This is a genomic window from Kitasatospora cystarginea, from assembly GCF_039533515.1.
GTDB classification, from domain to species: Bacteria; Actinomycetota; Actinomycetes; order Streptomycetales; family Streptomycetaceae; genus Kitasatospora; species Kitasatospora cystarginea.
The window spans coordinates 111,618-169,023 of record NZ_BAAATR010000010.1; the positions used below are offsets into that span (position 1 = coordinate 111,618).

Sequence of the window (57,406 nt, forward strand, 5' to 3'; positions counted from 1 at the left end):
GGGCGCACCTGAGCGAGGGCTGGCTGCAGGAGCGCCGCGCGCTCAACTCCTCCTCCGGGGGCCAATGAGCCTTCGCCGTCAGCCCGGGTGGATCGGCGCTCAGCGCTCCGGCGGTGGCAGCCAGGCCACCGCCGCCCGGGCCGTCGGCAAGGTGCCCGCGCCGCCATGGTCCATCGAAGACCTCGCGCGGGCGTCCCTCCTGGGAGAGCATGCCTTCATGGACACCGAGACCGTCGTACGCACCCGCCGCGCCCTGCACGCGGTGGCCGAGCTGGTCCTGGCCGGGCCGCAGTACCGGGCCAGCGGCACGATCCGGCTGCGCGCCTGCGCGGGCGGCTTCGCCACCAGCGTCGAGCCGCAGCTGCGGGTGATCGGTGCGGAACTGGTCGCGCCCGGGCAGGTGCTGTCCCTCGAATGGACCACCTGCACCGCGCTCGGCGCGGCACTCGGGCTCACGGTCGGTGCTCCCGCCGGGCTGTACCAGGACGGGCCGGGTATCGCCGCCGACGACGCGGTTGAGGCGGATCCGTCCGCCGCCCGCCGGCTCGCGCACTGCTTCGCGCTCGGCGACGCCGCGCTGCGCGGGCTGTTCCCGGGCGCGGAGCCGGTCATCTGGCCCGAGCACTTCGACATCGGGGTGACCGTCGGCGAAGTGAACTACGGCGTCTCACCCGGCGACGCGTTCCGGCCGGAGCCGTACGCGTACGTCGGCCCGCACACCTTTCGGCAGGGCGAGTTCTGGAACGCGCCGTTCGGAGCCGCCCGGACGATCCGTGAACTCGGTGGTGCCATCGGCGTCATGGCCTTCCTGGAGCAGGGCCACCGACTGGCCGTCGGCAACTGACGGACCCGAAGGGCGCCAAGCCGTCCGGGACTTCGGGTGGACGGCCTTCGCAGGGGCCGCGGCGCCCACTCCCACGGTGACGTCGCTGCCGGCCACGGCCACCGCTCCGTCCTCGTTCACCTGGATGGTGGCCTTCTCCGCGGCCTCGTTGAGCGGATCCGGAGCTCCAGCTGGAGGAGGGGGTCGCTGGCCGGAACGCGGCTCCCGGCAGTAGTCCGCTGTCCACACCGGCGAGAGCGGCGAAGTCGTCGTCGCCCTGCTGGTCGTAGCGTCCACAGCCTCCAACTCGCCTGGCAAGCCGATGAGATGACGTCGGCTCCGGGTCGGTGCGAGTTGGATGTACGCACTTCGTCTGCGCCTGTTGCCGGGGCGGGCATCCGCGACGGGTGCGGCGGGAAACACGCCGTGCCCGTACGGGCCTGCGTGTCATGAGCCCGAACTTGTCTGATCAAGTTCGACTGGCATTCTTCCGCCGGACAGCACCGGCCGGTACCTATGTCCCGTCCATGGCGCACAGCCATGGCGATCACCCCCACCAACGGGACGAGGTATCCCTATGCGACTGCGCTCGAGCTTCCTCGGCGGGCTGCTCGCCGCCCTACCCCTCCTTGGCGCGCTGGTCGTCGCCGCCCCTGTCCCCGCCCACGCGGCAGGGAGCAGCGGCAACCTGATCGTCAACGGTGACGCGGAGGCTGGCGGCTACTGCACCAACGACTGGAGCGCGGCCACCACCGTCCCCGGTTGGACGGTCCAGGCCGGCGGCGTCAACGTCATGTGCTACACGGCCGGTTCCTTCGGCCAGCCGAACGACGGCAACACGCCCGGAAAGGCCTTCTTCGGCCCCGGCAACTTCGGGGACGGCTCGATGGCGCAGACCGTCGACGTCTCCTCGGCCGCCACGGCGATCGACGGCGGCGGAGTGCACTACAACCTCGCGGGTTGGCTGGGCGGTTGGACGACCTACGGCGGTTACGCCGCCGTCAGCCTGCACTTCCAGGACGCGAACGGTCACCCGATCGGTGCGACCGCCAAGCTGCCGACCGTCTCCGCGACCGACCGCGGCCTGTCCACCAAGTTCCTCTCCCGCAGCGCCACCGGCTCCGTCCCGGCCGGGACGAGGTCGATCCAGGCCGAGGTGCAGTTCCTGTCCACCTCCAGCGAGACCGGCTACCTGGACGACCTCTCCCTCACCCTCGACACCCCGGTCACCGCACCGGCACCGGTGGCCCCGCCCGCGTCCAGCGTGCCGGGCTACGACCACGTGTTCACGGTCATGATGGAGAACACCGACTACTCCCAGATCATGAACGACCCGGCGGACACGCCGTACATGCACAGCCTGATGTCCCAGGGCGCCACCCTCACCGACGCCCACGGCGTCTACCACCCGAGCGACGAGAACTACCTCGCCATCGCGGGCGGCGACACCTACACCAAGGGCGCGACCTACTGGCCCAACATCAACTCCCCGCAGCGCAACCTCGGTGACACGATCGAGGAGGCCGGCAAGAGCTGGAAGGCCTACGAGCAGGGCATGGGCACGCCCTGCAACACCACCACCCAGTACGACGCCAAGTACGAGCCGGACGACGCGCCGTTCATCAACTACACGGACATCGGCGGCAATGCGGCCCGCTGTGCGGCGCACCTGTTCGACACCTCGCAGCTGACCACCGACCTGCGGTCGGCGGCCACCACCCCGAACTTCTCCTGGATCGCCGCTGACGACTACTACGACGGCGAGGCGTCCGGCAACGGAAACGCCACCAGCCTTCAGGTGCAGGACGGTTGGCTGAAGCAGACCCTCGCCCCCGTGCTGTCCTCGCCCGCGTGGACCCAGGAGCGCTCGCTGCTCATCCTGACCTGGGACGAGAGCGAGAACGAGGGGTACAACCACGTCGCCACCCTCGTCCTCGGCTCGCAGGGCACCGTCCCGGCCGGGACCAGCAGCCCGCTGCACTACGACCACTACAGCATCGGCCGTACCATCGAGTCGGCTCTCGGCCTGCCCGGGCTGACCGCCAACGACACCTACGCGACGCCGCTGGGCGCTGCCTTCGCACCGTCCACGGCGACCACGGCGATGCTGGCCGGCGACCTGAACGCGGTGGCGAACGGCGGTAATGTCACCTTCCGTTACGCCGTGCCGAACGCCTCGCAGGTCAGCACGAAGAACTGGGTCGGCATCTACCCGGCGGGCGTGACCCCGGGCTCGCAGTCCTCGCTGGCCTGGGCCTACGCGCCGAACCAGAGCGGCACGGTCACTCTGACCACGAGCAAGCTGAACGGCGCGGGCAGGTACGACGTGTACTACCTGGCCAACGACGGCTACTCGGTGCTGGCCGGACCGTTCTCACTGACCGTCGGCTGACGCCTCCCGACGCCGCTCGCCCGGCAGGGGTCGCAGGTTCGAACCCTGTCGTCCCGACGTGAGTCGGAAAGGCCGCTGGCCGGGAGAAATCCCAGGTCAGCGGCCTTTTGCATGACGCCCCGGCAGTGAAACGGCGGACCTGTGAGCACCCACTGAACGACGTTGCTGGGGGTTGGATGGGGACCATCCCTGAACGCCCGGGGCCCGTGCGCCTGATCCCGGAAACCATCGGCCCGCCGGCCCGCCTTCTGGCACCGCCCCAGCTGATCGACGCACTGCACTGATCCTGGACGCAGGCCCGTTCTCGTGGTGCGGTCGTGGCCGTCGACGGCTCGACGGCTCGACGGCTCGTCGGGCGGCGAGGGCGACGAAGTGCGCGTAGCCGTCCGCGGTGGTGGAGGGCGTGCGGCGGGACGGGCTTGACGCGAAATGGAGGCGGCGAGATCGTGAACAGGGTCTGTCATGTCACATGTGCCATGACAGAGGCGGGAGTGGTGAGCCAAGCGCGCCATCGGGAGGGCGTGACCGGCTCCCCGGGCAAGGGAGGGGGCACCCTGTGGAGTTGGAGCTTCGGCATCTTCGGGTGTTGTGCACGATCGCCGACACCGGCAGCGTGGGTCGGGCTGCCGTGGCGCTCGGGGCCTCGCAGCCCGCCACCAGTACCCAGCTGCGCCGGATCGAGCGGCATCTCGGCGCGCCGCTGTTCGAGCGAACGGCCTCCGGTGTGGCGCCGACCGGCTTCGGTACCGAGGTGCTGGCGGCCGCGCGCGAGGTGCTGGCGCGGGCCGACTGCCTCGGTCGCCGATCGGCCGAGGAGGCCGCGCAGAGCCGCCGGGAGCTGCGGCTGGCGGCCACCAACTCGCCGATCCTGCCCGGTCTGCTGTCCCGGGCCAGAGCGCAGATGCCCGACCTGCTGTTCACGGTGAGCAGCGTCTACCGCTCCTCGGAGATCGTCGAGCTCCTGGAACAGGACAGCCTGGACGTCGCCATCGCCGTCGACTACCCGGGCATGGAGCTGCGGCACTCCGAAACGGTCGCGCACCGGGGCATCGTCACCGAACCGAGCTTCGTGGCCCTGGCCGCCGGTCACCGGCTCCGACACCGCACCGAGATCGCGCTGGCCGACCTGGCCGAGGAGGCCTGGTTCCTGACCCCCGATGACGGCGCCGGCTGGCCCGGGGTCTTCCTCACGGCGTGCGCCTCGGCCGGCTTCGCCCCGGCGACGGTGCACGAGTTCCTCGGCGACCGGCTGGAGCTCCAGGACATGATCGCCGACGGCCTCGGCGTCTCCGTCGTCCAGGCGACCACCCGGCCGCTGGCGGACGTGGTCGTCAAACCCCTGATGGGCACGCCGCTCTGGGCCCGCTACCTGCTCGCCTGGCGGCCCGCGGCGATGACCGGGACGGTGGTCGAGGCCCTGTTCGGCGCCGCGACCGCGGCCTACCGGGAACTGATCGCCGGCTCGCCGCACTTCCAGGCCTGGGCCTCGAGAACCTACCGCGCGCCGCGCCCGTGACCACTTGCTCGTCACCACCGCGCCCGTGACCACTTGCTCGTCACCACCGCGCCCGTGACCACCGCGCCCGGGGTCGTGGGCACGCCCGCCAACTCGCCGTGCGGGCCGGTGTTATGGCGGATCCGCGCATTCTGATATCCCCTTCACGCATTGTCCGCTCCGGCAGCCCGGTGACAGGATTTCGTCAACCCTCACCCCCTCACCCCCTGCCTGACGCTCAATGAGCTTCCCCCACCCAGGAAATGGACCATCAGTGCGTTTACGAATACCCATGTCCAGGTTGGTGGCCGGCGTCGTCGCCGGCTGCGCGTCCGCTGTCGGCCTGCTGCCGGCACCCGCCCTCGCCGCGTCCGCCCCGGCCCCCGCCAAGCCGGCTGCCGCGGTGTCAGCCGCCCTCCCGAAGCCGCTTGGCGCCACCATCCCGGGCGGCTCGGAGGACTTCGCCCCGGTCGCCACCCCGCTCCCGCCGGCCCTGCTCGGCCAGGCGGTGATGGGGCATCCGTCCGGTACCGCCGTGCAGACGGCCCAGGGCGCGCCTGCGGCCAAGCCGGCCGCGGCCAGGCCGACCGCCCTTGCCGCCCCGCGGGCGCAGAGCTGCACCCCGGCCGACTTCGGCAGCCGGTCCGGCGACGCGCTGGTCTCGTACGTGGAGTCCTCGACCACCGACTGCGTCAACACCCTCTTCAACGTCACCGGCACCAGCGCGGGCAGCATCTTCCGGGAACCGCAGATGCTCAGCGTCGCCGACGCCTTCCGGAAACTGGCGACGGGCTACGGCGGTGACGACTCCGCCGGCATCTGGCAGTCGGTGCTGTTCCTCCGTGCCGGGTACTTCGTCCAGTCCAACAACGCGTCCTCCGTGGGCGGTTACGACGCGAAGCTGTCGGCGGCGAGCAAGGCCGGACTGGACGCCTTCTTCGCCAACCCGCACGCGGCGGACGTCACCGCGAGCAACGGCGACGTGCTGTACGACGTGCTGGTGCTCACCGACAGCGCGAACCTGCAGGGCGACTACCTCAACGTCTACAAGCAGGAGCTGAACGGCTACAACAGCTCCTACGACGCGATCCCCAGCATGGTGAACGCGGTCAACGCGGTGCTCCTCGCGCCGCTGTGGCGCGCCAACTGGAACCCGGACTTCGTCGCCGCCGTCACCGCCGACCCGAGCATCCTCGACACCCTGAGCACCTTCGCGATCAACAACAAGGGACTGTTGAACGGCGCGAACGCCTTCCTCGACGTCAACGCGGGCAACGACCTCGCCCGGATGACCGGTGACGGCCCCGCGGTCGAGGCCGTCGCGAAGCCGCTGGTGAAGTCGGTGCTCGGTGCCTCCGCGATCACCGGCCCGACCGGCCCGCTGTGGGTGCACACCGCCTACCAGGCCAACGCCTTCGACGGCTCGCAGTGCTCGTACTACGGCGTCTGCGACCTGCCCGCGCAGCTGACCGCGGCGGTGCTGCGGGACACGTACGCGTGCGCGCCGAACCGCACCATCGTGGCGGAGTCGCTCTCGGCGTCCGACCTGGCCGCGGTCTGCTCCAGCCTGCAGGGCGAGGACCCGTTCTTCCACAACCTGGTCAAGGACGACGGCCCGGTTCCGGGCCAGTACGACCAGACCATCACGCTCGCGGTCTTCGCGAACAAGGCCGACTACACCACGTACTCCTGGGCCATCTACGGCAACTCGACCGACAACGGCGGCGAGACGCTGATGGACCCGACCGACCCGAACAACCAGGCCGTCTCGGTGATGTACCAGAAGTCGTGGAACGACGGCTTCGTCGCCAACGTGTGGAACCTCAACCACGAGTACACGCACTACCTGGACGGTCGCTACGACATGAAGGGCACGTTCGGCACCGAGATCTCCGTGCCGGACGTCTGGTGGATCGAGGGCGTCGCCGAGTACGAGTCCTACGCCTACCGCGGCACCACCGACACCCAGGCGATGCAGGAGGCGGCGAAGCACACCTACAAGCTCAGCACGATCTTCCAGAACACGTACGACAACTCGGACTCGACCCGGGTCTACCCGTGGGGCTACCTCGCGGTCCGGTACATGTTCGAGAAGCACCCGACCGACGTCCACACCATGCTCGGCCACTTCCGCACCGGTGACTACCAGGGCGGCTACGCGGTCTACAACAGCCTCGGCACCGCCTACGACGCCGACTTCGACAGCTGGCTCACGAGCTGTGCGGCGGGTGCCTGCTACGCCCCCGGCCCGACGGCGCTGTTCGGCCAGTCGGTCAACGGCAGCACGGTCAGCCTGACCGACCAGTCCGTCGAGACCGGCAGCGGCAGTCTCACCTCGTGGTCCTGGACCTTCGGCGACGGCACCTCGTCGACCGAGCGGAACCCGAGCCACACCTACGCGGCGGCCGGCACCTACACCGTCGCGCTGACCGTCACCGACAGCTCGGGCAGGACCGCCAGCACACCCGCCTCGGTCACCGTCACCAGCGGCGGCGGCACCGTCCTGCCGACCTGCACGGACCCCCGCACGGACGCGATGGGCCAGAACTGCTCGCGCGCCGACCGGGCGGAGCGCGCCGGGAACCTGGACTACCTGTACATCTACCTGCCGGCCGGCACCACGGCCCTGAAGGTCTCCACCGCCGGCGGCTCCGGCACCGCCTATCTGTACTACGACCCGAACACCTGGGCCTCGCCGGAGTCGTACACGGCCTCGTCCACCAACCCGGGCACCACCCAGAGCCTCACCGTCACCAACACGACGGCCGGCTACCGGTACCTCAGCCTCTACGCCGACACCGACTTCAGCGGCGTCACCGTCAGCACGGAGTACTGACCGACCGAGCCCCGAGCAGGGCAGTCACGCATGGAGCACCGTTCGCCATGCGTGACTGCCCTGCGGCCTGCCCGGGGACCGGTGGCGGTGGGGGCCGGAACCGCGGCAGTACGGGAGGAACAGCCGCCGGCCCCGGGTCGGCCCGCGGGGAAATTCCGGCCGGGGCGGAGGAGGATCTTGCTGGAGGCGTATACGGCACGCTACGCCGCCGGCGGGCGACAGGCGGCGCAGTCGGCCTGAGGTGAGGAGGACGGCCGTGATCGTCGACTGCGCGTACTACCGCGACGGGCGCCGGCAGCACGAGGGCGCGGTGTCACTGGAAGAGGCCGCCGCGCGCCGCGCACAGGGCGGCTTCGTATGGCTCGGCATGTTCGAACCGGGCCCCGACGAACTGGCCAGGGTGCGTGAGACCTTCGGACTGCACGAACTCGCCGTCGAGGACGCCCAGGCCTTTCATCTGAGGCCGAAGGCCGAGCAGTACGAGGACGGCACGGAGCTGATCATCCTGCGCACCGCGCGCTACGACGACGAGCGTGAGGAGGTCGACACCGGCGAGATCAGCATCTTCCTCGGCGAACAGTTCGTGATCACAGTCCGCCAGGGCATCGCCAGCGAGCTGGCCAGCGCCCGCAGCCGACTCGAACGCCGCCCCGAGCTACTGCGGACCGGAACCGCCTCGACGCTCTGGGCGATCCTCGACCAGGTGGTCGACAGCTACGCGCCCGTCGTCTCGGAGCTCGAACGCGACATCGAACAGATCGAGGCCACGGTCTTCTCCGGGGCGGTGGCCCCGACCGAACGCATCTACTTCCTCCGCCGTGAGGCCACCGACTTCTACCGCGCCGTGCACCCGCTGCTCGCCGTGCTCAACCGGCGGCTGCAGCCCGGCAAGTCACCGACCGAACTACTGCCGTACTTCCGCGACGTGCACGACCACCTGCTGCTGGTCAACGAGGAGGTCGCCGCCCAGCGTGACCTGCTGGCCACCGTTCTGGAGGCGAACATCGCGGTGATCTCCGTCGAGCAGAACAAGATCAACCTTCGGCAGAGCGACACGATGGAGCGGCTCACGATCCTCGCGACCGTATTCCTCCCGCTGTCCTTCGTGGTCGGTTTCTTCGGGCAGAACTTCGGGTGGCTGATCGGGCACATCGCCGGCTTCACGGCGTTCCTCGTCCTCACCGTCAGCGGCCTGCTGGCGCCGTGCGTGGTCCTTTACGTCTGGCTGCGCCGGCGCCGCCGCCAGCCCGGACCCGGGATGCCGGAGGTGCGCACCGCCGTCCCGCACGCGCCGGCAGGCTCGACGAAATGATCTTCGCCCGCTGTGGACGGCCACGCCGCGAGAACGTCGGCCGGTGTGGCACGATGCAGGGGACTGGTCGAAACCGGCGGCCCGCAGACAGTCGTGAGGTAGGAGGGACGAGTGTCGTCCAGGGGTGCTGAGCTGACGTTCCGCCCGGCCGTGGCGGCGGACGTGCCCGCGCTGGTCGCGCTGGTCGAGTCCGCGTACCGGGGCGAGGCCAGCCGGGCCGGGTGGACCACCGAGGCCGATCTGCTGGACGGCCGCCGCACCGACGCTGCGGGCGTCACCGAGGCGATCGAGCACCCGCACGGCCTGGTCCTGGTCGCCGAACGGGACGGCGAGCTGCTGGCCTGCTGCCAGCTCGAACGGCGCGGCCACATCGCGTACTTCGGTATGTTCTCGGTCCGTCCGGAGCGCCAGGGCGGCGGACTCGGCCGGGCCGTGCTCGCACATGCCGAGCGCGTCGCACGTGAGCAGTGGGGCGCCGCCGAGCTTGAGATGACGGTGATCGAGCAGCGGGCCGAGCTGATCGCCTGGTACGAGCGCAGGGGCTACCGTCGCAGCGGCGTCCACCTGCCGTTCCCCTACGGCGACGAGCGCTTCGGGGTACCGCGCCGGCCGGACCTGCGCTTCGAGCGGCTGGTCAAGGATCTCTGAGCGGGTGTTGACGGCCGGGGCGCCGATGGCCGGCCTGCGATAACGGTTCGCCCGGCCGGGCCCGCCTGCGGCAGAGTGCTGCCGTGAGCGACGGTACCGGGAGGGGCGAGCAGTGACGGCGGCTGGGATCGAGACGACGGACCGGGGGCTGGACGCCGACGGGTACATCGCCCGGGAGGGCGCGCTGAGCCGGGTGCCGGACGCCTTCGCGCCGGTGGTGGAGGCGGCCCGTACCCGGATCGCCGACAGCTTCGGCCCGTCGCTGCTGCACAGCGCCTACCTGTACGGCAGCATCCCGCGCGGCACCGCCGTTCCCGGCGTCTGTGACCTCGACCTGCTGCTGGCGCTGCGCCGGGAGCCGACCGCCGACGACCGGGCGGCGGCCGCGGACGTCCTGGCGGCGCTCGACGCGGAGTTCCCGCAGATCATGGGTGGCGGAGTGCTGCTGTTCAGCGAGCCTGTCCTGCTGAGCGAACTCGAACGGTACGACCTCGGCTGGTTCCTCGCCTGCCTGTGCACCCCGCTGCTCGGCGAGGACCTGGCCGCCCGGCTGCCCCGCTACCGGCCGTCCTCGCTGCTGGCCCGGGAGACCAACGGTGACCTGGCAGCGGCGATCCCGCGCTGGCGTGAGCGGCTGGCGGAGGCGGTGGCGGCGGAGGGCTCCGAGGACGAGCTCAGGGCACTCGGCCGCAGCGTCTCGCGTCGCCTGGTCCGTACCGGATTCACGCTGGTGATGCCCCGCTGGGGCGGGTGGACCAGCGACCTCACCGCCTCCGTCGAGATCTTCGCGCGCTACTACCCCGAGCGGGCCGAGCGGATGCGTACCGCCCTGACGGTCGCCCGGACGCGGAGCGGCGACGCGGCGCTGCTCACGATGCTGGTCGAGGAGCTGGCGCCGTGGCTGGCCGCCGAGTACACCGCCGTCCACGGGGAGAAGGCGCCGCGCGGGTAGGCCGTGGCCTCCGGCCGGTGCCCCGCTGGGACGTGCGGGGCGGTGCACTACCGGGACGCGGTGCCGCGGTAGGGCCGGCCGGTGGCCGGGAGCGGGTGCTCGCTCAGTTGCCGTAGAGGCCGCGGCAGATCCTGGCCTGTTCCGAACCCGGCGCCCACTGGCCGAGCCGCTCGGCCTCGGCGCACACCCTGAGCGAGGGGAACAGGCCGGTCGGGGCGGTCGGCGGCGATCCGGCGTGGGAGTCGTGGCGGTGCGGGGCGGCGGGTCTGGGCCGGCTGTGTTGACGAGGCGTCCGCGGCTGTTCGGGCTGAGCGTCGGAGTGGTCCTCCGCCGTCGCGACGTCGGCCGACGGGCTCTCGACCGGGGCCGCCGACGGTGTGGGCGAGGCCGAGTCGGATGGCGAGGCCGAGGGGCTCGCGGAGCTCGTGCGAGGAGCGGCCGAGCGGAGGACCGAGGTTCCTTCGAGGGACGGACTGCCGGACACCGGTGCGGTGACCAGCGCGTCGGTGTGTCCGCCGGACGGCCCGCAGGTGGCCAGCAGACCGCCCAGCAGCGCGCACCCGGCCAGGCCGCCCGCCACCATCACCGCCCGGCGGGCCCGGCGACCCGGGGGCGGCGGGAAGGTGACCGGCGGCTCCCACGGGGCCGACGGCGGTGCCAGTGTTACGGCCAGTGGGGGCGGTGTCGGTGGTGCGGCTGGTGTGGGCGGGGCCTCCGGTGGGGGCGGTGTCGCCGATGTCGGTGGTGCGGCTGGTGGGGGCGGTGTAGCCGGTGCTGGTGGTGCGGCCGGTGTGGGCGGAGCCTCCGGTGTGGGCGGGGCGTCCGGGGGCGGCTGCTCCCACTCGTACGTCCACGGTGGCTGCCACTTCTCTTCCACACGTCCTCCCGCGCGTTCGTGCCCGCACCGAGCGGCGGGCCGCCGTGTTCAACGAGCCAGGGACGCAGGGCGGAACGCCCGTTTGGGAAGAGCTTGGAGCCGGTGTCCGGCCCGTGGAGTGCTGCCGGGTGCGGTCCGGGCCGCGGCATGAGGTGAGGCACGATCTGCGGCTCGGGTCGCGGCTTCGGGGGACGGCGGGGTACGGCATCCGCACGGCGGCCGTGCGGGTGCGTGAAGCCGCCGCCCCGTCGATGCTGAGTCCATGAGCAGCCACAAGGATGACGTCGCGGCCGAGCAGGAGCCGCTGGTGAAGATCGCCGAGTTCCGTACGGACAGCCGCTACCGGCTGGTGCACTTCCACGGTGTCGGGTGGGAGCCGCTCGCACCCGAGGAGTTCGAGCCCCGGATCAAGCAGCTCTTCCCTGACCTCGACCCGCACGACCCGGTACGGGTGCAGTGGGACGACCGCCCCTGGGAGTGGCCGGCCTGGCATCCCGGCGAGGCGTGACGCGCGGCGCCGCCGAGCAGATCGGGTGTGGCGATTCGGCCCTGGCGGGGCCGGCCGGGCCGTAGTCTCGGACGGTGCGAGCCGCAACGTGGCAGGACGCCTGGACGGGGGGCCGACGGGCCGTCCACCTCGGCAACGTCGCCGACTTCAACGCGCAGTTCCTGCCGCAGAGCACGGAACTGCGGCGGCTGGGTCACCACTACTCCTGCCTGGCCGCCTTCTACACTCCGCACCCCGCGGTGCTGGTCCTCCCGCTCCAGATCGAGGAGGGCTGGCTCCGCGGGCTGACCGGCGCCCTCGACTGGGAGCCGGTGGAACTGCACAGCGGGGTCGCCGGCGAGGACTCCACGCTCGCCGAGGGGCTCGCGGCCCGTCCCGCACTGCGGCAGCGGATCGGTGAGCTCGGGCTGCCCGTCCGGCCGTGGGGAGCGACCGCCGCACCGGCCGCGAAGCCGGGCGACGGCGGCGGCCCGTGGGGCCGGGGCGGCGTACGGAGCGGGGTGCTGGAAGCCGTGCGGCGCTTCGAGTCCAAGGCCGAGTCGCACGTGCTGTTCGCCCGGCTCGCCGCGCAGCACCCCGCCGTCCGGGTGCCCGAGCAGCGGCTGGCGGGCTCGCCGCGCGAGCTGACCAGGCTGGTACGGGAGCACGCCGCCCTAGGACGGACCGTCGTCCTCAAGGCGCCGCACGGTGTGGGCGGTTACGGCACCGCGGTACTGACGGCCGGCCGGGTCGCAGCGGCGGGCGGTCCCCGGGCGGCGCTGCGCGAGCTGACGGCAGCGGGCGTCCTGCCGCCGGGTGGCGGGATCCTGGTCGAGGAGTACATAGCCGCCCATCGTCGCTTCCCCGACCTCACCTTCGACGGGGTGATCGCCGAGGACGGCGGCGTCCATGCCGTGGGCGTGGCGGTGATGGACGTCGAGGGCGTCCACTACCGGGGTGCGACGGTCGGGCCGGGCGTGGTGCCGGAAGTGCTCGCCGGCCCGGCCCGCGCCTTCGGCGAGACGGTGGGCCGGGCGCTCGCCGAGGAGGGCCACCGGGGCTGGTACGACATCGACTTCGTGGTGGACCGGGCCGGTCGGCTCGCCCCGACCGAGACCAACCTCCGGCTCACCGGCCCGGCCGTGGCCTTCATGCTGCGGGCCCGGCTCGACGCCGTACGCGGCCCGGCCGGTCACTGCGTACGCACCATCGACCAGGTGCCGCTCGGGGTCCGGCTTTCGCAGTCCGCGCTGCTCGACCAGCTGGACCGGGTCGCCGCCCGGCTCACCAGGTTCGGGGCGACGCTGCTGCCCACCATCCCGACCGCCGGCTTCGAGGAACTTCCCACCGTGGGCGTCGCGTTGGCCGCCCGGTCGGTCGACGAGCTCACCGCGGCGGAGGCGGTGCTGCGTACCGCGCTGCTCGAACCAGCCTATCTGTGGGGCGACTTGGAGAGCGCGGCCGGCTGACCCGGCGGGTCTCGTCCGGGCATCGGGTGGTCCGCGCGGAGCCGGGGTCGCTCACGCTTTCCATGCCCGGGATTTCGATCCCGCACGGACGCACCGGATCGGTGGGGAGCTTCCTCGTGCGCTGCGCGGCCCGGAGCGAAGGGCCGTCGCGACGACCGGACTTCGACCAGGAACCGCCCGGCGGCCGACCGGCCGGGACGGTTGGATGGAGAGGCGGGAACCGACTTGTCGTAGCCGTCGCGGCGGTGCGATCCTTCGGGCATGCCGCAGACAGACCTGCCTGACCATGTGTCAGTCCTGAGGGAGGTGCGGGAGGTGCGGCGAGCCGGCCTGGTGCGGCTGCGCGAGCTGGAGCTGCCGTCGCTGACCAGCGCCGCGAGTGCGGTCGAGCCGTCCGCCGGGCCGGAGTACCGTGCCGCCTCCGTCGAGCGGCTGCTGCGGCTGGCGCTGGCCGGGATCGACTCGGGCACGCTCCGGTCGGCCGCCGAGTACAGCCTGGGCCTGGCCCAGGGCACCCGCGACTGGCCCCCGGCCGACCGGCGCAAGCGCGCGGCCGGGGTGTACGGGGTGAGTGTCGAGCGGTTCCGCAAGCACCAGGAGGTGATGGTGCTCGGGGAGCTCGCGGAACAGGTGGTACGGCTCAGCGCGCAGGCGGCGGTCGAGTCGGCGCCCGTTACGGACCAGCCGTCGGCCGTCCCGCTCACCGGCGGGCACCGCGAGTTGCGGGTGCGGGTGGGCGGCCGGACCGTGGCGGTCACGCTGCACGTCCACCCGGTCGACCTGCTGCGGGACGTGGACGTGGTGGTCTCGCCGACCAATACCTACCTCGCCCTGCCGGAACCTTACAAATCCTCGGTCTCCGCCTCGCTCCGGCGGGCGGGTGCGCTCCGCGGACCGACGGGGGAGCTCGTCGAGGACCTGGTCCACGACGAGCTGCGGAGGTGGACCGCCCGGTACGGAGCGCCGGGCCGGGCGGTCCTTCCCGGCGCGGTGGCGGCGGTCGGCTCCGGCGCGCTCGCGGAGCAGGGCATCCGCCGGATCTACCACGCGGCGGTCGCCGTGCCCAGGCCGGGGACCAATGACTACGACGTCCTGCCGGCCGACGTGACCCGGGCGGTCGCCAGGGTCTTCACCCTGCTGGCCGAGGAACGAGCCCGGTTCGACCCGCCGCTGCGGTCGGTCTGCCTCCCGCTGCTCGGCTCCGGGCGCGGTGGTCTGCGCCACGAGGCCAGCATCGCCGCGCTCTGGGCGGCCGTGGACGCGGAACTGGCGCGTGGCGCGGACTGGGAGGTGCACCTGGTGGTGCGCCGGACGGCTGTGGCGGACCTGGTGGAACGGCTGCTCACCGGGGCGGACCCGGCGGCTCCGGCAGCCTCGGCGGCCTCGGTGGGCCCGGTTGGAAGGATGCGATGAACCCGTACCGCGTGCTGGCGGCTGCCGCGGCCGACTGGGAGCGGCTGTCGCGGCTACTCCCCCCGGAGTCCCTACGGCAACTCGCCGGACTGCTCGAGACCTTGAGGTCACTCGGCCAGGACGACACCGGCCACGCGGACCTCTCGGCGCGGGCGGCCCGGCTGCTGCTGGACTCGCTGCCCGGGCGGGAGGCCGAGCTGCTCGACCCTGGCGCGGGAGCCCGGTTCGACGGCGCCGCGCAGGAGTACGCGCACCCGGGCTTCAAGCCGGACGATCTGGCCGTGCTGGTGCTCGACGGTCACCACATGGTCGGTCCGGTACTCGGCACGGTGCGTCAACGGCTGCTGGCCGCACCGGCGTTGGACGAGGTGGAGCTGCGGCTGCTGGGCGGCGACCCGGCGACGCCGGGGCTGCTGCGGCTGCCGGGCCCGGGCGGCACGGAGCGGCTGCCGGACTTCCAGTTCGGCGCGGGCGGCCGGCTCCGGCCCGCCGTGCTTGAGGTGAACCTCCTGCTGGACGCCGAGCAGGACCCCTGGGCGGTCGCGGACTGGTGGCTCTCGGCCAACGCCTGGCTCGGGTCCGGCCCGGCCGAACTGCTCGGCACCGACCGGGAGGGCCAAGTGGTGGACGCCGCACGGTATCTGGCGGAGGGGGAGTAGTCCGATGGCGAACACGAGGCCGCCCCGGGCGCTGCCAGGTACGCCGACCAAGGTCACCCTGGCACCGGGCACCCCGCTCTACCGGCTGCACTCGGCACGCCGCTCCGGCACGGAGTTCAACCCCGTTCCGACGCACTGCCTTTACGGTGGCGGCCGGTTCGACGCCACCCGTTGCGACCCGTACGGCTATCTGTACGCGGGCCTGACGGCGGAGGCGGCGGTCTGCGAGTCGCTGCTGCGGTCGGTGCCGTTCGATGTGGACGGTTCGCCGCGGCTGGTGCCGCGGGCCGCGGTGCGCGGGCGCCGGCTGTCGTACCTGCGGCTGGCCGCCGAAGTGGAGCTGGTGTCGCTGGTGACCGGGCGGGACCTGGCGGGCGTCGCGCAGGACTCCTGGCTGGTCCAGGCGGAGGCCGCCGAGTACCCGTTCACCCGGGACTGGGGCCACTGGATCCGGGAACACACCGACTCCTGGGCGCAGGGTTTCCTCTGGCCCTCCAAACGCGAGCCCGGGGACCGGGTCCTGGTGCTCTTCGGTGACCGCTGCCTGCCGGAGGCGATCGAGGAGGCGCCGGTCACGCCCGTCGACCTCGACACCGTCGAGGGCCGGCGGTGGCTCGACGCGCTGTTGGAGCCCTACCACGCGAGGCTCGCCCCGTGACGGCAACGGAGGGGGACACGGCGGAGGACGGCCGGGGACCCAACGAGATGTCGGAGCAGGAGATCCGCCGGGAGCGGGACCAGCTGCTCGACGGCCTTGTCGACGGATCCTTCGACGAGCCGGACGGCCCCGCGCTCTGGGGCCTGGCCGGGGACCTCAGCTACGAACTGTTCCTCCGGCAGGAGCGGGCGGAGGACCTGCGGCTGGCCGCCGAGGCCTTCGAGCGGGCCTTTGCCCGGCCGGACGACGACGAGGAGGTCTGGGACGCCTGGCGGATCGTCTACGGACACGTCCTGGTCTTCCACTACGACGAGCAGCCCGATCGGCAACTGCTGGACCGAGCGGAGGAGCTGATCGCCCACGGCCTGGCGGCTCCGGTGTTGGACTCGCCGTACGAGCACGTCAGGGTGCTCGGCCGCTACCTGCTCTCCCGGTTCGCCCGGCTGCGCTGGCAGCAGGCCGCCGACCAGGACGTGGCCGTGCGCCGGGAGTTGCTGGGCCGGGCGCTGGAGCTGCACTACGCCGCCCTGGTGGACCAGACGCCCGGCAGCCGGCAGTTCGCCGAACTGCACGAGGAGATCGGCGGACTGCACCACGAGCGGTACCGGATCGGTGGCGGCGTCCCGGACGCCGAGAGCGCGGCCGCGCACTACCGCGAGGCGATCGCCGCCGCGCCGCCGGACAGCGACCTCGGGCTGCTGCACTACGGACTCGCCAGCGCCCTGATGGCGCACGGCCACCTCACCACGGACCGGGACCTGCTGGAGCAGGCGAGGGCCGAGTTCGGACTGGCCCTGGTCGAAGCCGGGCGGGCTCCGGCCGAGCGGCCGTGGTGGGGGCGGGAGGCCGCGGCCAGGCAGGTGTACATCCGGGCCCTGCTCTGGAGCAACTGGGACGACCGGAGCCAGGTCGGCGCCGCACTGGCCGAGTTGGAGCCGCTGCTGGCCGAGCCCGGTGCCATGGACGAGCTGCCGCCGCCGTATCTGGCGGCCTTCGGTCAACTGCTCTACGACCGGGCCGCCGAGCGGGACGACACCGGCGGCCGAGACCGGGCGCTCGAGCTGGCCCAACTCGCCTTCGAACGCTGGGAACCCGAACGCGACGGACCGGCCTGGCGGGTGGCGGGGCTGGTGGCGATGCTCCAGCAGCGCCGTTACCGGGTGGACGAGGATCCGGAGCGCCTGCGGATGGTGGACCGGGCTTGCACCGCGGCGCTGGCGGACGACGGCTGTGATCCGGACGTCCGCCGGATGATCACGGCGGTGCACGTCTGGTGCCGGAGCGAGCTGGTGGAGCTGGGCCTCGCCGTCAGGGACGACTCGTTCGGGCAGCAGTACCAGGAGGTGTACCAGAGCTATCTGGAACTGCTGGGGGGCTTCGAGCGCGGCGAGAACTTCCTCAACCTCAGCGACCAGGACTTCACCAACCTGGCCAACGACGTCGGCGGGCACGACCAGCTCCTGCAGGAGTTCGACCGCCTGTACGCGCAGTGGCTCACCATGGACCCGACCGGACCGGGGTACGGGCAGTTCGCCGGGATGCTGCACCGGCAGATTCCGATGGTCGATCCGCACGGGAACCGGGTCACGGTCGAGCGGCGGACGGCCCTCTTCGAGGCGGCGGCAGAGGCTCACCGGGACGACCCCGTCCTGCTGAGCGCGCTGCACGGTGCCGAGGGCGCCATCCGGCTCAACGCCGAGACGGCGGGGGACGGTTCGGGCCTGGCGGAGGCGCTGCGACACCTGGAGACGGCCCACGGTCTTGCCGGCGAGAACGAGGACCTGCGCCGGTGCATCGAGATGATCCGGTCCTTCGCCACCGGGCACCGCGGTCAGCTGCACGGCGCCGCGGACGACATGGCCGAGGCCGCACAGGTGATGGACCGGGTCCGGAACCAGCAGGTCTACTCGCCCTATCTGAACCGGCTGCTGGAGGGCCAGCTCGCTGGCTCCGAGGCGGTCCGCGCGGCACGCCGCGGTGACCTGGCCGGAGCCGACCGCTGTATCGCCACCCTCGCCGAGGTGTACCGCGAGCTCAACCCCGAGGATCCCTCCCGCGGAGAGGTCTGGACGATGCTGGAGAACTCCAGGGTCGCCCGCGATCACCTGGCCCGCGCCATCGGCGCACCGCTCTCCCGCCGGCCGCCCGGCGGCCCGACCACGGCCGAACTGCGGCGCCAGGCCGCCCGGTTGCCGCGCGACCGGCACGCCTGGGTACTGGGGGACGCCGGTCTGGCCCGCACCGGGGAAGGGAGCGAGAAATCCGATCCGCGCATCCTGGACGAAGGCATGGCCCTGCTCCAGGAGGCGCTGAGTCTGTCCGTCGAGGGGAGCGACGACTGGCTGCGCTACGCGGCCTGTCTGGGCGGCGCCCGCTGCGCCAAGGCCGGTGAGCGGCTCGATCGCCCCGGCATGGAGCCGGGTATCGGCCTGCTGGAGCGGGCCGCACGGCTGGCCGGCGGGCCCGAGCACCGGCTCTGGGCCTCCATCAGCCTCACCTTGGGCCGGGCCCTGCGGTTCCGGGCGGATCCGGCCCGCGACGACCGGCGGCGCGGGCGGCGCCTCGGCCTGGATGCGCTGCGCGGGTACTCCTGGGCGGCGTTGCTGCAGTCCGGCACCGAGCACGCGGCGCAGGCCGCCGCCGAGGCCACCACGACCGCGCTGGAGGCGGCCGCCTGGTGCCTGGAGGACGGGGTGCCCGAGGAGGCCGTTCAGGCGCTGGACGCCTGCCGCGGCCTGGTGCTGCACGCCGCGACCACCTCGCAGTCGGTGCCCGAGATGCTGGCCGCCGCCGGGCGGACCGACCTTGCACGGGAGTGGCGGGCCGCGGCCGATGCGTCGGCCGCATCGGCTGCGACGGCGACCGGTGCCGGCGGTGGGGCCGAGCCCGGCGCGGGCGTCCCCAGCGAACTCCGGCGCCGCGTGCTCACCGCGCTGACCGGACCGGAGCACGGCGGCGCGGACCAGGGCGGAGCGGCGCCGGCCCGGCTGCTGGACCCGCCCACCCCGGCCGAGATCGGCACCGCCCTGCGCACCCTGCGGGCCGACGCCCTGGTGTACCTGATGCCCGCCTCGGACGACCACGGCGGCGCGGCAGTGCTGGTGACCGCCGACGGCGGGGTGCACTCGCTGCCGCTGCCGCTGCTCAAGGAGGACGCCGGACCGCTGCGCGAGTACGGACCCGGCGGTCCCACCGCCCGCGACCTGGGACCGGCACCGTCCGCCGGCAGCTGGCAGGCCGGCCCGCCGCCGCTGCGCCGCCGGCTGGACCGGCTCTGCTCCTGGGCCTGGTACGCGGCGGTCAAACCGCTGCTGGAGCTGCTGGTGCCGCCGCCAGGACGCACCCGCCCGCCGTCGCTGATCCTGATTCCGATGGGCGCGCTCGGGGTGGTGCCGTGGCACGCGGCCTGGTGGGAGCCCGTTGCCCCGGGAGTCCGCCGCTACGCGGTCGAGCGGGCCGAGATCTCGTACGCGGCCTCGGCCCGGCTGCTGTGCGACGTGGCCGCGCGGCCGCCCGTACCGCACACCGGCAGCGCGCTGATCGTCGGCAATCCGACCGGCGACCTGCGGTACGCGGGTGAGGAGGCCGACGCCGTGCAGCGCGCCTTCTACCCGCAGGGCAGCTACCTCGGGCGGCGCGGCGCCGGGGAGGCGGACGGCGCGGGGACGCCCGCGGAGGTGCTCGGCTGGCTGCGCGGAGCGGGCGACCAGGGGCGCAGCGGCGGTGTACTGCACCTGGCCTGCCATGCAGCGGTCGCCGCCAACCAGCGCCACAGCTCCTATCTCTCCTTCAATGGAGGGGAGTTGGCGGCCGAGGAGCTGACCGAGGCGGCCGGCCGGCGGGACGCGCGGCTGGAGCTGGTGGTCCTGGCGGCCTGCCGCAGCCATGTCTCCGGGCGAGGCCACAACGAGGCCTACAGCCTGGCGACGGCCTTCCTGGTGGCCGGGGCCCGTTCGGTGATCGGTTCGCTCTGGCCGGTGCCCGACGACGCCACCTCGGTGCTGATGTTCATGACCCACCACTACCTGCGGCGTGAGCAGGAACCGCCCGGGCGGGCGCTGCGCCGGGCCCAGCTGTGGATGCTGGATCCGGTGAGACGGCTACCGCCCGGGATGCCGCCCGCGCTGGCCGCCCGGGCGGGGGAGGTCGAGCCCGACGACCTCTCGGCCTGGGCCGGGTTCACACACCTGGGACAGTAGGGCGACCCGCAGGGGAGTCGTACGGCCGGTTTGCGTTCCGGGTACCGGCGGCAGGTGCCGGTACCCGGGCTGCCCCGGCGGCACCGGTAGTCGGTGCGCCGGTGCGCGGGCGGCCGCCCCGGCCCCCTCGTGCAGCTGGCGGCCGATCAGCCCGGGACGACGGTGCGGAGCGGGAGGGTGAGCGTCGCCCACTGACCGGGGGTGACGGGGCGGGTTCCCGCGCCCATGTCACGGCTGCCGTCCGGAGCGGTCGGGCGGAACACGCCGTCCGCATGGCGGGCCGGGTCACGGTCCGCGGGTGCGTTCGGGTCCCAGGGGTCGAACTGGAAGGGTACGGTGTTCAACTCGCCCTCGGCCACGATGAGTTTGAGCCAGTCCCGGACGTAGGCGCCGGGCCGCGGCGTGCGATTGGCCGGGAGGCTGAGGTGCACCGGTTCGCCGTCCAGGGCGTGGCCGACACCGCCCGGTGCGATGAAGTGCCCGGGGAAGAGCACCGAGTGGCTGGCGTAGTTGTCGGTGAGGTTGAGCAGGACGCACCACAGCTTCCGGCTCGTCGAGCGGTTGCGGATCCGGATGGCGACCCGCGGCTCGCGCCAGTCGCCGGGGCCGCCGCCGTAGCTGCACAGCAGCTCGCCGGAGCCGTCGGGCAGCATCGGGGCGTCGCCGCCCCAGGGCGTCACCTCCACCCGGACGAGCGAGCCGAGGACCGGGTCGGGGTTGGTGAGATCCCTCAGGTGGTGCCAGGAGGCCAGGTGGACCAGGCAGCTGGCGATCCGTCGGGCGTCGGCCGGGCCGGCGAGCGGCAGCGGCGCCACCGCCGCCGAGCCGTCGCGCAGCAGCACCCGCGCCTGGCCGCCGTGCACCACGACCCGCAGGCGCAGACCGGACGCGTCCTCGGGCCCGGCGGCCGTCCGCAGCAGCGGCGAAGGCCCGCCGCCCGGCCCGGCGCTTCCGATGGCCTCGGCCAACTCCCGTGCCGCGGAGGGATCCCCGGATGCCTCGACCAGGACGGAGACCGGCGGCAGGGCGAGTGCGGAGAGCGTCACCGGGTAGCTGCGGTTGTGATCGGGGGTCCAGCTTGACGGTTCGACGAGGGTGCGCTCGGCGCGCACGCTCTTGGCCCGCAGGACCGCCCGATCCGCGCCGGGACCCTCCTGGCCCGCGCCCGGAGCCTCCCGGTCGGCGGGCAGTACGGTGAACTCCGTGCCACGGGCGCCGTTCTCGCCGTCGCGCAGGCCGTGGACGGTGCCGCAGTCCACCTCCCAGCCCTGGGCGCCGTACCGCAGCAGGTACGGGCTGGGCTCCCGGACGGCCCCGCCGAGGAAGGGCCGGTCGGCCGGACCGCCGGCCTGCTGGGGCAGCAGCACCGGGTGCTGGCGCTCACCCGAGCCCTGCATCCGGCAGTGCACGGCGGCCAGCAGCCGGCGGTAGGTCAGCTCCCGGCCGCCGACCTCGCCGAGGGCGCCCAGCAGCGCGTGCGTGAAGACCCCGTGCCGGCGGCCGTCGAACCAGTCCTCGTAGGAGCGTTGGTCCAGCCGGCTGGCGGCGAGCAGCACATGGCCGGGGCCCGCCGGTGCGCCCTCGGCGTCGCGGGCGAGGGCGGACGTATGCCAGGACGGGGCCGGCGGGAGGAAACGGGCCGTGCCCGTCGCGTCCCGGGTGGCGCCGCCCGCGTAGCAGCAGTCCAGCACGGCGGCGACATGGGTGCCGCGAGTGGCGACCCGGTCCAGCAGTACCCGCAGCCGCTTGTCCAGCAGCGGACCGTCGGCGCAGACCAGTGCCTGGGAGCGGCCGGTGGACTCGATCGCCGACTCCTCCGGCAGGGCCGGGAACTCGGTGCCGTGACCGGAGAACCAGAACAGTGCCGTGTCCTCGGGGCCGGCCTGCCCGAGGTGGGTCTCGATGCCCTCGACCACCGCGTCCACGGTGGCCTCCGCGTCGAGCAGGGTCCGGACTACCGGACTCGGTCGCACCTGCCGTTCGAGCCAACTGCGAGCCGCCGAAACGTCGTTGAGGCACCCAGCGAGCGAGCTGAGGCCGCTTCGCGCGTAGTCGTCGATACCCACCAGGAGTGCAAACACCGTCCTCATGGGAAGAAGTCTTGCACCTGACAGGAGGTGTGATCACCCGTCAGGTGGTCGAATGCCGGGCGGGACGCGGTCGTCTTCCGGTCGAGTCGTACTGCCGAATCGCATGACTGGGCATCATGAAGGCGCTGCCGCCGGGAGGTTCGGGGCAAGACCCCAGATCTCCCCGTACGGCGGGGTGCGGAAATCCGGTTCGTCGAAAGGCGGATGGGCCTCCCCCGCCTGGTAGGGTGCTGGTCGCGTTGCGGGAGCCGAGCACGAGCCCCCTCCGCGGGTCCTTCCGTCCGGGCTGTTCCCAACCCGGCGGGCGCCGATCGCGGAGCACCCGGCTGCCCGAAGGGCGGTCAGGCGGCGTGAGGTAGGAATTCCCCGGTCACAACCGGGGAGGAGCCAATATCCTTCTCGACCACGCGCCGGGAACGCGGCGCGGTCGCACCATGACCAGCGGGGGACTCATGGGTTTCATCGAGCAGCCACGCCGTGTCGTCCGCCCGGGGGCGGACACCACAACCGGGCAGCGGGCCGCGAGCGGTCCGGTCACCGGAGCGGGTCCGGCCCGAACCAGGGTCGGCGCCGAGCGGCTCAGGGTACGGCCCGAACAGTTCCTGGGCGCCGTGCGTCGCCTGGACGCCGGGCTCGACCCGGCCGCCTGCCGCGGACTGGCGGACTGGCTCAAGGAGCAGTACGCCACCGCGTTCGGAGACATCCCGCTCGGCTTCCTCGCCACCTGCTACCTCGGATCTCCTTATGTGGACCACCAGTTGGACCTCACCCACGCCATCGTGCAGCACTTCGCGCCCGCCGACCCGATGCCGAGTCCCTTCGCGGCGGCCCGGATGCTGGTGCGCACCGGCGCCTACGCCTACGTCGAGGTCTACGACAGCGGGCTGGTCCTGCCGGTGCTCCCCGACGGTACGGTGGTGCGCCCATGACCTCCGCCCGCCGAACACAGCGCCCTGGAGCCCGGCAAGGGCACAAGGCCCCGCGACCGCACCGCAAGGCCTTCCAGTACCGCGGTGCCGTGCGGCACCGCGAAACCCCGCAGCACCGCGAAGACCCGCAGTACCCCGAACGGAGACTCGTATGACCGAGGTCGACCACGTCCTGCGCAACCAGGTGGCACAGGTCAACAGGCTGGTAACCCGGCTCGGTGAGCAGGTCGGCCAGGTGTCGGGCCAGGTATCCGCGGTCGGCGCGGCCCAGCAGCAGACCCAGAGCGAACTCCAGCAGCTGCGCGCGGACTTCCTGGCCTTCGCCCGGCGGGCCGAGCTGACCGCGAACGTCCAGCGGGCCGAGACCCGGATCGGTGTCATCCAGGACCAGGTGGACCACGAGTTCGGCCACCACAAGACCATCCGGCGGACGGCGGTGGGCCTGCTCCAGGCCTTCGACGTGGGCCTGGTCTCCGAGGACACGGTGCGGACGGTGAGCGAGCAGCTCATGATCCAGACTCCGCGCTACTGGCTCGCCCCGACCCTGGTGGCTCTCGCCGCCTGGTCGGCGGACGAGCCGACGCTGTGCGAACGGGCCGTCGAGGAGGCGTTCCGGCGCTCGCCCGAGCGCACCTCGCTCTTCTTCGCCCTGGTGCTGCGCCGGCAGGGCCGTCAGCACAGTGCGGTCCGCTGGCTGCGGCACTACCTGCTCACCCAGGACCCGGCCGCACTCGGCCGCGAGTTCGCGGTCATCCTGGAGTCCATCTCCCAGGGGGCGTTCGGCCCGGTCGGCAGGGAGCTGCTGAGGGCGACGCTCGACCGCTGGCGCGAGATCCTGCTGCAGGACGACCAGGCGCGGGCGGCTCAAGTTGCGCGCTGGCGCGCGGAGATCGAGAGTCTGCGCACGCCCTCGGCGGCCGGTCGGTTCCCCCGGCTGTCGGCGGTCTCGCCGCAGTGGGCGCAGCTGGACTCCGTGCTCTCCTCGGCCGGTGCCCAGCAGGCGGTCCTGACCAAGTACACCGCGCTGCTGGCCCAGGAGTCGAAGCCGTCGGAGCGGCTGGAGGACGCGATCGACGACATCCTGGACCGGCTGGTCTCCGAGTACGACAACGAGGAACTGCCGCTCAGACGCGACCTGGCGTTCAACCGGGCCGTGGTGGAGCACCACGGCGACGTCCAGGCGGCCCGGCACGCCGTCGACGTGGACTCGGCCTCGCTCGAGGAGACCCTGGACATCCTGACGGTGCAGTCCACCGCCGCCCTCAACCCCGCCGCGATCGGAGCCTCCACGGCGACCCAGCGGCTGGCGGTCGCGGCCTGCCAGGAGTGGTTCGCCGACGCCCACGCCGGGTTCAGCCGGGACTACCGGATGGCCCAGCCGCCGGACGTCCAGGCGGCGTTCACCGCCACCCACACCGCCGGCACCAAGGCGTTCAACCTGCCGCCGTGGTACGGGTCGTTCAACACCCCGTTGGAGACCCTGGAGCAGTCCCTGTCCCAGCACTGGGACCAGCACATGCAGCCCTTCCTGGACGCCCTCGTCTACCCGTGGAAGCGGCAGGCGATCCTGCTCGGCGGGGTGCTCCTGCTGATCCTGCTCGTTATCGGCCAGGCCTCCGTCGGCGTCGCGCTGTTCGGTGCGGTACTGGTCGCCCTGATCTGGGGCGGCATGATCTACCTGCGTTCGGAGGCCGCCCGCAAGGCGGTGGAGTCCACCCGGCAGCTGTTGGAGCGCGCCAGGAACGACTCCCTGCACCAACTGCGCGGCGCCGCAGCCGAACTGACGGACTGGCAGAGCGCCTACCGGGAGGCCGACCAGGTGGAGCCCGCCACCCGGGAGTTCATCGCCTCGCTGGCGACGGCCGTACACGCCCAGAGCCCGTTCGACGGGCGTGCCGTCCGCCCCGGACCGGACGGCACGCCGCAAGGAGACGCCAAGTGACCACACCGCCCTACCCCGACACACCGCCGGTGCGCCGCCCGGCCGCCTCCCCGTGGGCGGCCGCACCCAAGCCCGCCGACGAACGGGTCACCAACCGGCTGCGCCGCATCGTCGACAGCCTGCCCGAGTGGGAGCCGCTGCCTCCGGGAGAGGTCACCGTACGCCGTCCAGGCAGCAACCGGTGAGCGGCCCGGCCCCGCTGGGTGGCTCCTACCAGGCTTGGGCGGACCACCTCGAACGGTGGTCCAAGGGCGAGCCGGTGGACGGCGCCGGCCTGCCGCCGCTCGCGCCCGCGGACTTTCCTGCCGACACCCTCGAACGCCTCCAGGTGCGGATCACCGACGCGCTGGACCGGCGGTTGCAGCGCTGGGCGGACGCGCTGGTCGCCGCGATGAACGCGGCCGACGACGAGTTCGCCGCCGGCCGGGCCCTCGCCCAGGCCCGCGGCGGACTGCACCAGGCCCGCTCACTGGCCGCACACCCGGGACTGCCCGCGGAACTGCGGGAGCGGCTGAGCGGGATCCTCGACGACACCGCCCGGCGCATCCAGCAGGACCTGGAGAACGACCTGGTCCGGCTGGCCGCCCAGGGAGCGGACCCGCGATTCGTCGAGGCCCGCCGCCGCACCCTGCGCGACAACCCGCTCACCGCCGTGATCGCCCAGACACCCCCGGCCGACCCGGGCGGCTGGTCCTACGACCCGACGGCCGTGCCCCGTCGCCGCATCATCACCGACTGAGACCATCACCGGCCGAACCGAGACCCGAGGCCCCCTATGCCGAACTACGCCGACAGCCGTGCCGACCTCGACAGCTACCTCACCGCACGGGTACCGGTCATCGGACTGCGCACCATCGAGCAGCAGCGGGCGCTGCGCCTGGTCAAGGAGGTGGCCACCCAGCCGCGCCGGACCAGCCAGCCGTTCTGGATCTACACCCGGGCCACTGGACTGCGCGACCTGAGGTCCAACACCACCGTCCAGGACGACCGTTCGCTCACCGGCGCGATGGACTTCGCCGCCGCCCAGTTCACCAGCCGGCCGATGGCCACCCTGATCCTGGTGGACCCGGACGGCCTGGAGGGCGACACCCACTTCACCCGGCACGTCGCCGAACTCGCCCGACTGGCCGACGCCAACGCCGGCAGCATCGTCCTGATCACCGACAACCCGATCTGGAGCGGACTCCAGCGCCTGGGCATGAGCCTGCGCCTGGACCTGCCGGACGCCGAGGAGATGTTCCGCAGTGTCCGGAGCTTCCTGGACGACCACCACGGCGTGGTCCCGATCGAGTGGGACGAGGACGACGCCCGCCGCGCCTCGGAGTTCCTGCTCGGGGTGACCGAGGCCGAGGCCGTCAACCTGATGGCGACCATCGTCGCCCGGGGCGCGGTACGGCGCGAGGACGTGCTCGCGCTGGCCCAGGCCAAGGACCGGATCTTCAGCGACCTGGCCGGTCTGGAGCGGGTCCAGCTCAAGTCCTCGGACTACTCCGTCGGCGGGCTGAGCAACCTGCGCGACTGGCTCAAGCGCAAGAACGAGCTGATGCACGCCGACCTGCGCGGCACCGACCTGCGGCCGCCGCGCGGGGTGCTGCTGGTCGGCGTGCCCGGCTGCGGCAAGTCGCTGTCCGCCAAGGCGATCGCCTCCCAGTGGCAACTGCCGCTCTACCGGCTGGACATGGCGAGCATCCACGGCAAGTACCTCGGCGAGTCCGAGGGGCGGATGCGGGAGGCGCTGGAGACCGCGGACCGGGTGGCGCCGTGCATCCTGTGGATCGACGAGATCGAGAAGGGACTGGCCGGCAGTCACGACCTGTCCGGCGCGGCGCAGCGAATCATCGGCCAGTTCCTCTTCTGGCTCCAGGAGTCGGAGTCCCGGGCCTTCGTGGTCGCCACCGCCAACGACGTCCGCAGCCTGCCGCCGGAGCTGCTGCGCAAGGGCCGCTTCGACGAACTCTTCTTCGTGGACCTGCCCGACCCGCAGGACCGCAAGGAGATCATCGAGCTCTACTACCGTCGCTACGTCAAGGCGGAACCCGAGCCGGACCAGGTGGAGCGCCTGGTGGACCTCTCCGAGGGCTTCGCCGGCTCCGACATCGAGGCCGCGCTGCACGAGGTCGGTGCCGAGGTTCATCTGGGCGGCGGCGCCGACCGGCTGCGTCCGTCCTTCGTGCTGGACACCTTCGTCAACACCACCCCGCTCAGCCGCACCAACCCCGAGCAGATCGAGGAGATCCGCACGTGGGGCCGGGAGCGTGCCGTCCCGGCCGGGCGCACCTCGGTGACGGCGGCGCCCGGGGCCTCGGGCTCGGCCCGGCGGGTCGTCTTCATGGGCGAGTGACTCCCCGTCCGGGCCGGCCGCGCGGGCGGAGGCGGCCGGCTCGCGCGGCCGGCTGTCCCAGGGCGGTCCGGAGTGTGCAACGGCCCTGTCACGCATGGGTATCCGGAGTTTGAACGGGCAGGTTCCCAGTGTCAGGAGTTTGCAGGTCAGCACCGTTGCAAGGGGTGTGGCAGATGCGAGTCGGGTCGGTTCGAGGGACAGGAGCGGTCAGTGCGAGGGTACGTACGATCGCGGCACCGGTCGCGATGATCGCCGCGGTGGCGCTCGCGGCCACGGCCTGCTCGTCGTCGGGTGGGACGGCGGGCGCGGCGCCACCGGCCGCCGCGGCGTCGGGCAGCGGCTCCGCGGGCGGTAGCGGCTCCGCGGGGGCGAGTGGCGGCGCGAGCGCGGGAGCGAGCGCCGGGCCGGGCACGGACGGGGGCTCGGGCGGGCAGTCGGCGACGTCCGGCGCGTCCGCGGTGAGGGTGGGGACCGGTTCGGCCCAGGCGTGCAGCAGCAGCGGGCTCTCGGTGACTCAGAAGGACGCCAGCGTCGGCGCCGGGCAGTACTACTCGACCCTGGTGTTCACGAACACCTCCGCCACCCCCTGCACGATGACCGGCTATCCGGGCGTCTCGTACGTCGGCGCGGACGGTGTGCAGTCCGGAAACGCCGCCGCGCGCGCCGCGGGCACGGTCACCACCGTGACGCTGGGGCCGGGCCAGACGGCGAAGGCGACCCTGCACGACAGCAACGGCGTCGGCGGCTACGACCCGAACGAGTGCCGGCTCTCGCCCGCCAAGGGCCTGCGGATCTATCCGCCGAACGAGAAGGCGGCGATGTTGCTGCCGTGGGCGACCGAGCACTGCGCCGGACCGACCATCCACGCACTGACCGTCGGTCCGGTCGAGCGGGGCTGACCGCGGGGCGACGGCAGGGGAGTTGACGATCAGGCCGGCGCGGGACGGGGTGCCACGCTCCGGGCCGGCGCTGATCGGGGCAGTGCGAGGGGCAGTGCACGCCGGGGCGGGCGCGCGGCCCGGACTACGGCACCACCGTGACCGGCCAGCGGGCGGCCTTCACCAGCCGGACGGCGAGCGAGCCCATCACCCGGTGCCCGGCCTGCTCGGAGGCGCCGACCACCACGGCGTCGGCACGCAGGTCGTCCGCCGTCGTGGCGAGGCCGGTGAACGGGTCGCCGACCAGGGTGTGGAACTGCCAGTTGACGCTGGTCGTCTCGCCGAAGCGGTCAGCGGCCTCGTGTATCTGCCGCACGATCTCGTCGGCGACGCTCTCGGTGGTCTCGCCGAGTTCGCCGCCGAAACCGGTCAGGGCCAGCATGCCGGACACCGGCTGGACGTACACCAGTGCGAGCTGCGAGCCCTGCCGGCGGGCGAGGCCGGCAGCGTAGGCGGCGGCCCGCCAGGAGGAGTCCGAGTCGTCGACTCCGACGACGATCACCTTGGGGCCGTCCGTGCCGCGTTCGAACATCGCTGCGCCTTCCCTGAGGAGCGTTCGATACCAGTCTACGTACGGTCACCTGTGCCGATCGGGGCGGGTGGCGGCGCAGCGGAGGGGCCGGATCAGTAGCCGATGGTGAACCTGGCCCGCTGGTGCCCGGGTCGCTCGGCCTCGCCCGGCAGGGCCACCGCCGGGTCCGCGAGGCGCGCTCGGCGCTGTCCTGTGGACGTGCGGTCTCGGCGAATTACTTAGCGCTAAGTAAAGATTTATCACAGCGCTAAGAGATCCACTAGCCTGAGGCCATGGCAGACCACGTCGACCTCGTACTGGCCCAGTGGGCGGCCGAGCGCCCCGACCTGGACGCGTCGCCGATGGCGGTGATCGGGCGGCTCACTCGGCTCCACCGGATGATCGACGCGGAACTGCGCCGTACCTTCGGCTCGCACGGGCTCGACGGCGCCTCGTTCGACGTCCTCGCCACGCTGCGGCGCAGCGGGCCGCCTTACCGGCTCACCCCGACCGGGCTGATGCGGGCGTCGATGGTCACCTCAGGGGCGATCACCCAGCGGCTCGACCGGCTGGAGGGGCGCGGACTGGTGGTCCGCTCCTCCAGCGAGTCGGACGGTCGCAGCGTGCTGGTCGAACTCACCGACGCCGGCCGGGAACTGGTCGACCGGGTCCTGCCCGACCACCTCGACACCGAGCAGCGCCTGCTCGCCGGACTCACCGGAGCGCAGCGCGACGCGCTGACCGGGGCGCTGCGGACGCTCCTGGAATCACTCGGGGACGCCTCGGAGTAGCGACCCCGGTCCGATGGGCGCGGCGGCCGTCGTTCAGGCCAGGGTCAGGACCAGCAGGTCGTAGCGCTCGTGGACCGGCCAGGGGGCGGTGAGCGGCTCCGACTCGGCGTCAGTTCCCAGGCAGCGCAGGCCGGCCTCGAACTCCGCCTCCGTCAGGTACGCGAACTTCGACAGCGGCCGGTTCCTCATCCGCTGGTGGAAGGCGCGCAGGCCCGTGGTGACCGGCTGGGCGAACGAGCCGGCCTCCCGAACGGTGAAGCCGGCCGGGGTGAAGTCGGCGAGCACCTCCTCCTTGCCGGGGAACCGCTGTTCGTCGATGGCCCGCAGCTGCGGCCAGTAGTCGTAGACCAGCGCGTCCAGCCGCTCCCGGAAGGTCGTACGGATCACCACCACCCCGCCCGGCCGCAGCACCCGGGCCAACTCCCGTGCGCAGGAGGGGCGGTCGGGGAGGTGGTGCACCACTCGGGAGAGCAGCGCGAGGTCGAAGCTCCGCGTGCGGACGGGCAGCGCCTCCGCGCTGCCGACCAGGTAGTGCACGCCGGGTAGAGCGTTGTGCCGCCGGGCCTGTTCGAGCATCGGTACGGAGGGATCGATCCCCACCACCGGCGACGCCCGCTGCCAGCGGGCCAGTGCCGCGCAGAACATGCCCGTGCCCGCGCCGATCTCCACCACGGCGGGAGCCGGGCAGGGGGCGAACGACCCGATCAGCTTCGCCCACGCGCGGAGCGAGGACTCCGGCATCCCATTGCCCGACTGGTAGGCACCGGCCAGACGTACGTCGTCATGAAGTCGCGTCATCAAGCGATGGTCTCCGGTAACCCCATTGCGCGGCAAGAGCGTTGGGCATGTGCCGGTGGCCGGTTCCGCCGTCGGCCGGCGCCGGGAAAGCCGTTGGACAGCGCTGCCCCGCCGTCGTCTACTGAGACCGAACAGCAGGGGAGAGGACGGGCCGATGAAGTCGCTGGTGCCGTTGGGGGAGGGGTTGCGAGCCGAGCTGGGCGCGCCCGGCAGCTCTCGGCGGCTGGAGAGCAGCCCGCGTTCGCGGGTCTGGCAGGTGGAGCTCGGCGGTCGGCCGGTGGTGGTGAAGCAGCTGGTGGAGGGCCCGGGGGCGGACGAGCGGTACGCTCGCGAGGTGGCCGGGCTGCGGCTCGCCGCCCGGGCCCGGACACCCGTGGTGCCCGAGCTGCTCGCCACCGACCCCGTCGAGCGCGTGCTGGTCCTGGAGCAGCTGGAGCACCTGAGCCCGTCCGGCGACTGGATCGTCGGCTACGCCGAGGCCCTGGCCCGGCTGCACGCCACCACGGGCCCGCAGGACGCCGGTCTGCTGCCGCGCAGGCAGGGACCGGACCAGACCGACGTGGACGCCTTCCTCCGGCTGGCCGAGAAGCTGGAGGTGCCGGTGCCGCCCGAAGTGCCGGGCGAGCTCGAGGACTTGGCGCACCGGCTCGGCCGGGCACCCGGCCATGCCCTGCTGCACGGTGACCCCTGCCCCGGCAACGACCTGCACACCGGCGACGGGGTCAGGTTCATCGACTTCGAGCAGGCCTCGCTGGGCAGCGGACTGACCGAACTCGCCTACCTGCGCATCGGCTTCCCGACCTGCTGGTGCGTCACCGCGGCGGACGAGCCGCTGCTGACCCGGGCGGAGGAGGCGTACCGCGCGGTGTGGCGCACCGAGACCGGCACCGAACCCGACGACGGCCTCGGCCACGGCCTCGCCGACGCCTGCGCCGGCTGGCTGCTCCAGGGCGACGCACTGGTGCCCAGGGCCGAGCGCGGGACGGTCGACCAGCTGGGCCGGCTCCCGCTCCGGGACTGGACCTGGGGCACCGCGACCGCCCGGGAGCGGCTCGCCCACCGCCTTGGCGTGGTCGGCCGGCTGGCCGCCGGGCACCCCGCGCTGGGCGGGCTGGGCCGGCTCAGCACGGACCTGCGCCGGCGGGTGCTCATCCGCTGGCCCGGGCTGCGGCCGGTGCCGGAGCAGCGGCCGTAGGCCCGCCCGGCGGGCCGCCCCCGGGGGCACCGGAGCCGGTGCGCCGCGGTCACCCGCGCCGGACGGGCCCGGGCGGTCAGCGGGCGGCCGATGCGGGTTTCCAGGCGAGGAAGCGGACGACCACCAGCGCGGCGACGATCAGGGTGACGTTGAAGCCGTAGACCAGGGCGGCCTCGCGGGGCCAGTCGGTGGCGCGGGTGGTGCGGTACCAGTTGTCCTGCGGCCACCAGGCAAGCAGCAACCAGGCGATAGCGACCACCGCCCAGGCCGTGAGCTGTGGCGGGCGGGCCGGCTGGACGCGTTGCAGCACCGGGCCGCCGAGGAACAGGAAGGCCATGCCCGCGCCGAAGCCAGCCCACTCGAAGACGTACAGCAGTTGGAAGAGCACCGCCCAGGGCGAGGGCACGCCCGTGACGTCGGTGGAGCCGGGCCAGAAGAGATCGGTCAGGGCGGAGGCGGCGATCCCGAACGCCAGGGTGGTCAGGACGGCGGCCGTCCCGTGCCGGGAGGGGGCCTCGCCGCCCGCGGTGCGGGCCGGGCGGTACCCGGCCTTGGCGGAGCCGCGCGACCGCACCCCGGCCTTGGCGGAGCCCGCCCGGGCGGGCGCGCCGGCGCGGGCGGTCGGCTGGGCGGTGTGCTCGCGCGGGGCTGGCAGCGGCAGGGCGCGGCGGTCCAGCTTGCCCGCCCGGGTGCGGGGCAGGGTGGTCAGCGGCACCACCGCGTCCGGGATCAGCCGCTCGGGCAGCCGCTCGGCGAGGTACGCGCGCAGGGCCCAGCCCTCGGCCACACCGTCCGCGGCCGGGCGGCCCCCGAGCGGGCCGCCCTCCGCCGCCGGGCCGTCCCCGGCGGAGCCGCGCTCCGCCGCCGGGCCGCCGGTCACCACGTAGGCCACCGGCCGGAGTTCACCCGAGGCCGTCCTGATCCGACTGACCGCGCTCTCCCGGACGGCCGGGTGGCCGCGCAGCACCGCCTCGACCTCGGCCAGCTCGGCGGCGGCCGCGGACTCGTCGGCGCTGCCGGAGCCGGGAGCGTCGGCACCGGCGCGGCCCAGGTACTCCAGCATCCCGTCGGCGCGCAGCCGTCCGATGTCGCCCGTGCGGTAGATCCGGCCGCCCTGGTCCAGCTCGGTGGAGACGAAGCGGGCGGCGGTGAGCTCGGGCCGGTTGAGGTAGCCGCGCCCGACACCGGGGCCGGCGAGGCAGATCTCGCCGGGCCGGCCCTGCGGTACCGGCCGGCCGGCCGCGTCCAGCAGGTGCACCCGGGTGCCCGGGAACGGCCGCCCGATCAGCGAGATCAGCTCGGCGTGCTCGGGCGCCTCGGCCAGGGACGAGCTGTCGAAGTACGTACTGTCCACCGCGGCCTCGGCCACGCCGTACACGTTGACGTGGCGCACCCCGGGCCCGAGGTAGCGCTGCAGGCGCAGTTGCTCGTCCAGGTACCACTTCTCCGCGCCCACCGACAGCAGCCTGACCCGGCCCAACTCCAGTCCGCGCGGCAGCAGATGGGCGAACAGTCGGCGCAGTGTGTGGACGTTGGTCTCCATCACCGTCACCGATTCGCGCAGGATCAGCTCGTGCAGTTCGGAGATCTCGGCGGTGCGGTCCAGCGTGAAGTTCCGCCGGGCCATCACCAGGGTGCCGCCGGTGCCGAGCGCGCGGATCCAGTCCGCGGTGAAGACGTCGAACTCCAGCGTCGCCGTCTGCAGGAAGCGGTCGGTGGCACGGAGCCGGTAGACCGATTGCCAGCCGCGGTACGCGTGCAGCAGGTTGCGGTGCTCGATCAGTGCGCCCTTGGGCACCCCGGTGGAGCCCGAGGTGTAGAACACGCAGGCCAGATCGGCCCCTTGGACCCGGATGCCGAGCGGGGCCGCCGGATGGGCGGCGATCGCCTGGGCCGAGGTGTCCAGGCACAGCACCGTGCGGCTGCTGGCGTCCGTGAGCCGTACCCGGTACGCCTCCTCGGTGAGCAGCAGCAGCGGATCCGCTTCGGAGAGGACGTGGCGGACGGTCGGATCGGGGCCGGTCGGCTCCAACGGCACGTACGCGGCACCGGACTTGAGCACCGCGAGCAGCGCCGTCAGCAACTCTGGGCCGCGGCCCAGTGCGACCGCCGCCAGGTGGCCGGGGCCGAGGCCCAGCTCGGCCAGGTGCCGGGCCAGCCGGTTGGCCCTGGCGTCCAGCTGCGCGTAGCTGAGCCGCTCCTGGCCGCAGACCACGGCGAGTGCCTCCGGCGTCCGGCGGGCGTGGTCCTCGAACAGCTGGTGGACGGCCTGTGCCTCCCCGAACGGCGTTGCCTCACTGTCCATCGCTAGCTCCCTCCCATCTCGACGGAACCGGTGCCGATGGCAACCGGATCCTCCCCGCCCCACTGACAGTGTGCGGCCAGATCGGCTGAGTGATCCTCCTCGGGTACGGACTAGTTGCACAGCTGTCACCAGTTCGGAACGGTCCGTGGCCAAGTGTCGCGAGATCATGGCCGATCGGCGCCGTTCGGGCAGGGCGGCGGGAGGGATGACCGAGGGAGCCCCGCCACCCGGTGGAGGTCCGAGCGGCCTCCACCGGGACGGTCGGGCAGCGGTCAGGCGTCGGACGGCCTGGTGCCGATGACGACGGTGGCGTCCAGCTCCCTGCAGGCGGCCACCCGGGTGGTCAGGCCGCCGGCGGCGAAGGCCGCGGCGGTCCGCAGGGCCTGGCGCTCGCTCGTCTCCATCAGCAGGCTGCCGCCCGGGACAAGCCAGCCGGCGGCCTGCGCGGCCACCCGGCGCTGGACGTCGAGACCGTCAGCGCCGCCGTCGAGCGTCACCAGCGGCTCGTGGTCGCGGGCCTCGGGCGGCAGGAACCGGATCTCCTCGGTGGGGACGTAGGGCGCGTTGACGACCAGGACATCGACCCTGCCGCGGAGGGTGCCGGGCAGCGGTTCGTAGAGATCGCCTTGGTACACACGGCTGTTGGCACCGGTGAGATTGCGCCGGGCGCACCGCACCGCGGCGGGCTCGATGTCGGCGGCGTGCAGCTCGATCCCGTCCAGGGAGGAGAGCAGTGCGGCGCCCACCGCGCCCGAACCGCAGCAGAGGTCGACCACCACGGCACCGGGCCGGGCGAGCGCGGTGGCCTGCTCGGCCAGGAACTCGGTCCGGCGGCGCGGCACGAAGACCCCGGCGTCGACGGAGATCCGCAGACCGCGGAACTCGGCCCAGCCCAGGACGTGTTCGAGGGGAAGGCCGACCACCCGGCGGTCCACCATGGCGGCGAGCTCGACCGGGGTGCGGGCGGTGGAGATGATCAGCCGCGCCTCGTCCTCGGCGAAGACACAGCCGGCGGCGCGCAGCCTGGTGGTGATGGTGGAACGGAGCGGAACTGACGAGAAGACCGACACGGAAACCCTTCGGGAAGCCTTCTGGGCGCTCCCGCGGTCCGCTACTTCTGCTTCGGATCGACCGCGCGGCCGTGCGATGGGAGCACCCGACCTGACACAGCGGTAATTGGTCCCACCTCCTCGGGTCGTCAACTGCGTCCAGTGCTGGACGAAGAGAAACAGTACAGGACGGCCACCCCTGCCGTGGACCCGGTCCACGGCAGGGGTTCGCGTCGGTCAGGCCGGCAGCTGGGCCTCGACGGCGGCGACCAGCTCGGCCGACTCGGGCTCGGTGCGCGGACGGAAGCGGCCCACCACGGTGCCGCTCGGGCTGATGATGATGGCCGAGGCGGGTAGCGGTGGGGGAAGGCGATCCATTCGTCGTGCATCTCGAACAGCACGGCGGTGACCGGTCGCAGGAGCGCGTCGTCGTCGGGGAAGACCTGGACGACGTCGGTGCGGCGTTTGATCTCGCGGTCGATCCGCGTCAGATCTCGGGGGCCGCAGGGTCAGATCGCGGGCCGGTAGAAGAAGGTCTTGCGATGCGTGATCTTGCCGTCCACGAGTACGTAGGTGTCGGCGAACTGCTCGTCCAGCGGGTCGCCGTTGATGGATTCACCCCGGAACCGGCCCCAGCAAGCGGCGGCTTCGTAGCCCGCCGTCACGTGGTCCACCGCGTGGCGGCCGGACGCGATGATCCGCTCGTGGGTGTAGAAGTGGCTGATCCGGGCGAGGCCCTTGAGCGGCTCGTAGCCGGGCCGTTCGTAGACGGCATCCTTGGCGAAGACCCCGCTCAGGCCCTCCCAGCAGCGGTTGTCCACGACGTGGAACAGTTGGCGGATCAGGCCCTCGGCCGAGAGCGTGCCAGACATGGTGGCGGTCCTGCTTCTTTCGTCGTCAGGGATCACGAGATCAACTCCGGGGGTCGGGTCGGCCCGAAGGAGGCCGGCCAGGAACTTGGGGTCGGGCAGCAGACCGGGCAGTGGCGAAGCCGGCCACCTGGTCACCCGCGTTGAGCAGTACCTGGGTGACCGGGTCCGGGCCCTGCTGACTGCCGCCGGTGACCGGTACCTGGTCCGTCGTGACCGACGCGCCGGTCGCGCAGGCTGGCTGGGCCGGTGCCTCGCGCACCGACGGCGCACCCCCGGTCGGTGCAGAGCCACCCCGGGGTGGAGCGGGTGTGGCTCATCCGATCTCCGCCGACCGAGCCTGCCGGCCCGGGAAGTCCACCTTCAGGTCGAGCAGTCCGAGGGCTTCGAGCACCTCGATGAGGCCCGCCCGGTCGTCCTGGCCACGGCGCATGGTGGTCAGGACGGTCGCGGCGGTGCCGGACTCCTCGACGCTCTGCCGCAGTGCCGGGGCGAGCACCGGGTGGGCGCTGACCTCGACCAGTACGTCATGGCCCGTCAGCAGCTCGGCGGTCGAGTCGGCCAGCAGGACGGGCTGCCGCAGGTTCTGGGCGAAGTAGCCCGCGGTGGCCTGCCGCCAGTCGAGCGCTTGCCCAGTGACCGAGGAGATCATCGGGATCCGGCCGGGCCTGGGGGTGAGCTCACCGATGGCCCGTTCGAGGTCCGCCAGGATCGGATCGATCGCCGGGCTGTGGGCCGGCAGGTCGACCCGGACCATCGCACAGAGCACGTCCGCGGCCTGGAGGTTGGCGACGATGGCCTCCAACTCGGACCGGTCACCGGCCAGCACGGTGGTCCGCGGCCCGTTCCGCGCGGCGACGGACACGCTCCCCTCGAGTCCGCGCAGGTGCTCCGAGAGGTCGGCGGCCGAGAGCTCCACCACGGCCATACCGCTGTTCGGGCTGGCCACGCGACGTTGCTGATCGCTGTAGTGGTGGACGAGCCGGACCGCGTCCGGCAGGTCGAGGATGCCCGCGATGACGCTGGCGGCGATCTCGCCGATGCTGTGGCCCGTGACGGCACCCGGTCGGACGCCCGCCTCCTCCAGCCAGCGGGCGATGCCCACTTGGATGGCGAAGATGATGGGCTGCATGACGCCGACGTCGTCCGTCCTGGCTTCGGGTTCGTCGAGGAAGAGCTCGCGGACGAGGGACCAGCCGGTGTGCCGGGCCAGCTCGCTGTCGCACTCCTCGAGGACCGAGCGGAAGGCGGGTTCGGTGCGGAACAGATAGCCCGGATGCGGCTGGACGAAGCTCAGGCCCCGTGCGGGCAGCGGGCCGTGCAGGAGCAGCGAGTCGTAGCCGACCGGGAGGAAGAAGTCCCGGTCACCGAGGGCGAGTCGGCGGTCGTCGGCGGTCTCCAGGACGGCGAATCCGCTGAAGCCGGTGGCCTGGTCGAGCAGGGCCGGGTGCAGGGGGTGGTCCTGGCACTCGGCCCGGTACTGCTCGGGCAGGTCGAGTCACCTTGTGCTCGGTCTGCCGCAGGGCGATGTCCACGCTCTCCAGCGAGCAGAGCTCACGCAGAGCTGCCAGATCCTGCTGCGGCGCGGGTGCGGTGTGCGGCCTGACGCCGACCGTGCCCTGGACGTGCACCGTCCAGTGGTCGCTCGCCGGGTCGTGACTGGCGACGGTGAACTCGGCCTGCAGGTCGTCGAGTTCGCGGATGGTGGTGTGCGCGGTACGTGGGGTGCCTTCCTGCACCAGCAGCGGGACGAGGAAGGTGACGTCGCGGAGCTCGGTGACCGGCCGGCCGAAGTGCAGCGAGGCGGCGGCGCGGGCCATCTCCAGGTAGGTGGTTCCGGGGACGATCGCCTCTCCGAGCAGCTTGTGCTCGGAGAGCACCCAGTGCAGCTCCACGGCCGGCTCCTGGAGGGCGGGACGCTCGGGCCGGTGGTGCAGCCGCTGGAGATGGCGCAGGCGCAGCAGGAGGAGCCGGGCACGCGGAGCATCCGGCACTGGACCGAGGCCTGGGGCCAACTCGTCCCGGCGGACCGGGATCCGGGTGACGCCAGCGAGCGCCGCCGGGCCTCGCTCTACAGCCTGGAGGGGCTGGCCGCCGCGCAGGAGCTCTCCGACCGGCTGAAGATCTCGGTCCAGTCGGTGGTGCTCGGCGTCGGCGCGCTCGCGCTGTCCCGGCTCAAGCGGACCGAGCAGGTGACCTTCGCGCTGATGGCCGCCAACCGGCTCGACGCCCGGTGGGTGCCGCTGGTCAGCTCGCTCAACCAGTTCGCCCCGGTCACCATCACGGTCGACGAGGAGGCCGCCCCGCTGGAGTACCTGCGGGCCTGCTACGTCCAGTGCATGACGGCGTACGTGAACGGCTGCTACGACGTCGACGCGCTGAAGGAGAGCCTCCGGCAGGCCGGCCGGCCGGAGTCGGACCCGACCGCCTTCGGCAAGCACTACAACTTCCTCGGTGACGTGGATGCCGAGCCCGCCGCGGGGTCGGCCCTGCGCACCGGGATCGAGTGGCGTCCGTCCACCCAGCGGTCCGGGCCGAACTTCCACCTGGCAGTGGCCACCGGGAAGGGGATCCTCATCGGAGTGGGCGCGAGCCGCGACTATCTCGAAGGGAATCTCCCGGCCGTTCTCGCGGCCTCGATCGAGGCTGGTCTGATAAATATCTCCAAGGGCTCCGAGAGCTCCCTGGTCGATGTTTCGCTGGACAATCCATGGCGGGTTGTCTGAGGGGCAGCAGATGCGGGGGGAAATTGCTTCCCCCCGCACGTCGGCTGCTCACAACTGGGTCGAGCCAGTTCTAGAAGCCTGCGCAAATGCCGCGAAGCTGCTTCTTCATGATTAACACCTCCTTGTCCGTGGTGACTATAGCCACAGGCAGCCGGGAGGCGGAAGAAAAATCTGGATAAGGCCTAGGAAAGACGATTAGGGTTTCGCTCATGATGGATTCGTACGCCGACCCGGGAACTCCGGATCACCGGAGCGCCGCGCGTTACCTGTGGTGGCTGACCATGAGCCAGCGCCGGCGGGTGGCGGGCGGCGCGGTGATCGGCACCCTCTGGATGGTCTGCCTCATGCTGCCGCCGTACCTCATGCAGCGAGCGATCGACGACGGGCTCCAGCCGGGGAGGACCGGAGTCCTGGTCGGCTGGGTGGCCGCGCTGGTCGGCGCCGCGCTGCTCAACGCGTGGCTGGGCATCATGCGCCACCGCATCATGACGCGCGTCCGGATGGACGCCACCTTCCGGACGATCAAGGTCGTGGTCGCGCACTCCACCCGACTGGGCGCCGAACTGCCCCGGAAGCTCTCGGTCGGCGAGGTGGTCAGCATCGGGACGGGCGACGTCGCGCAGATCAGCCAGACGCTGACGATCACCGGACCGGGCGTCGGCGCAGTCGTCGCCTACCTGGTGGCGGCCGCGCTGCTGCTGTCCGTCTCCGTCCCGCTCGCCGTGGTGGTCCTGCTCGGGGTGCCGCTGCTCGCGGTAGTGGTCGGGCCGCTGCTGGAGCGCCTCCAGGGCGCGGAGTCCAAGTACCGCGAGCAGCAGGGTGCGCTGACGGCCCGGATCGGGGACATCGTCGGCGGCATGCGCGTGCTCAACGGCATCGGCGGCAAGGAGTTGCTGGCCGGCCGCTACCTGCGCGGCTCGCAGGCCCTGCAGGCCGAGGGCTACCGGGTCGGTGCCGTGACCAGCTGGATCCAGGCGCTCTCGGTCGGCCTGCCCGCCCTCTTCCTAGCCCTGGTGACCTGGCTGGCCGCCCGGATGGCCGCCGAGGGCACCATCACGATCGGCACGCTGGTCGCCGTCTACGGCTACGTGGCCGTCCTGGTGGTGCCGGTCTCCAACTTCATCGAGGGCGGGTACGACCTCACCAGGGGCCTGGTGGCCGCCGGGCGGGTGGTCCGGATGCTCGGCCTGAAGCCCGCAGTCGAGGACGCCGCGACGGTCCGGCCGGCTCCTGACGCGCCGTCAAGCCTGCACGACGCCGAGACCGGTGTGGAGCTGGCCCCGGGCCGGCTGACCGCGATCGTCAGCGCCCGCCCGGCCGAGTCCGCGGCCGTGGTCGACCGGCTCGGCAGGTACCGCGGATCCGCCGCGACCTGGGGCGGGGTTCCGCTCGCGGACGTCGCCCTGGCCGAGGTCCGCAGCCGGATCGTGGTGGCGGACAACGACGCCGACCTCTTCTCCGGCCCGCTGAGCGCCGTAGTCGGCGGCCGGTCCGAGCACACCGGCCCGGCCATCGCCCAGGCCGTCCGGGACGCCGCCGCGGAGGACATCGTGCAGGCCCTGCCCGACGGTCTGGACACCCCCGTCCAGGCGCAGGGCAGCAACCTCTCCGGCGGGCAGCGCCAGCGGCTGCGGCTCGTCCGCGCCCTGCTGGCGGACCCGGAGGTGCTCCTGCTGGTCGAGCCCACCTCCGCCGTGGACGCCCACACCGAGGCGGCCATGGCCGCCGGGCTGCGCCGGGCGCGGGCCGGGCGCACCACCGCCCTCACCTCGACCTCCCCCGTCCTGCTGGAGCAGGCCGACACCGTCTGCTACCTCGTCGACGGCCGGCTGGTGGCGGCGGGCCCGCACCGGGTGCTGCTCGCCTCGGAGCCCGGCTACCGCGAGCTGGTGGCACGCGGTGACCACGAACCCGCCACCGAGTCCACGCCCGCCGAGGAGGCCGTCCGATGACCGCTCAGACCGAGGCCGCCCCGGGGCGGCTCCCGATCGCCGAGCCGGCCGAGGCCCGCCGGGCCGCCGTGCGCCTGGTGCGCCAGGACGGCCGCGCGGTCACCGCGATGCTGATCCTCAACGGACTGGCCGCGGCCGCCGGGCTGGGCGGCCCCTGGCTGCTCGGCCGGATCATCGACGACGTCAGGGGCGGAGCCGGGGCCGGACACGTCGACCGGCTCGCCCTGGGCATCCTCTGCTTCGCGCTCGCACAGCTGTTCCTCGGCCGCTTCGCCCGCTACGCCGCCCACCGCTTCGGCGAGCGGACCTTGGCGCGGATCCGCGAGCGGTTCGTCGACCGCTCCCTCGCCCTGCCCGCCTCGGTGGTCGAGCGCGCGGGCACCGGTGACCTGATGACGCGCGGCACCGCCGACGTCGCCACCGTCGGCACCACCCTGCGCGACGCCGGGCCCGAGGTCTCCGTCGCGCTCGTCCAGGTCCTCCTCATCCTGGCCGCCATGCTCGCGGTCAACCCGTTCCTCGGCATCTGCGGGGTGCTCTGCCTGTCCGGGATCTGGTTCGCCACCCGCTGGTACCTGCGCCGTGCCCACGCGGGCTACCTCGCCGAGGGCGCCGCCAACTCCGCGCTCGCCGAGATCCTCACCTCCACCGCGGCCGGCGCCCGCACCGTCGAGGCGCTGAGCCTCCAGGAGCGCCGGATCGCCGCCGCCGCCGAGGCGGTCGAGCGCTGCCGGGTCACCCGCACCCACACCCTCAACCTGCGCACCGTGCTCTTCCCGGTAGTCGAGTTCTCGTACATCGCCCCGGTCGCGGGCATCCTGCTGCTCGGCGGCGCCCTGCGCGGCAGCGGCGCGGTCACCACCGGCGCGGTGGTCGCCTGTGCCCTCTACTTCTGGAAGCTCGCCGAGCCGCTGGACAAGGTGCTGCTCTGGCTCGACCAACTCCAGCGCAGCAACGCCTCCTTCGCCCGGGTCGAGGGCATCGGCCAGGTAGACGCCCCGGTCGTGACCGGCGGCGGTGAGCCGGTGGACGATCGGATCGACGTGGTCGGCGTCCGGTACGCCTACCAGGGCGAGCGGGACGTCCTGCACGGGGTCGACCTCACCGTCCACCCGGGCGAGCGGCTGGCGGTGGTCGGCCCCTCCGGTGCCGGGAAGTCCACCCTGGGTCGGCTGCTGGCCGGAGCGGAGGTGCCGCGCACCGGCCGGGTGACGGTGGGTCAGGTTCCGGTCACCGAGCTGGACCCGGCGCAGCTGCGCAGGCACGTCGTCCTGGTCTCGCAGGAGCACCACGTCTTCCTCGGCACCGTCCGGGACAACCTCCTGATCGCCGCGCCCACTGCCACCGACCAGGAGCTGCACGCGGTGCTGGCCGCCGTCGACGTCGACTGGATGGACGAGCTGCCGGACGGGCTGGACACCGAGCTCGGCGCCGGCGGGCACCGCCTGGACGCCCAGCAGGCCCAGCAACTCGCCCTGGCCCGCGTGGTCCTGGCCGATCCGCACACGCTGATCCTGGACGAGGCGACCTCCCTGCTCGACCCGACCACGGCCCGGCACACCGAGCGCTCCCTGGAGGCCGTGCTCAAGGGCCGCACCGTGATAGCCATCGCCCACCGCCTGCACACCGCCCACGACGCGGACCGGGTGGCGGTCATGGACGGCGGCCGGGTGGCCGAACTGGGCAGCCACAGCGAGCTGTTGGCGGCCGGCGGCGGGTACGCGGCGCTGTGGAAGTCCTGGCACGGCGCCTGAGCGCGCATCCCACCCCTCTTGACCCCTCTCGTCCCGACCAGTAGGAGCGGAACCCCATGCGCTCGGCACCACCGCAGACGGCCCAGAGCTGGGTCCGGCCGATTCCCGGCCGGACCGAGCCCGGCGGCCTCCGGCTCTTCTGCTTCCCGTACGCCGGGGCCGGTGCCTCGGTCTTCCGGGGGTGGGGCGCCGGACTCCCGGAGGGGGTGGAGGCGTTCGCCGTGCAGCTGCCGGGCCGGGAGGACCGCTTCTTCGATCGGCCGATCGCGGACCTGGACGAGCTGCTGGACGCCCTCGTCCCGGCCCTGCTCCCGTACCTGGACCGGCCGTTCGCCTTCTTCGGGCACAGCATGGGCGCCATCGTCAGCTGGGAGCTCGCCCGCCGGCTCCAGCGTGAGCAGGGGCTGGAGCCGGTCCGGGTCATGGTGTCCGGCTGCCGGGCACTGCCGTCCCACGAGTCCCGGAAGCTGAGTGAGCTCGACCTCTCCGACGAGGAGTTGATCAATGAGCTGCGCCGTCTCAACGGCACGCCCGAGGAGCTGCTGCAGAACCCGGACTTCGTCACCTTCATCCTGCCGACCTTCCGGGCCGACCTCTCACTCTTCGCCGGTTACGTCTACCGCCCGGGCGAGTTGCTCAGCTGCCCGGTCTCGGCCTTCGGCGGCGACGCGGACCCCAGGGTCAGCGTGGAGCACCTCGACGGCTGGGCGGAGCTGACCACCGGCCGGACCGAGGTGGAGATCTTCCCCGGCGGTCACCTCTTCCTCAACGCCGAGCGGGAGAGCGTGCTCCGGAGCATCTCCCGGGCACTTCCGGCCGTCGGCCACTGACCAGTACTTTCCGAACTCAGGGGGCTCGCGTGGAGACAGTGTGGCGCGTCGTCCAGGCTCAGGTGGAGCGGACGCCCGGGGCCGTGGCCGCCCGGGCCGCGCGGACCTACACCTACCGTGACGTCTCCGCGTTGGCCGGAGACCTCGGCGATCGGATCGCGGCGAAGGTCCGGCCGGGCTCCCTGGTGGCGCTCGACGCGTCCAGCCGGTTCAGCGGGGCCGTCGGCATCCTCGCCGCGATCGCCGCCGGCTGCGCCGTCCTGCCGCTCGACCGGCAGAGCCCGGCGGCCAGGCGCGCCCGGGTCCTCGACGACGCCCGCCCCGCCCTGCTGCTGCGCGAGCTGGCCGAGGCCGAGTTCGCACTGGAGGAGAGCGGCCTCCCGTCGCCGCCGGGGCAATAGTCGACGCGCTTCCCCTGACGGCCAACGGCAAGCTCGACCGGGCGGCGCTGCCGGCGCCCCGGCGTCGGCCGACCGGGGGGCCGACGGCTCCGCGCGACGCGACCGAGGCACTGCTCTGCTCCTTGTTCGCCGACGTGCTCACCGCACCCGGCATGGGGATCCACGACGACTTCTTCCGGCTGGGCGGCAACTCGTTCGACGCGATCCGCCTGGTGGCCCGGATCCGTGAGGCACTGGGTGTCGCCGTGACCGTCCGGAGTCTGTTCAGCGCCCCGACGGTGGCCGCCTTCGCCGAACTGCTGGCCCACGGAGCCGACGGAGACCCGTTCTGGGGATAGCGGGGAGCCCCCGGGGCCGGATTCGGGCGGTCTCAGTCCGAGAGCCCTGTCCATCCACATAGGCGTGCTGTCAACGAGCAGCGCCTTGCCTTGTGGTCGGCCAGCGAGCCGGGCTGCCCGTCCAGGGTGCGCAGCGGGATGTCGTACAGGCTCACGGGTGTTCTCTTCGGTAGGTGTTCGCCGGAGCGGACAACCGCCCGTCCGGCCCCGGTGTTCCCGCTCGGAGGCCGGCGGCGGACGGTCCGGGCGCCGCGCTCCCCGCGAGGGACGGCGAGCGGACCCGCCCGCTCCGCCGAGGCCGCGGGAAACGGCATCCAGGATGCCGCACGGGCGCCGGAGCAAGGCGCCCGGGCGGCTGCCGCGGACCGTGACGCGGGTCGCGACCGGCCGGGGGGCGGCGCGGGGAGGCTCAGGCGGTGTCGGCCAGGTCCGCCTTGACGGCGGCGAGCAGGGGGCCGGCCGACTCCTCGCTGAGATAGAAGTGGCCGCCGGGGAAGGTGCGGACGGAAGTGGTCGAGCGGGTCACGGCGGACCACAGCCGGAGATCGTCGATCGAGTAGATGTCGTCCTCCCCGCCGAGCACGCTGACCGGGCAGTCCAGCAGCGGGCCGTCGGGCCGGCGGAAGGAGTCGCAGATCGCGTAGTCGGCGCGCAGCACCGGCAGGATGACGCCCAGCAGGTCGGGGTCGGTGAGCACGGCTTCGGGCGTGCCGCCCATCTGCCTGAGGTCGGCCACGAGCTCCTGGTCGGACCAGTCGGACCGGCCCGGCTTCGCGGGCGCGGTACCCGGCCCGCCGCAGCCGCTCACCAGCAGCCGCGCGGGCGTACGGTCGCCGTGCCGCCGGGCGGCCGCCGCCAGTCCGTACGCGAGCAGGCCGCCCATACTGTGCCCGAACAGCGCGTACGGGCGGTCGAGGTACGGCCGTAGACCGCCGTACAGCTGCTCCACCGCCTGCCGGTAGTCCGTCAGGTGGGGCTCGGCGAACCGCGATTCACGCCCCGGCAGCTGGATCGGCAGGATCTCGATGTCCTCGGGAAGGAGGGTGGGCCAGTCCCGGAAGAAGGACGGGCCGCTGCCCGCCGGGTGGAAGCACAGCAGACGGAGCCGGGCCGCCGGGCGCGCGGTGTGGCTGCGGGCCCAGGCGCCGGTGTGTGCGGAGGTGGTTGCGGTGGCGGGATAAGTCGACATCGGTGGTGTGTTCCGGTCTCGTGCGGAAGTGGAGTGCCCGGGCGGGTGGCCCGGGACTCGGAGACTACGGGATCACCGGGCCCGTGCCATGACCTCGGCCGGACCGGCGGGACGCATGTCGGTCCAGTCGGCCCCGATGCGGTCGAGACGGGACCGCCGGGTGACGGGCCGTCAACAGGCCCTCAACGGGCCGTCAGTTCGGCCATCAACCGGGCGGGGACCGGCACGGGGCCGCCGTGCCGGTCGGCCGCTCGCAGCAAAGCCCCGCCGATTGCGTCGAGTTCCAGCGGGCGGCCCGCCTCGGCGTCGCGCTGCATCGACGACTTGCTGCCGGCCGGGAACGCGTCGTAGAGCGCCAGGGCCTTCGTGGGGTCTGCCGGCGCACCGCACGCCTCGCTCACCGCGGCGGCCTCAGCGACCAGGGCAGCCAGCTCCTCGCGGTGCCCGGTCCGCACGTCGCCGACGGTCAGCCCGTACCTGGTGGTGAGCAGGGCGAAGGGTGCGAGGAAGGCGAGCTTGGCCCAGAGCGCGGCGGTCTCGTCCTCGACCACTCGGGTGCGTACACCCGCGCCATCCAGTACCGCGGCCAGCGGGCGGAGGAGTTCGGGCGCCCCGGCCAGGTCGATCTCCGTGAACGGGCTGCCGTGCTCGATGACACCGGGTGCGGTGCGGGTCGATTCGACCCGGATCACACCCGGGGCCACCCGACGCGCGCCGTAGCGCTCGCGCAGTGCGTCCGGATGCTCGATGCCGTTGAGCAGCGGCACCACCAGGCCGTCGCCCAGCACCCCGGCCGGAATCCGCTCCAGCGCCGCGTCAAGGACGGTGTGCTTGACGGCGATCAGGCACAGGTCCACCGGTTCGCGCAGCTCGGTCTCCGCCTCGACGTGGGCGGTGAAGTCGCCGAACTGCCTGCTGCGGACCCGGAATCCGTCCTGCCGAAGGGCCTGAGCGGTCGTCTCCCCGGCCACGCAGACCACCCGGTGACCGGCCCGGGAGAGCAGGGCGGCCAGCAGGCCGCCGACACCTCCCGGGCCGAGTACCGCGACGGTCCACGGGCGCGGAGAGAGGCCGTCGGAGCGGGAGGTTGAACTGGAGAGCGGAGCAGCCACTGTGCCGAAGTCCTTCCAGGCTGGGTCGACTCGGGAGCGTGTAGCGGGTGTCGGGCGGGGGAGTCCCACCGGGCGCCCGCCTCGTCGAGTACCGCGCCGGCCCTGGGCGGTGGCCATCGGACGTACGGACGACGGGCGGGGCTCCCGCGGAGCCCGGCGGGTCGACACCCGTCCGACTCCCCGTCGCGGTCCGGACCGACGAGGGAGAGCGGGACGGGTTGCCGCCCTGGGCCCTGCGGCGATCATCCGGGACATCCTGAATCCGAGTCAATCCTAGGGTTTCCTACGTCTGATCCAAGGTCTAACTTGGGGTGAGTGACCCTTGATGACCTGCGTGTCTATGTGGCGGTGTGCCAGAGCGGAAGCCTGAGTGCCGTCGCCCGGGAGCTTTCCTGTACCCAGTCCGCGGTGAGCCAGCACGTGAAACGGCTGGAGCGGGAGACCGGTACCCGCCTGCTGGAGCGTCAGCCGCGCGGTGTCGTCCCCACCCCGGCGGGCCGCCTCCTGCAGGCGGCGGCCGCGGAGGGCCTCGCCGGCCTCGACCTCGCGCTGCGCCGCATCGACGAACTGGCGCGCGGCGAGGTCGGATCGGTGCGGGTGGCGACGGGCGCGACCACCGTGCGGCACTTCATGTCGGAGGCCGTCGTCGCCTTCCGCAGGCGCTATCCCGAGGCGAGCCTGGAGTTCCAGACGGAGACCTCGAGCCGCAGGTGCTTCACCGCCCTCGCGGCCAACGACATCGACCTCGCCTGGATCACCATCGGTGCTCCGGTCCGGGGCATCGAACAGCACCCGGTGGTCGAACTGCCCTGGGTGCTGGCCGTACCGGCCGGTGATCCGCTCGCCGGCCGGTCCCGGGTCGAGGCCGCGGACCTCGCCGACATCCGGCACATCAGGTTGCCGGAGAACTCCTCCGCCAGGGCCCATCTGGACACGGCCTTCGCGGAGCTGGGCATCCGGATCAGCCCCGAACCGAGCGTCGCCGACTGGGACACCGCGGTCCTGCTGACCGAGCTCGGCCTCGGACACGCCATCGTCCCGGCGCTGCCCAACCAGAAGCTCCAGGACGCTGGAACCGGCCCGCTGCGGTTCATCCCCATCCCCGACCTGCCGCGCCTGGCGGTGGGCTGGGCGGTACGCCGCTGGGAGGCCCTCACCCCGCTCGCCCGGAGCTTCGCCGACACCGTCAGCAGTACCCACCGGCGGTGAGTGGGACCTTCGGCAGCGCGAACACGCCCGCGAGAAGGACGAGTTGACGAGTCGCGGACGGCAGGCCGAACGGCCCGACCCCGCGCGGGGTCGGGCTGCTCGGACAGATCGTGGCGTCAGCGGGTCGCCGCCGCCAGGCCGTTGGCCCAGAGCGAGTCCACCCGGCGCTTCTCGGTGGCGTTCGGGTACGGGTTGGTGCAGGAGGGGCCGGGACCGCCGCCGGACATCAGCTCACTGCACGGGCCCGAGTAGTGGTCCGGCAGGCCGAGCACGTGCCCGGTCTCGTGCGCGACGATCCGGGTGGGGTTGAACTGCCGGGCCTGGCTGTAGTCGAGGAAGACGTAGCCCTGGCCGTGGCCGTCGGTGTCGGCGTACGAGCCGCGCGAGTCGTTGCCCTCGTAGTAGCTGAAGTCGGCGTTGCTGCCCGCCCGGAGCTGGATGTTGCGCTCCGAGCTGTTCCAGATCTGCGCGCTGGAGGCTATCTGGCTCGCGAAGGACGGTGCGTTGCTGGGGTCGTAGGTGACGACGACCGCCTTGAGGAACGGCTGTGCCGCCTGCTTGGCCAGCGCGGACTTCATCACCGCCTGGTAGAAGGCCTTGTTGGCGGCGGCCTCCGCGGCCGAGCCGGTGTACGAGGAGGCGGTGTATCCCTGGCGTGCCGTGGTGTCGGCACTCGCCGCGGAGGCGGGGGCGGCGGCGAGGCCGCCCGCCAGCGCGAGTCCGAGCGCAGCGGACAGGGCAAACTTGGAGAGTTTCATGTGGGGGACTCCATTCGCGAGTTCCACGATCGCTGTGGGGCAACGCCGTGGTCATCGGGTGAACCGGTGCTGCACAGAGCTTGGTTCAGCCCGTCGAACTCGCGGATGATGTCAATGGGCGATAGCTCGGACCAATACTCCGGCTTGGGAACCCCATGGTGAACCGTTTCACTATCTGGCATGTCCCTGGCGTATAATCTGACCAGTAGTTATGCTCTCGTCGTGGAACTGGACGTGAGGCATCTGAGAGTGGTTTGCGCGATCGCGGACACCGGCAGTGTGCGAAAGGCCGCGCTGCAGCTCGGCATGACCCAGCCGTCCCTCACCACCCAGCTGCACCGGATCGAACGGACCATCGGCGGCGCCCTGTTCACCCGTGAGCAGACCGGCAGCCAGCCCACCGCACTCGGCCACTCGGTGCTCTCCCGCGCCAGGCCCATCCTCACCGAGATGGCCGCCCTGGTCTCCTCCGCCCGGCAGGAAGCCGCCGGCGGCGAGCGGAAACGGCTGCGGATCGGCAGCGTGGGCAGCCGCGCCGTCCCGGGATGGCTGCGCCGGGTCCGCGAGCGCTGCGCCGACGTCGACCCCGCCATCCACATCGACATCTCGGCCATCGCCCTGCTGCGCATGGTCGCCGACGACGAGCTCGACCTCGCCTTCGTGCACGAGAGCGAGGGCTTCCCGCTCCGCCTCCCGCCGGGCGCCGAACATCGCGTACTGGTGGCCCGGGAACCGCGGTTCGTCGCGCTCTCCGACCGGCACCCGGCCGCCGCCCGGCCCGTGGTGCACCTCGCCGACCTCGCCCAGGACACCTGGATGGTGGACCCGGCGGCCGACCACGAGTACGCGGCCCTGCGCCGGATCTTCCGCGAGGCCGGCCTGGACCCGCGCGTGGTGCAGGTCAGGGACCACGCCACCGCCGCCGAACTGGTCGCCTCCGGCGAGGCCGTACGCCCCTGTCAGCCCACCTCGGCCGCTGCTCCGGGCACCGCCGTCCGCCCGTTGCACGGCGACCCGCTCGCCGTCCGGCTGCTGCTCATCTGGCGGCCCGGCGCGCTGGCCACCGGCGCACCCGACGCCCTGCACGCAGACCTGCGCGCCGCCTACATCGACCTGGCCCGGGTCAATCCCGCCTATCTCTCCTGGCTGCTCCAGCACAACCGCAGCCTGCTGCACCTGCTCGGACCACCGCTGGAACTCAGTGCCGTACCAACGCGATCCGGAACACAGCGAAGTGACGAAAGGCCGGAACGGAATGGCGATCGACCGCATTCGGCGGATTAGGTTCGTGGGCGGAGTGGTCGTCGGAATTCTCGGACTGCTGCTGAACTTTTCGGCCACCCTCCAGCGGCTCCCGCTGAGCGAGCACCTGCCCGTGAGGTGCGCGGCCCAACTGGCCGGCATTCTCCTGATCGGCCAGGGCGCCTACCTGGTGGTCAAGTCGCGTCCCTCCTCCCGGTGACACCGGCCGCCGGCCCGGCGGCGGGAGGAGGGCAGGGTCACCAGGAGGAGGAGCTTTTGCCGGCCGTCAGCGGCGCAGCTCCCAGATCACATCGACACCGGCCCGCGCGGGAGCGCACGGTCCTCCCGGCGACGGCCTGCGCGAGATCTCGGTGAAGCCCAGCCGCCGGGCCACCGCGATGCTGGCGGTGTTGGCACTGTCGGTGTGGATCTCCAGCCGCTCGACCTCCGGCAGCGCGAACGCCTCCCGGACCAGTGCGGCGGCGGCCATCGTGACCAGTCCCCGGCCCGTCCAGCCCTGGTGGATCCAGTAGCCGATCTCCAGCGCCCCGGGGCCGATCCGCCGCATCAGTGAGCAACTGCCGACCAGCTCACCATCCGTGGTGATCGCGAAGTTGTACGCCTCGCCGTCCAGCCACCACTGCTCGCTGCGGGCGGTGTAGTCGGCCACCGCGGCGAAGTCGTGCTCGGCGGCCCAGGGCATCCACGGGAGCAGGTGCGGCAGGGCGTCGATGACCAGGCGGTCCATGGCCGCGGCGTCGTCGGCGCGCCAGCGGCGCAGCTCGACCCGGTCGTTTCTGATGATCTCGGCGGGGTGTTCCATGGCCGTGATCCTCGGCCTTCCCCGGTCCCGCGACAACTCCTTTTGCCTTGGGACCGGGGGGAGTTCGAGTGCCGGTCTTAGCTCGGGGCGCCGAAGTCCTGGGTCCACCAGGGGCCGCCGCTGCCCTGGTGGACGCCGACACCGAGCTCGGTGAACGCGCAGTTGAGGATGTTCGCCCGGTGGCCCGGGCTGTGCATCCAGGTGTCCATCACGTCGGCCGGCGTGCTCTGCCCGCGGGCTATGTTCTCGCCCCAGGTGCTCCAGCGGTAGCCGGCCGCCTCGATCCTGGGCTGCGGACCCTCACCGTCGGGGTTGGTGTGGTCGAAGAAGTTGCGGGCCGACATGTCGTCGGAGTGCCCCTGCGCGGCGGTCTGCAGCTTGGAGTTGCTCTTGACCGGCGTGCAGCCGGCCTTCGCACGCTCGGCGTTGACCAGGTCGATGACCTGCTGCTGTATCGAGGAGGTGGTCGGCGCCACACGGACGGTCGGGCTGCTGGCCGGGCTCGACGGGGCCCGGGTCGCCGTCGGGGTCGGCGACGGTGTCGCGGAGGCGCTGGGCGAGGGGGTGGCCGAGGCGGACGGGGAGGGCGCCGCGGAGGACGGAGCACTCGAGGGGGACGGTGCGGCCGGTGACGAGGGTACGGCGGCCGGCGTCGCGTCGGTGCCCAGCGAGAGCGCCGAGACGCTCTCCGGCGGGGCGGCGACCGGGTCGGCCGTCACCGTGCTCGACGGCCCCTGTGCGGCGGCGACCACACCGGCGGCGGCGGCGGTGACCGCCGCCGTACCCAGCGCGGTCACCAGCAGCTTGTGGGAGGACGCCGCCTTCGGCAGCCCCCGGCGTCCCCGTCCGGCGGCGTGCCGGTGCGCCTTGCGGGCACCGGACGCGGCGTGCGATGGGCCGGAGCCATGGGCGGAGCCGGCCGCGGCCGGGTGCGCGGAGCCGGCCGCGTGCGCGTGCGCCGAGAGGGCGTTCGCGAGCGCACCGGACATCAGGTGCCCGTGCGGGACCGGGACCAGGGCGAGGCCGGCTAGCAGCCCCTCGGCGGGGAACAGCCCGTCCCGCTGCCGCGCGCAGAAGCCGCAGTCCCGTACGTGTCGGGCGATCCGCTTGCGCCACAAGGTTCCCGGCGTCCCGTCCCAGCCCGCCGTGATCTCGGAGAGCTGCCCGCAGACCGGTACGGCGGACAGCGCCCGGACCACCACCCGGGCGTTCTCCAGCTGGTTCTTCATCCGCTGCACCCGGACGGCCGCGTGCTGCGGCGCCAGCTCCAGCGAGGCGGCCAGCTCGGTCCGGGTGAGCTGGCCGGCGGCCTCCTGCCACCACAGCGACAGCAGCTCGCGGTCGTCCTCGTCCAGCCAGCGGGTGGCCTCCGCGACCTCGCGGCGCTGGCCCGAGAGGCCGAGCCGGACGATGGTCAGCTCCACGAAGTCCGCGCTGGGATCGGCCGGTTCACAGCCACCCGGCTCGTACCCGCCCGGAACGGCCGGCTGCGCCTGGGCGCTCTGGTGGCGGCGGCGGATCTGGTTCATCGCGATGGCCACCAGCCAGGACCGGAAGCTGGCCGGCTCGCGCAGCGAGGGCAGGCCGTGCACGGCGTGCAGCATGGTCTCCTGGACCACGTCATCGGTGTCCGGGTGCCCGGAGAGCGCCCGGCCGACGATGTTGTACACCAGCGGGAGGTGGCTGCCGATCAGCTCGTCCGTGGCGCGCCGGTCACCGGCCTGCGCCTGCACCACCGTTGCCGTGCCGCAGTCCCTGTCCATCCTGTGGTCCACCTTCTCCGTCGGCCTGTCCGTACTGCCCTGTCGCACTGGGAGATCCGGTGGCCGGCGTCCGATAACGGAAATCCGGGACGGACTTCAGGTGATCGTGGTCACAGTGCAGTCCCGGTGAGCGTGGTCGATCACGCTCTGGCGGCACGGTATCCACGGGAGCCGGTGCGAGGGGTCCCGGTGCGCCAAGTCATCACCAGGGCCTCACACTTGTGTGCACGGTGGCGGGCCGTCGCGGCGCCGCGACGGCCCGCCACCGGCACCGTTCGCGGGCTCCTCAGGGCCAGAGCAGCGTACGCGACCAGGCGCCGGCGACGGCTCCCACCTCGTTGCGGGTGTAGTGGACCCGGACGTGGCGGCGGGCGGAGTCGCCCTGCCAGAACTCGACCTCCGAGGCTCGCAGGACGTAGACCGTGTGGCCCGGGGCGACCGCCTTCGGGTCGGCCTCGAGCAGCAGCTCGGCCTCCTGGGCGGCGCTGTCGTAGGCCTCGAAGGACCTGAGCGGCTCGCTCTGGTGCCCGACCAGGCAGGCCAGTCGGGACCACGGAGAGCGGCCCAGGAAGTCGAGTGCCGAATCCTCCGGTGACGCAGCCTCCACCATGCCGCGGACGCGGACCTGACGGCCCAGGAGCGGCCAGTACACCGTGAGCGCGGCCCGGGGGCGGGCGGCCAGCTGGCGCCCCTTCGGACTGTCCGCATCGGCCGCGAACACCCAGCCCGCGCCCGTCACGTCGACGTCCCGCAGTGCCAGTACCCGGGCGTCCGGGCACCCGTCGGTGTCCACCGTGGAGAGTGTGACCACCTGCGGATCCGGCACCCCGGCCTCGAACGCCCCGGTCAGCCACTCGCCGAAGAGCTCGGCCGGGTTGGTGGGCAGCCCGTCGACCGCGAAGCCGGGAAGCTCGCGGGCCATCGGCGGATGCTCCAGCAGCAGCTGCGCCAGTGCGCTGCGATCCTTGGCCTTCGCCTGCTCCGTCACCGTGACTCCCGTCCAGAAATCGTGCCGGCCCCGCGCCGACCGGCGCCAGGCTGCTCGGTCACACCCGGTCATGCCCCGTCAGGCCCGATCGCGCCGGGCCGACCGGAAGGTCAATCCCAGGTATGTACCAGGTCAAGGCTCACCCTACCCGTCGCCGGCCGTGTGCAGGGCCGCAGCCTGGAAGTCGTGCGGCGCGGGCGTGAGGGCGGGGCGCCGGGGGTGGTCGGAGCCGTGCCGCCGGCGGGTCGATTGTGTGCGGATCGAATGTCTTCCGGGGCCCGTCCGCATCCCCGGCTGCCGGCGGACAGCCGGGCCCTCGCCCTTGTGGCCGACCGGTCGTTCGTGTCCCGCGGGCGTCGGCTATCCTCCGTGCGAGGTGTTCACGGGGGGAGCGTGCGGGGGTATGGGGAAGAAACTGCCGGAAGAGCCCGGGGAACCGGTCGGCGAGATCATGCTGGACCTGGAGCCGGGCATGGAGCCGAGCTTGGAGGTCCTGGCGGGTTCCCCGGTCCGGGAAGACGAACCGGAGCCCTATCGCGGCGGTCTGGCGAGACGTCAGTTACTTCTCGGAGCGGGTGCACTGGCTCTGGTCGGCGGAGTCTGGTGGCTGAACGACGGTGCCCCGGCCGCCCCGGTGAAGTCCGCCGACCCCACCGCCCCGGCCGTCCCTCCCGGGCCCCGTCCGCTCTGGGTGCACCGCGGTGTCGCCGCGTCGAAGGTCGACCGGATCCCCGGCTCCGCCGTGCTGCCCCTCTTCGTGGCCGATGACGAACTGCTGGTGCTGGACCCGGCCACCGGGGCGGAGCGCCGCCGGATCGACCTGTCCGAGGGCGAACCCACCCCGACGCCCGGAGAGCCGTCGCCGCCGCCCGGCCTGAACCCGCCGATGGTGGTGGGCGAGCGGATCTTCGATGCCCGCAGTGGCCGGATCAGGAGCTTCCACCTCACCGACCCGGCCGCCGACTGGCAGCTGCCCTGCCCACCGGAGCTCGGCGACCCCGGGACGGTGCGGCTGCAGGACTGCGTCGACGGAGTGCTGTACGGGATGGCCTGGCAGCGGCGGCGGGTCGACGGAACGGCCCTGTTCGGGCTGTCCTCGGACACCGGCCGGACGCTCTGGAGTCACCGGCTTCCCCAGGGGACCTGGTACGAGCGGTTCTTCCCGATCGCCGGAGGCCGGCTGCTGGCCTACGGCGGGCAGGGTGAACTGTCGCTGCTGAAGTCCGGGGACACCTCGCGGTCGTGGTCGGTCCAGACCGGTGCGGACGCCTACCTGGCGGGGCTCGGGCCCGAACACGTCTACACGTCCAGCCAGTTGGGCGGAGTCCAGGCGATCCGGCTCGCGGACGGTGGCGCGGCCTGGACGATCACACCCGAGCAGGGCGACTCCTGGCGCTACCTCGGAGCGGCCCCCGCCGACGGCGACATCCTGCTGCTGCGCGACGACGGCCGGATCGACCGCCACGACCCGGCCGACGGCAAGCGGAAGTGGTCCGCGAGGGTGCCGTTCCGCCTCGACCCGCGCAGCGACCCGCTCCTGGTGGGCGACACCCTCTACGTCCCCGGTCCGGCCGACGGTGGCGTCTGCGCGCTGGACGTCCGCACCGGGCAACTGCGCTGGCAGTTCCGTGACTCCGGCCCGGGCGTGCAGGTCTGGCACCTGGGCGCCGACGGCAGCCGCCTCTTCGCCGGCCACGATGCCCAGCTGTTCGGACTGCCGCTCTGAGGTGGCGTCAGCTCCGCGAGGCGGCGGCCGCCTGCTTGATCGCCTCCCGGATGCGGAAGTAGGTGCCGCAGCGGCAGACGTTCTCGATCCGGTCGATGTCGGCGTCGGTCGGCTCGGGGTTGCGGCGCAGCAGGGCGACGGCGGTCATGATCTGCCCGGGCTGGCAGAAGCCGCACTGGGCCACGTCGTTGTCCAGCCAGGCCTGCTGCACGGGGTGCAGCCGGTCGCCGTCCGCGAGGCCCTCGATGGTGGTCACCTGCCGCCCCGCGCAGTCCTGGACCGGGACCATGCAGGGCTGGATCTCCGCGCCGTCCAGATGGCTGGTGCAGGCGCGGCAGACACCCACCCCACAGCCGTACTTGGGGCCGGTGACGCCCAGCTTGTCGCGCAGCACCCAGAGCAGCGGCATGTCGGCCGGTGCGTCGACGGTGACGGACTGGCCGTTGAGAACGAACTGGTAGCTCGGCATGGTGTGTCGGATGTTCCTCGGGAGGGTCAGAAGTCGATCGGGAAGCTGCGGGGCGAGGTCCCGGTGGCGCGGGCCCAGGCGTTGGCGACGGCCGCCGCGGCGGCTGGTAGGCCGAGTTCGCCCGCGCCGCCCGGCGGTCCGCTCGGCGGCATCAGGTGCACCGCGAACTCGGGCGGGCTGTGCCGCTGGCGGGCGTACCTGAAGTCGGCGTAACTCCCCTCGCGCACCGCCCCGTTGTCGATGTGCACACCGGCCTGCAGGGTGACCGAGATGCCGTCCATCAGCGCGCCCATCAGCTGGGCCTCCAGACCGCGCGGGTTGATCGCCCGACCGACGTCGGCGACGGCGACCGCCTTGGTGACCCGCGGCGCGGTCCGGTCGGTGGCGTCCAGCTCGACCAGGTAGGCGACGCTGGAGCGGTGTTCGGCGTGGAAGGCGACGCCCTGGGCGTGCCCGGCCGGCATCGGCCGGCCCCAACCGCCCTCCTGGACGAGCCGGTCCAGCACGGCCCGGGCGGCCGGGTCGGACAGCCGGCTGCGGCGGAAGGCCACCGGGTCCTGGCCCAGGGTGCGGGCCAGCTCGTCCATCATGACCTCGTCGGCGACCCGGACCAGGCCGGAGTAGACCGAGCGCCAGCTGCCGGTGTGCATCTCCAGCGGCACTTCGGCCAGCGACTGGCTGCTCAGCCCGAGGTCGTAGGGCAGCCTCTCGGTGAGCAGGAAGAACGCCTGCGAGAGGGTGATCCCGGCGACCGACAGGTCGAAGGCGGCGGCGGTGAGCGCCTCGCCGAGGCCGTGCCGGAAGTCGGTCCGCACGGTGGCGACCCGGTGTTCGTAGCCGACCACCTTGCCGAGTGCGTGGGTGGCCCGGATCCGGTGGTGGCTGGCCGGGCGCATCCGGCCGTGCCGCACGTCGTCGTTCCTGGTCCACATCAGCTTCACCGGCCGCCCGGCCGCCTTGGAGATCTGGGCGGCCTCGAGACCGGCGTCGAAGAACAGCCGCCGCCCGAACGAGCCGCCGCCGCGCACCACATGGAGCGTGACGGCGGAGACTGGCAGGCCGAGCTCGGCGGCGATGGTCTGCTGGGCGACGATCGGCGCCTGTGCGCCGAACCACAGCTCGGCCCGGTCCGCGCGGACGTCCGCGACGGCGGTCAGCACCTCCATCGGCGCATGGCTGACGAAGGCGAAGTCGAACTCGGCGTCCAGGTGCCGGGTGAGCAACGGCGGCAGTACGAAGGGCGGTTGGGCGTCGCGCAGCTTGCGGCGGATGTCCTCGTCGGACAGCGCGGCCAGCGGTCCGGGGTTCCAGCCGATGCTGAGCCCGGCCTTGGCCTTCATGGCCTGGTCGAAGGTCTCGGCCAGCACGGCGATGCCGCTGGGAATCCGCACCACGCCGATCACCCCCGGCATGGCGAGCGCGGCGGTGGCGTCGTACGAGCGGACCGTGCCGTTGATGGTCGGCGGCCGGGAGACCACGGTCGGCACCGCACCGGGGACGTCCAGGTCGCCGGCGTACTTGGCCTTCCCGGTGACGATGTCGCGGGCGTCGATCCGGCCGGTGGCCCGGCCGACCAGCTGCTGCTGCTCGACGGGCTTGGTCACGGCCGGCACGGCGGGCACCAGCACGGCGGCGGCGTCGACGGCGAGTGAGGCGTACGAGGCGCTGCGGCCGTCCGGTGCCAGCACGGTGCTGTCCTGGGTCCGCAGCGAACCGGCGGCCAGCGACCACCGGCGGGCGGCCGCGGTGACCAGCCTGGCTCGGGCCGCCGCGGCGGCGACCCGTACCGGGTCGTAGAGCGAGCGGACCGAGTTGGAGGCGCCGGTCAGCTGGTTGAACAGCAGCTCGGGCCGGGCGGGCGCGAGCGGGACGTCCACATCGCCGAGCCTGGCGTCGAGTTCGTCCGCCACCAGCATCGCCATCGCGGTGGTCAGCCCCTGGCCGACCTCGAGGCGGGGGAGCTGGAGCACGACACGGCCGGCCGCGGTGACCTCCAGGACCAGCAGATGTGAGGTCGGCAGCCCGGCCAGGATCAGGGCGTCGCCGAGGTCGAGAACGTCGGGGATGCCGGGCAGCGCCTCGGCCGGCTCGCCGTCCAGGGCGAGCTGGGTGCCCACCGCGAGCGCGGGCGCGGCGACCAGGTAGGTG

At 72.9% G+C, this 57,406-nt stretch carries 50 protein-coding genes and 2 pseudogenes (2 of these 52 only partly in view); 32 read left to right on the forward strand and 20 right to left on the reverse strand.

Going from position 1 to position 57,406, the window contains the following annotated elements; translation table 11 throughout:
- The 8 genes from ABD369_RS13880 to ABD369_RS13915 form a co-directional block, all read left to right on the forward strand.
- Positions 1–68, forward strand: the 3' end of a protein-coding gene (locus ABD369_RS13880) for a DUF4231 domain-containing protein (protein ID WP_344636666.1). It extends 358 nt beyond the left edge of the window; 68 of the gene's 426 nt are visible here — the last part of the coding sequence; its start codon lies beyond the left edge, outside the window; it ends in the stop codon at positions 66–68.
- A complete protein-coding gene (locus ABD369_RS13885) occupies positions 65–844 on the forward strand; it encodes a hypothetical protein (RefSeq protein WP_344636667.1) in 780 nt (259 codons plus the stop codon). The genes ABD369_RS13880 and ABD369_RS13885 overlap by 4 nt, the downstream gene beginning before the upstream one ends.
- A gap of 556 nt (positions 845–1,400) precedes the next feature.
- Positions 1,401–3,215 carry an alkaline phosphatase family protein gene (locus ABD369_RS13890; RefSeq protein WP_344636668.1) on the forward strand — a complete coding sequence of 605 codons (1,815 nt, stop codon included), beginning with the start codon at positions 1,401–1,403 and terminating at the stop codon, positions 3,213–3,215.
- A gap of 556 nt (positions 3,216–3,771) precedes the next feature.
- Positions 3,772–4,731 (forward strand): LysR family transcriptional regulator, encoded by a 960-nt coding sequence (locus ABD369_RS13895; protein WP_344636669.1) that lies wholly within the window; start codon positions 3,772–3,774, stop codon positions 4,729–4,731.
- 271 nt (positions 4,732–5,002) lie between these two features.
- Positions 5,003–7,546: a collagenase gene (locus ABD369_RS13900; RefSeq protein WP_344636670.1), complete on the forward strand. Its 2,544-nt coding sequence runs from the start codon at positions 5,003–5,005 to the stop codon at positions 7,544–7,546.
- Between the two features lie 256 nt (positions 7,547–7,802).
- Positions 7,803–8,858 (forward strand): magnesium and cobalt transport protein CorA, encoded by a 1,056-nt coding sequence (locus ABD369_RS13905; protein WP_344636671.1) that lies wholly within the window; start codon positions 7,803–7,805, stop codon positions 8,856–8,858.
- A 111-nt stretch (positions 8,859–8,969) separates the two neighbouring features.
- On the forward strand, positions 8,970–9,506 hold the full coding sequence (locus ABD369_RS13910; protein WP_344636672.1) for a GNAT family N-acetyltransferase: 537 nt from the start codon (positions 8,970–8,972) through the stop codon (positions 9,504–9,506).
- 112 nt (positions 9,507–9,618) lie between these two features.
- Entirely contained in the window at positions 9,619–10,458 is an 840-nt protein-coding gene (locus ABD369_RS13915; protein ID WP_344636673.1) for a nucleotidyltransferase, read from the forward strand.
- A 103-nt stretch (positions 10,459–10,561) separates the two neighbouring features.
- Here the strand turns inward: ABD369_RS13915 and ABD369_RS13920 are convergent, their stop codons facing one another.
- Complete coding sequence (locus tag ABD369_RS13920; protein WP_344636674.1) at positions 10,562–11,041, reverse strand: hypothetical protein; 480 nt, start codon at positions 11,039–11,041, stop codon at positions 10,562–10,564.
- A 556-nt stretch (positions 11,042–11,597) separates the two neighbouring features.
- Between ABD369_RS13920 and ABD369_RS13925 the strand changes: the two genes are divergently transcribed.
- The 6 genes from ABD369_RS13925 to ABD369_RS13950 all read left to right on the forward strand — a co-directional run bounded on the left by ABD369_RS13925 (position 11,598) and on the right by ABD369_RS13950 (position 20,220).
- Entirely contained in the window at positions 11,598–11,843 is a 246-nt protein-coding gene (locus ABD369_RS13925; protein ID WP_344636675.1) for a hypothetical protein, read from the forward strand.
- A 74-nt stretch (positions 11,844–11,917) separates the two neighbouring features.
- On the forward strand, positions 11,918–13,291 hold the full coding sequence (locus tag ABD369_RS13930; protein ID WP_344636676.1) for an ATP-grasp domain-containing protein: 1,374 nt from the start codon (positions 11,918–11,920) through the stop codon (positions 13,289–13,291).
- 261 nt (positions 13,292–13,552) lie between these two features.
- Positions 13,553–14,704: a macro domain-containing protein gene (locus tag ABD369_RS13935; RefSeq protein ID WP_344636677.1), complete on the forward strand. Its 1,152-nt coding sequence runs from the start codon at positions 13,553–13,555 to the stop codon at positions 14,702–14,704.
- Positions 14,701–15,363 carry a hypothetical protein gene (locus ABD369_RS13940; protein WP_344636678.1) on the forward strand — a complete coding sequence of 221 codons (663 nt, stop codon included), beginning with the start codon at positions 14,701–14,703 and terminating at the stop codon, positions 15,361–15,363. The genes ABD369_RS13935 and ABD369_RS13940 overlap by 4 nt, the downstream gene beginning before the upstream one ends.
- Positions 15,364–15,367: 4 nt before the next feature.
- Complete coding sequence (locus ABD369_RS13945; protein WP_344636679.1) at positions 15,368–16,021, forward strand: RES family NAD+ phosphorylase; 654 nt, start codon at positions 15,368–15,370, stop codon at positions 16,019–16,021.
- On the forward strand, positions 16,018–20,220 hold the full coding sequence (locus ABD369_RS13950) for a CHAT domain-containing protein (protein WP_344636680.1): 4,203 nt from the start codon (positions 16,018–16,020) through the stop codon (positions 20,218–20,220). Before ABD369_RS13945 ends, ABD369_RS13950 begins: the two co-directional genes overlap by 4 nt.
- A 146-nt stretch (positions 20,221–20,366) precedes the next feature.
- Here ABD369_RS13950 and ABD369_RS13955 read toward each other — a convergent pair whose 3' ends face one another.
- Positions 20,367–22,310: a caspase family protein gene (locus ABD369_RS13955; protein WP_344636681.1), complete on the reverse strand. Its 1,944-nt coding sequence runs from the start codon at positions 22,308–22,310 to the stop codon at positions 20,367–20,369.
- A 434-nt stretch (positions 22,311–22,744) separates the two neighbouring features.
- On the opposite strand from ABD369_RS13955, the gene ABD369_RS13960 reads away from it, so the two are divergent.
- The 6 genes from ABD369_RS13960 (at position 22,745) to ABD369_RS13985 (ending at position 28,421) form a co-directional block, all read left to right on the forward strand.
- Entirely contained in the window at positions 22,745–23,239 is a 495-nt protein-coding gene (locus ABD369_RS13960; protein ID WP_344636682.1) for a hypothetical protein, read from the forward strand.
- Between the two features lie 151 nt (positions 23,240–23,390).
- A complete protein-coding gene (locus ABD369_RS13965) occupies positions 23,391–25,181 on the forward strand; it encodes a hypothetical protein (RefSeq protein ID WP_344636683.1) in 1,791 nt (596 codons plus the stop codon).
- A complete protein-coding gene (locus ABD369_RS13970) occupies positions 25,178–25,366 on the forward strand; it encodes a hypothetical protein (RefSeq protein WP_344636684.1) in 189 nt (62 codons plus the stop codon). The genes ABD369_RS13965 and ABD369_RS13970 overlap by 4 nt, the downstream gene beginning before the upstream one ends.
- Positions 25,363–25,920 carry a hypothetical protein gene (locus tag ABD369_RS13975; protein ID WP_344636685.1) on the forward strand — a complete coding sequence of 186 codons (558 nt, stop codon included), beginning with the start codon at positions 25,363–25,365 and terminating at the stop codon, positions 25,918–25,920. Before ABD369_RS13970 ends, ABD369_RS13975 begins: the two co-directional genes overlap by 4 nt.
- 36 nt (positions 25,921–25,956) lie before the next feature.
- Positions 25,957–27,522, forward strand: a complete 1,566-nt coding sequence (locus tag ABD369_RS13980; protein ID WP_344636686.1) for an AAA family ATPase — start codon at positions 25,957–25,959, stop codon at positions 27,520–27,522.
- Between the two features lie 245 nt (positions 27,523–27,767).
- Complete coding sequence (locus tag ABD369_RS13985) at positions 27,768–28,421, forward strand: DUF4232 domain-containing protein (RefSeq protein ID WP_344636687.1); 654 nt, start codon at positions 27,768–27,770, stop codon at positions 28,419–28,421.
- A 124-nt stretch (positions 28,422–28,545) separates the two neighbouring features.
- On the opposite strand, the gene ABD369_RS13990 is transcribed toward ABD369_RS13985, so the two are convergent.
- Positions 28,546–28,992, reverse strand: a complete 447-nt coding sequence (locus tag ABD369_RS13990) for a universal stress protein (RefSeq protein WP_344636688.1) — start codon at positions 28,990–28,992, stop codon at positions 28,546–28,548.
- 272 nt (positions 28,993–29,264) lie between these two features.
- Here ABD369_RS13990 and ABD369_RS13995 point away from each other — a divergent pair, with 272 nt between their 5' ends.
- Positions 29,265–29,762, forward strand: a complete 498-nt coding sequence (locus ABD369_RS13995) for a MarR family winged helix-turn-helix transcriptional regulator (protein WP_344636689.1) — start codon at positions 29,265–29,267, stop codon at positions 29,760–29,762.
- A 33-nt stretch (positions 29,763–29,795) separates the two neighbouring features.
- Here the strand turns inward: ABD369_RS13995 and ABD369_RS14000 are convergent, their stop codons facing one another.
- Positions 29,796–30,560: a class I SAM-dependent methyltransferase gene (locus ABD369_RS14000; protein ID WP_344636690.1), complete on the reverse strand. Its 765-nt coding sequence runs from the start codon at positions 30,558–30,560 to the stop codon at positions 29,796–29,798.
- Positions 30,561–30,714: 154 nt separating this feature from the next.
- On the opposite strand from ABD369_RS14000, the gene ABD369_RS14005 reads away from it, so the two are divergent.
- Positions 30,715–31,755: an aminoglycoside phosphotransferase family protein gene (locus tag ABD369_RS14005; protein ID WP_344636691.1), complete on the forward strand. Its 1,041-nt coding sequence runs from the start codon at positions 30,715–30,717 to the stop codon at positions 31,753–31,755.
- A 76-nt stretch (positions 31,756–31,831) separates the two neighbouring features.
- Here ABD369_RS14005 and ABD369_RS14010 read toward each other — a convergent pair whose 3' ends face one another.
- From ABD369_RS14010 to ABD369_RS14040, 7 genes and pseudogenes are all read right to left on the reverse strand, one after another.
- Positions 31,832–34,060 carry an amino acid adenylation domain-containing protein gene (locus ABD369_RS14010; RefSeq protein WP_344636692.1) on the reverse strand — a complete coding sequence of 743 codons (2,229 nt, stop codon included), beginning with the start codon at positions 34,058–34,060 and terminating at the stop codon, positions 31,832–31,834.
- 272 nt (positions 34,061–34,332) lie between these two features.
- Positions 34,333–35,130: a putative protein N(5)-glutamine methyltransferase gene (locus ABD369_RS14015; RefSeq protein ID WP_344636693.1), complete on the reverse strand. Its 798-nt coding sequence runs from the start codon at positions 35,128–35,130 to the stop codon at positions 34,333–34,335.
- 216 nt (positions 35,131–35,346) lie between these two features.
- Positions 35,347–35,433: pseudogene (locus ABD369_RS14020) on the reverse strand (glutathione peroxidase); the annotation flags it as partial.
- Between the two features lie 47 nt (positions 35,434–35,480).
- A pseudogene (locus ABD369_RS14025) lies at positions 35,481–35,594 on the reverse strand (transposase); the annotation flags it as partial.
- A gap of 24 nt (positions 35,595–35,618) precedes the next feature.
- Positions 35,619–35,981, reverse strand: a complete 363-nt coding sequence (locus ABD369_RS14030) for a nuclear transport factor 2 family protein (RefSeq protein ID WP_344636694.1) — start codon at positions 35,979–35,981, stop codon at positions 35,619–35,621.
- 313 nt (positions 35,982–36,294) lie between these two features.
- A complete protein-coding gene (locus tag ABD369_RS14035; RefSeq protein ID WP_344636758.1) occupies positions 36,295–37,431 on the reverse strand; it encodes an acyltransferase domain-containing protein in 1,137 nt (378 codons plus the stop codon).
- The gene (locus ABD369_RS14040) at positions 37,343–37,873 is read right to left on the reverse strand and encodes a hotdog family protein (RefSeq protein ID WP_344636695.1); all 531 of its coding nucleotides are present in this window, start codon (positions 37,871–37,873) and stop codon (positions 37,343–37,345) included. Before ABD369_RS14040 ends, ABD369_RS14035 begins: the two co-directional genes overlap by 89 nt.
- Here ABD369_RS14040 and ABD369_RS14045 point away from each other — a divergent pair.
- The 6 genes from ABD369_RS14045 (at position 37,862) to ABD369_RS14070 (ending at position 43,979) form a co-directional block, all read left to right on the forward strand.
- Positions 37,862–38,704 carry a condensation domain-containing protein gene (locus tag ABD369_RS14045; RefSeq protein ID WP_344636696.1) on the forward strand — a complete coding sequence of 281 codons (843 nt, stop codon included), beginning with the start codon at positions 37,862–37,864 and terminating at the stop codon, positions 38,702–38,704. The genes ABD369_RS14040 and ABD369_RS14045 overlap by 12 nt on opposite strands.
- A gap of 209 nt (positions 38,705–38,913) precedes the next feature.
- Positions 38,914–40,656, forward strand: coding sequence for an ABC transporter transmembrane domain-containing protein (locus ABD369_RS14050; protein ID WP_344636697.1), 1,743 nt, complete (start codon positions 38,914–38,916; stop codon positions 40,654–40,656).
- Positions 40,653–42,410, forward strand: a complete 1,758-nt coding sequence (locus ABD369_RS14055; RefSeq protein ID WP_344636698.1) for an ABC transporter ATP-binding protein — start codon at positions 40,653–40,655, stop codon at positions 42,408–42,410. Before ABD369_RS14050 ends, ABD369_RS14055 begins: the two co-directional genes overlap by 4 nt.
- A gap of 56 nt (positions 42,411–42,466) precedes the next feature.
- On the forward strand, positions 42,467–43,240 hold the full coding sequence (locus tag ABD369_RS14060; protein ID WP_344636699.1) for a thioesterase II family protein: 774 nt from the start codon (positions 42,467–42,469) through the stop codon (positions 43,238–43,240).
- A 29-nt stretch (positions 43,241–43,269) separates the two neighbouring features.
- Positions 43,270–43,641 (forward strand): AMP-binding protein, encoded by a 372-nt coding sequence (locus ABD369_RS14065; protein ID WP_344636700.1) that lies wholly within the window; start codon positions 43,270–43,272, stop codon positions 43,639–43,641.
- Between the two features lie 122 nt (positions 43,642–43,763).
- Positions 43,764–43,979, forward strand: a complete 216-nt coding sequence (locus ABD369_RS14070) for a phosphopantetheine-binding protein (protein WP_344636701.1) — start codon at positions 43,764–43,766, stop codon at positions 43,977–43,979.
- A 32-nt stretch (positions 43,980–44,011) separates the two neighbouring features.
- Here the strand turns inward: ABD369_RS14070 and ABD369_RS14075 are convergent, their stop codons facing one another.
- The 3 genes from ABD369_RS14075 to ABD369_RS14085 all read right to left on the reverse strand — a co-directional run bounded on the left by ABD369_RS14075 (position 44,012) and on the right by ABD369_RS14085 (position 46,280).
- The gene (locus ABD369_RS14075) at positions 44,012–44,134 is read right to left on the reverse strand and encodes a hypothetical protein (protein ID WP_344636702.1); all 123 of its coding nucleotides are present in this window, start codon (positions 44,132–44,134) and stop codon (positions 44,012–44,014) included.
- Positions 44,135–44,388: 254 nt separating this feature from the next.
- Positions 44,389–45,168 (reverse strand): thioesterase II family protein, encoded by a 780-nt coding sequence (locus ABD369_RS14080; RefSeq protein WP_344636703.1) that lies wholly within the window; start codon positions 45,166–45,168, stop codon positions 44,389–44,391.
- A 182-nt stretch (positions 45,169–45,350) separates the two neighbouring features.
- A complete protein-coding gene (locus tag ABD369_RS14085; protein WP_344636704.1) occupies positions 45,351–46,280 on the reverse strand; it encodes a ketopantoate reductase family protein in 930 nt (309 codons plus the stop codon).
- Positions 46,281–46,595: 315 nt separating this feature from the next.
- On the opposite strand from ABD369_RS14085, the gene ABD369_RS14090 reads away from it, so the two are divergent.
- Entirely contained in the window at positions 46,596–47,489 is an 894-nt protein-coding gene (locus ABD369_RS14090) for a LysR family transcriptional regulator (protein WP_344636705.1), read from the forward strand.
- Between the two features lie 116 nt (positions 47,490–47,605).
- On the opposite strand, the gene snpA is transcribed toward ABD369_RS14090, so the two are convergent.
- Positions 47,606–48,247: a snapalysin gene (gene snpA / locus ABD369_RS14095; RefSeq protein ID WP_344636706.1), complete on the reverse strand. Its 642-nt coding sequence runs from the start codon at positions 48,245–48,247 to the stop codon at positions 47,606–47,608.
- Between the two features lie 234 nt (positions 48,248–48,481).
- Here snpA and ABD369_RS14100 point away from each other — a divergent pair, with 234 nt between their 5' ends.
- Both ABD369_RS14100 and ABD369_RS14105 read left to right on the forward strand, forming a co-directional pair.
- Positions 48,482–49,531, forward strand: a complete 1,050-nt coding sequence (locus ABD369_RS14100) for a LysR family transcriptional regulator (RefSeq protein WP_425557616.1) — start codon at positions 48,482–48,484, stop codon at positions 49,529–49,531.
- Between the two features lie 4 nt (positions 49,532–49,535).
- Positions 49,536–49,709 carry a hypothetical protein gene (locus ABD369_RS14105; protein WP_344636708.1) on the forward strand — a complete coding sequence of 58 codons (174 nt, stop codon included), beginning with the start codon at positions 49,536–49,538 and terminating at the stop codon, positions 49,707–49,709.
- A gap of 66 nt (positions 49,710–49,775) precedes the next feature.
- On the opposite strand, the gene ABD369_RS14110 is transcribed toward ABD369_RS14105, so the two are convergent.
- The 3 genes from ABD369_RS14110 to ABD369_RS14120 all read right to left on the reverse strand — a co-directional run bounded on the left by ABD369_RS14110 (position 49,776) and on the right by ABD369_RS14120 (position 53,063).
- Positions 49,776–50,312, reverse strand: coding sequence for a GNAT family N-acetyltransferase (locus ABD369_RS14110; RefSeq protein ID WP_344636709.1), 537 nt, complete (start codon positions 50,310–50,312; stop codon positions 49,776–49,778).
- A 77-nt stretch (positions 50,313–50,389) separates the two neighbouring features.
- Positions 50,390–52,075, reverse strand: a complete 1,686-nt coding sequence (locus tag ABD369_RS14115; RefSeq protein WP_344636710.1) for a sigma-70 family RNA polymerase sigma factor — start codon at positions 52,073–52,075, stop codon at positions 50,390–50,392.
- A gap of 286 nt (positions 52,076–52,361) precedes the next feature.
- Positions 52,362–53,063, reverse strand: coding sequence for a pyridoxine/pyridoxamine 5'-phosphate oxidase (locus ABD369_RS14120; RefSeq protein WP_344636711.1), 702 nt, complete (start codon positions 53,061–53,063; stop codon positions 52,362–52,364).
- Positions 53,064–53,466: 403 nt separating this feature from the next.
- On the opposite strand from ABD369_RS14120, the gene ABD369_RS14125 reads away from it, so the two are divergent.
- Positions 53,467–54,789: an outer membrane protein assembly factor BamB family protein gene (locus ABD369_RS14125; RefSeq protein ID WP_344636712.1), complete on the forward strand. Its 1,323-nt coding sequence runs from the start codon at positions 53,467–53,469 to the stop codon at positions 54,787–54,789.
- Positions 54,790–54,796: 7 nt separating this feature from the next.
- Here ABD369_RS14125 and ABD369_RS14130 read toward each other — a convergent pair whose 3' ends face one another.
- Positions 54,797–55,258: a (2Fe-2S)-binding protein gene (locus tag ABD369_RS14130; RefSeq protein WP_344636713.1), complete on the reverse strand. Its 462-nt coding sequence runs from the start codon at positions 55,256–55,258 to the stop codon at positions 54,797–54,799.
- A gap of 26 nt (positions 55,259–55,284) precedes the next feature.
- Positions 55,285–57,406, reverse strand: the 3' portion of a protein-coding gene (locus ABD369_RS14135) for a xanthine dehydrogenase family protein molybdopterin-binding subunit (protein WP_344636714.1). 110 nt of this gene lie beyond the right edge of the window; the window shows 2,122 of its 2,232 coding nt (coding positions 111–2,232); its start codon lies beyond the right edge, outside the window — the gene reads right to left on this strand; it ends in the stop codon at positions 55,285–55,287.

Coding starts and splice junctions, on each gene's coding strand:
- ABD369_RS13885 (WP_344636667.1), top strand. CDS start 65: ATGAGCCTTCGCCGTCAGCCCGGGTGGATCGGCGCTCAGCGCTCCGGC.
- ABD369_RS13890 (WP_344636668.1), top strand. CDS start 1,401: ATGCGACTGCGCTCGAGCTTCCTCGGCGGGCTGCTCGCCGCCCTACCC.
- ABD369_RS13900 (WP_344636670.1), top strand. CDS start 5,003: ATGTCCAGGTTGGTGGCCGGCGTCGTCGCCGGCTGCGCGTCCGCTGTC.
- ABD369_RS13920 (WP_344636674.1), bottom strand. CDS start 11,041: ATGGTGGCGGGCGGCCTGGCCGGGTGCGCGCTGCTGGGCGGTCTGCTG.
- ABD369_RS13925 (WP_344636675.1), top strand. CDS start 11,598: ATGAGCAGCCACAAGGATGACGTCGCGGCCGAGCAGGAGCCGCTGGTG.
- ABD369_RS13935 (WP_344636677.1), top strand. CDS start 13,553: ATGCCGCAGACAGACCTGCCTGACCATGTGTCAGTCCTGAGGGAGGTG.
- ABD369_RS13940 (WP_344636678.1), top strand. CDS start 14,701: ATGAACCCGTACCGCGTGCTGGCGGCTGCCGCGGCCGACTGGGAGCGG.
- ABD369_RS13945 (WP_344636679.1), top strand. CDS start 15,368: ATGGCGAACACGAGGCCGCCCCGGGCGCTGCCAGGTACGCCGACCAAG.
- ABD369_RS13955 (WP_344636681.1), bottom strand. CDS start 22,310: ATGAGGACGGTGTTTGCACTCCTGGTGGGTATCGACGACTACGCGCGA.
- ABD369_RS13960 (WP_344636682.1), top strand. CDS start 22,745: ATGACCAGCGGGGGACTCATGGGTTTCATCGAGCAGCCACGCCGTGTC.
- ABD369_RS13965 (WP_344636683.1), top strand. CDS start 23,391: ATGACCGAGGTCGACCACGTCCTGCGCAACCAGGTGGCACAGGTCAAC.
- ABD369_RS13980 (WP_344636686.1), top strand. CDS start 25,957: ATGCCGAACTACGCCGACAGCCGTGCCGACCTCGACAGCTACCTCACC.
- ABD369_RS13985 (WP_344636687.1), top strand. CDS start 27,768: ATGATCGCCGCGGTGGCGCTCGCGGCCACGGCCTGCTCGTCGTCGGGT.
- ABD369_RS13990 (WP_344636688.1), bottom strand. CDS start 28,992: ATGTTCGAACGCGGCACGGACGGCCCCAAGGTGATCGTCGTCGGAGTC.
- ABD369_RS13995 (WP_344636689.1), top strand. CDS start 29,265: ATGGCAGACCACGTCGACCTCGTACTGGCCCAGTGGGCGGCCGAGCGC.
- ABD369_RS14000 (WP_344636690.1), bottom strand. CDS start 30,560: ATGACGCGACTTCATGACGACGTACGTCTGGCCGGTGCCTACCAGTCG.
- ABD369_RS14005 (WP_344636691.1), top strand. CDS start 30,715: ATGAAGTCGCTGGTGCCGTTGGGGGAGGGGTTGCGAGCCGAGCTGGGC.
- ABD369_RS14010 (WP_344636692.1), bottom strand. CDS start 34,060: ATGGACAGTGAGGCAACGCCGTTCGGGGAGGCACAGGCCGTCCACCAG.
- ABD369_RS14030 (WP_344636694.1), bottom strand. CDS start 35,981: ATGTCTGGCACGCTCTCGGCCGAGGGCCTGATCCGCCAACTGTTCCAC.
- ABD369_RS14050 (WP_344636697.1), top strand. CDS start 38,914: ATGATGGATTCGTACGCCGACCCGGGAACTCCGGATCACCGGAGCGCC.
- ABD369_RS14055 (WP_344636698.1), top strand. CDS start 40,653: ATGACCGCTCAGACCGAGGCCGCCCCGGGGCGGCTCCCGATCGCCGAG.
- ABD369_RS14060 (WP_344636699.1), top strand. CDS start 42,467: ATGCGCTCGGCACCACCGCAGACGGCCCAGAGCTGGGTCCGGCCGATT.
- ABD369_RS14080 (WP_344636703.1), bottom strand. CDS start 45,168: ATGTCGACTTATCCCGCCACCGCAACCACCTCCGCACACACCGGCGCC.
- snpA (WP_344636706.1), bottom strand. CDS start 48,247: ATGAAACTCTCCAAGTTTGCCCTGTCCGCTGCGCTCGGACTCGCGCTG.
- ABD369_RS14110 (WP_344636709.1), bottom strand. CDS start 50,312: ATGGAACACCCCGCCGAGATCATCAGAAACGACCGGGTCGAGCTGCGC.
- ABD369_RS14115 (WP_344636710.1), bottom strand. CDS start 52,075: ATGGACAGGGACTGCGGCACGGCAACGGTGGTGCAGGCGCAGGCCGGT.
- ABD369_RS14125 (WP_344636712.1), top strand. CDS start 53,467: ATGGGGAAGAAACTGCCGGAAGAGCCCGGGGAACCGGTCGGCGAGATC.
- ABD369_RS14130 (WP_344636713.1), bottom strand. CDS start 55,258: ATGCCGAGCTACCAGTTCGTTCTCAACGGCCAGTCCGTCACCGTCGAC.